Here is a 50,438-nt window from a genome sequence, read left to right as displayed (position 1 = left end):
GCGACACCTTCGAAAAGTCCGTGCTCGTTGTTCAGTTTTCAAGGAACAAGCTTTGTTTCTTTGCTTGTCGTCGTTTTTAGCGGCGACTTTTATATACTATCACACACTCAGAATAAAATGCAACACTTATTTTTTTCCATTTACTCTTTCGTTATTCGGATCTTTCCGTACCGAACAACGTCTTTCTGAGGTGCAGGAGATAATTTAACACATCCCCAAACCAAAAGTCAAGGGATTTGCCGGAGGCAAATCCCTTCCCAGTTAGCTCGAATAACGCAGCTCCAGCAAATCGATATCGCTTCCGGCCGGTACGAGCACTTCTTTCACCAACGATTTCCCTGCCAGCTTCTTGAGCACCAAGTGCAGTTCGCCTTGGATCGAGCTTAGCTCCGGATGCATCTCCAGCTCCGCAGCGCTCCAAGGCTCACTTCTGCTCTTTAATATGCGGATCAATAAGCTGCAGCAATCCTCAAGCTTGGACATGACGGAAAAATCGCAAGCCAAGTGAGCAAGCCGCACCCGTTGTTCCACCGATTCCTGGCTCATGGTCAGCTCTTCGTACAGTTTGAAAATGCCCGGATTCAGCCGTTTGACCTGCTTCCAAACCGTCAACTCGGGCGTATGGCCTTGTTCCACGATCGACAGCCGCGCCCAATGATGAACCGCCGTAACGATGTGGCTTAAGGCGTCAAGCACGTCTCCGCCGTCCAAATAATTTTTACTCAAAATAAAATGGCGCAAAAACAGAGAGAACTCGCTCAGCAGACGCTTCTCCCGCTTCATCGGCGTAAATGTCAGCAATTGACTTTTCCCCTTCGCCAAAAAGCCATTCGTATCCATACAAATCTCACCAGCCATCACCCATTGTTGGACATCCTTATCTCCTCCGGGCGCAAGCTTCGCCTCGAAAGAAGTCCGGTCGTACCATCTTTCTTGTATGTAATGGTTGTCTTTACTATAATAATGAGTACGGCCGTTGCGGGGATCGCCGTCCGTTATGACGAGAACGAGCGCATCAAACCCGTCAATCAATGCCGAGAACTGCATCGGCCGCTCGACGAGCACAAGCCCATGCACATCTTTTCTATGTTTATACCGGCTCTCGATGAACGTTCTCATGTTTCTATTGAGCCCCCATTGTAACGTCGCCTTTTTGCTGTTAGATTTATGTTAATTCTACACGGATCGCACGGTTTCCTGCTGAGCGAGCAACCATTTTTCTTTGGAATAAGGTGGATATTTTATGGTTGGAAAATCAAGCAAAATCAATGAATTTCGGCTGTGGGGCTTGCTGCTTACGTTAGGCGGCATGGGATTGATGATTGCCGGCACCGCGGCGATCGTGTTCAAGTGGCCCGGCTCGGGAATTATATCCGGAATCGGGTTGGTGCTCGGTCTCATAGCGATGATGGGCAGCATGGCGATATATTTTTGGGCGGGAATGATGTCCACAAGCACTGTAACGATCGAATGCCCCGAATGCGGAAAGCCGACCAAGATGATCGGCAAGACGGACCGTTGCATGTTTTGCAAAACGATTCTCACCTTCGATCCGGACAAAGCAACCCGCCAAGCCCAGGGATAACAACCGCGAACGCAAAAAGTACCGCTCCGTCGGAGCGGTACTTTTTATTTATAAGATGATTGCAATGTGCCTTGAATGGTCTGCCAAACGGTCGGCCGCTCGAAGCCTCGGCTCCAAGCCGCAATTCCCGCCAAGTCATATTTGAGCGCCAGCTCGACTCTAGCCTTCACTGACGTTTCGTCTTCAATCCAAATCTTTTTGACCGTATTGTTTTCTTTAAATTCCACATAATGCTGACCTGATTCATGGTCCATCGCCGGCGTTAGCTTCTTCTCCGAAATCAGATTTTGTACGGCTTCCATACCGACGGCTTTCGAGGACACCTTCGTCTTGCCGTCGATCGTCTCTTCCGTCCATATCCGCGTGTAAAACGGGATGCCAAGCACTAGCTTCTGCCGCGGAACGCCGTGTTCTTCAAGGAGCGCCTTCACACCGCGTTCGACCCACGGCAGCGATGCGACGGAGCCGGCCTTCGGACTGCTTGCCCAATGCTCGTCGTAGGCCATCACCATCATGTAATCCACCGCTTCGGCAAGCGCCTTCCGATCCAAAAACCGCGACCAGTTTGCACTCCCTCCGGCGAAGGTGACGTCGATCGATACGGTTGCCCCCGCTTCATGCAGCAAAGGAGTAAGCTCTCGAACGAACTGGGTGAGCAGCGGACCGTCCTCTACATTCACATTTTCAAAATCGATGTTTATCCCGTCGAGCTTGTACAGCTTGGACCAGCTCACCAGCTGACGCGCCATGTTCATGCGCCGGTCGTAAGTCGACAAAGCTTGAGCGGTCAATTCCGGATCGAACCGGTTGGTGAACAATGCCCATACCTGATAGCCGCGATTGTGCGCCCAACTCACATAAGCGGGGTCGGCACCGCGGTTTTCAAGCGCTCCTTCCGCATTCAACAAGTGGAACCATGTCGGTGACACGACGTTCAAGCCTTCCATCGGACCGAACCGGCTCGGATCAGGCGTCTTCGTGTATACCTGCTCCCATGTAAGGACAACCTTTTCCCCCATCGGCCGTTTCGGGACGTATCCGTTCGCCGGTTCCTCCGATGCAGGCGCCGAGACAGTTTCTACACCCGAATATTCCAAATGCTTCTTTTCCGCAAATCCCACATGCCCGTTCGCTAACTGGACATAATACCATCCGTCCGTTTCTCCCCAGACGGCCGCCCGTCCGCCGGAACGCACTTCACTGACGATCGGCGATTTTATGGATGGCTCCAGTCTTACGGGTATCTGGAGCGTCTTCCCGTCTTCTGCGGCGGGAGCGGCAAGCCAAGTGATGACATCGTTCGGCTTGCGCAGCGTAACGATGCCCGTGTCCTCCGCTTCGGCAAATCGAACGCCGTAAAACCGCTCCAACGGTTCGATCGGCACGTATAGCTCCCCGTCTACATCGGCGGCCGGAAACCGGAGCTGAAACGGTTTATCGTTTACCCAAGCGTCCAACTGCTCGGACTGAAGGCGCACCACACGATTTTCCGTTGTAATTATGATGGAATTCGTATCCTTTTCATACATAATATTGGAATCGATAAGCTCCTGAAGCACGGTCAACGGAACAAGCAGGCTTTCGCCGTTCCCCTTCGCTCCCGTCTCCGCAAGCTTGCCCTCGTAAAAAATCGGCTTGTCCGATCCATAAGACGGAGTGATATGTTCTTTATTGGGAGCGAGCATGCTCCACCCGAGAGCTCCAAGAACGGTTGCAAGAACTGTAAAGATAAATACGACAAGAAATACGTTCCGAAGCCTCCGTTTCCGGCGTCTCGGAGCTATGAATTGACTCAACCGTTCCTCCTCCTCTGCTGCATATATGAGTTCAAAAAAAATGTGCCGCACTCCGGGCGACGGAAGACGACACATTCATGTACATTCGCGATTATCGTTCGATAAACGGTTAGTGCGTAACCGATTTGGAGCATTCCTCACAAATGCCGTAAACCTCCATCCGATGCCCATGCACCTTAAAGCCGGTATTCATCGCGGCGGCGTGCTCTACGTCCGTAAGCGGCGTATAGTCGAAATCGGCAATCTTTCCGCAGCGCTCGCAGATGGCATGGTAATGATCGGACAGATCGGCGTCAAAGCGGCTGGAATCGTCGCCGTACGTCAACTCCCGCACCAGCCCGGCCTCTATAAATAACTTTAAATTATTATATACGGTCGCAACACTCATGCTGGGGAAACGGTCCGCCAAAGCCTTATAGATTTCGTCCGCCGTCGGATGGGTCATCGATTCGAGCAGGTAGGACAAAATAGCGTGGCGCTGAGGCGTCATCCGCACACCGGTTGACTTCAATTTATCCAAAGCATGGTCCAACTGCGTCGACATGTTTCGTTCCCCACCTTTCTGACTGAAAAGCCAAAGTCTATAGCCATTGTACGTGCGAAAGAAACAGTTTGTCAACGAGTTAGCAAAATCGTACAGCGTTGACGCAGCCTGATTTATTGCTGGAAAATCGCCTTAAAATCGCTCTGCGTCTGAACCTCAACCTTGTATGTTCCATCTCCGACCTTTCCTTCGACGGAACGGGATTTCACCGTAAACCCGGACAAGAGCGAGTCAGCGCCTTGAACTTCAACCTCACCGATGACCGTCTTGCCGGAGAGCGTATAGTCTCCTTCGGACGGAAATTCAATCGTAATATCTCCCCACGAAGTATCCACATGCCAATCTCCGCCGATGGCCGACGGACTGATCTCAATATCGCCGTTCGTCGTACTTGCGCGCAGACTTCCTTGAACGCCGCGTACCTTGAGGCTTCCGTTCGTCGATTTCGCATCCACGCGTCCCGTCGCGATCGCTTCGATGTCCCCGTTGATCGTCGTCGCCTCGACGTCGCCTTCGGACACCTGAGCGGATATATCTCCGTTCATTGTATTCACATCGGCCGATCCGCTCACCCCTTCGACCGACACATCCCCGTTCATCCCCCGAATTTCCCAGCTTGCGCCGCGGTCCCTCGGCACGGTAATCTCCAGATGGACAACCGGTTCCTTCCGGTTTCCGCGGCCGTATTTGGCACCTTCGACTGTAATGCCGAGCGTCTTGCCGTCGGAAACTTTAAGCATCGTATTTTCGGCGATATCCTCCGCCTCTTCCTTCGAGCCGACTTGCGCTTTAACCAGCATTTCAATTCGGATGTCTTCCACGTCACCGGCACGAAGCGCGATGTCGCCGTTCGAGTTATAGAAAGAGATCTTTTCATGACTCGGTTTCAAAGAAACGTGCTGCGTCTCCTTTTGAACCTTTTGCCAGCCTCCTGCGTCCTCCAAAAACGCTCCTGCGCCGGACACCGCAACGCCGATTTTGTTCGCATCTCCCATCCACTTGTCGAATTGCCAAAGCGACTGCCAATTGACGATCGCCCCGATGGCCGCCGAAAGCACGATCGCGCCGACAACGCCTGCAATATCCAGCTTCGTTTGCACGTTTTCCTGCTGCCTGCGCGTTCCGTAGTATAAATATTCCAACCCGAGCAATATGAGCAGAAGCGGCCACCACTGAAGCAGGACGCCCGTATAGTGCGTCCCCTGCCAGCTGTCAAAAAGAAGCGTGCTGCCGGCGGCGATTAGAATGACCGCTGCGGTCAGCCGGCCAACTTTTATTACCATCATAAGATCACGCCTTCTTTACTTATTTTTTCGGGTTTCCGTAATAAAAAGAAACACGCCGCCGCCGATCAAAATAACCGCCCCGATAAAGGAGCCCGACCCGGTAAGGAGGCGTTCGATCCATACCGGCTTATTCGCCGCCAAAAAGATGAGAGCTCCGACTACGATTAAGCCAATTCCGATCTGGCTGCCGTTGATCGAACGGCGATAGGTGCTTCCTCCCGGAACGTCGTAAGGATAAGGCGAGGAGCCGGGACCGTATGGCATGGAATAATTCCCTCCGAACTGGTTGACCCGGTCCGTCGTCTGCAAAGCGTCAAACAAGCTGTAAAAGAAGATGACCGGCAGCATGATGCTCAGCAAGACGATCAACGGTACGAAATTCGCTTGTCCGAAGAAGACGATACCTGCGATCGTTCCGGCAAATAGAAGCATAAAAAACAAGCCCCGCTGCATGGCGCCCGCATAAAAATGGCCGAGCCCGGGCAGTATGAAGGACAACAAGCCCGCCGCCCATTTGCGCTTTCTGGGAAGGGGAGGAAGCGGCGGATACGGAGTATACGGCGCGCCGAACGGCGGTATTCCTCCGGGCGGCGGCGGTCCGAAGTCAGCTCCCTGCTGCTGATCCGCCGCATTGCGATTCGTCGATTGTTCCTGCTTGGTCCATTGGTCCATAATCGTTCTCCCTTCTTTAATTGAGCCGGATCAATTCCAGTCCGAATTGAACCGCATGCAGTACGTTGATTTGAATGAACATTCCTACTTGGTCCGGATTCATGCTCAATATCCGGGCGGGCATATCGCTTGCGACAAATACAACGGTAGCGGCCGCGGCAATCAGGCCGTTCCTCCACTCCGTCTGGAAATGGGGGACTACTGGCTTGGACACGCCGTCTTCATCCTTTAGGCGATCCATTAGCCGGTCCGCAAATCCTCCTGAGGGCTCGCTAAGCCTCATGCTCTGAAGCAGCGTATCCAGATGGTCCGATGGGCTTCCTTGAGATCGATGCCGGTTTTTCATCCCGATTGTCCTCCTCCGTCCATAATTGCTTCAAACGCTGCCGCCCTCTTGCCAGTCTCGTTTCCACCGTCTTGACCGGCACGGATAATATGGCGGCGATTTCGGCCGTATTGATCCGGTTGAAGTAATACATGGTCAGAATGACCCGATATTTCTCGGGCAATAGAACGAACAGCCTCCCGATCGTTTCCGTCTGCTCCGTGCGAAGAAAGCTTTGCTCCGGTTCGTCTTCGGGACTTGCGGGCGGTTCCGCCCTTTCCCCGTCCCCGCTGTCTTTCGCCCAAAAATACGCAAGCCTCCGCCTCTTTCGCCTTCTTAATTCGTCATGGAGCACGTTGGCCGCAATCCGGTATAGCCAAGTAGAAAATTTGGCGTCCGCCCTGAAAGAGCCGATGCTTCGGTATACCGAAATGAACGTTTCCTGGGCAAGGTCCTCCGCGGTGCCGCGGTCGCCGACGGACCGGTACATCAATGTAAATATGTAAGCTTGATAACGTTCCACAAGCACCCGGAACAAGCCCGAATCCCCGTCTTGCACGATGCTCTCGACGAGCTGTTCGTCTGTTGTCGGCACCGCTTCACCCCCTTTGCGGGTTCGTTCTACATCATTAGACGTAACGACGCCTGCGCACCCTTCATTTTATATAAACATATTTTTGCACAAAGAAAGCCGAAAGGTTCCCCTCTCGGCTGACATACGCACAATTATTGATTCAATCGTTCCACCAGCAGCTTGTTCACGAGACCCGGGTTCGCTTTCCCCTTCGTCTCCCGCATAATTTGTCCGACGAGGAAGCCGATCGCCTTCTCTTTGCCGGCTTTGTAATCTTCCACCGATTGAGGATTGCTTTCCACAATTCGGTTGACGATTTCCTTGATCGCTCCTTCGTCGCTGATTTGCACCAGCCCTTGCTCCTCGACGATCGTCTTCGGATCTTTCCCGGTTTCGATCATCGATTTGAAGACGGTTTTGGCTATCTTCGAAGAAATCGTGCCGCTCTCCAACAGTCCGATCATCTCGCCGAGACCTTTGCCCGTCACTTTCACGTCGGACAGCTCGAGATTGTTCGCGTTCAAATAACCGAGCAGATCGCCCATCATCCAATTGGCGACCGCCTTCGCGTCCTTCGTATAGCTTAAGCTCTCTTCGAAGAAATTCGCCAAATGCAGCGACGACGTAATTACGCCCGCATCATAAGCAGACAAGCCGTACTCGGACGTATACCGCTCCATGCGCGCATCCGGCAGCTCCGGAATCGTCGACTTCACTCGCGCCTTCCATTCATCGTCAATAAAGAGACGAACCAGATCCGGGTCGGGGAAATACCGGTAATCGTGCGCCTCTTCTTTGCTGCGCATCGACAGCGTCTTCCCTTGCGCTTCATCCCAGCGTCGCGTTTCCTGCACGACGCGCTCGCCGCGGTCGAGCACCTCCGCCTGGCGGATCTCCTCGTACTCAAGGCCGCGCTGTACGCCGCGGAACGAGTTCATGTTCTTCAGCTCCGCCTTCGTGCCGAGCTTCGTCTCGCCGGCCGGACGAAGCGAAATATTCGCGTCGCAGCGCAAGGAGCCCTCTTCCATCTTGACGTCGGACACTTCGCAATATTGCATAATCGCCTTCAGCTTCTCGAGGTAAGCGCGCGCTTCCTCCGGGGAACGGATATCCGGCTCCGATACGATTTCGACGAGCGGCGTGCCGACCCGGTTGAAATCGACCAGCGAGCCTGTGCCTGCGGGAAGGTGCGTCAGCTTGCCCGCATCCTCCTCCAGGTGCAGCCGAGTGATGCCGATGCGCTTCTTCTGTCCGTTCACCTCGATGTCGATCCAGCCGTTCTGGCCGATCGGCTGATCGTATTGCGATATTTGATACGCCTTCGGCGAATCGGGGTAAAAATAATTTTTCCGGTCGAATTTGCTGTCTGTGGCGATTTCGCAGTTGAGCGCCATTGCCGCCTTCATCGCGTATTCGACGGCTTGCTTGTTTAATACCGGCAGCACGCCGGGATGCCCGAGGCACACGGGGCAAGTATTCGTATTCGGCGGGGCGCCGAACTCGACGGCGCAGCCGCAAAATATTTTGGAATTCGTCTTCAGCTCGACGTGCACTTCGAGTCCGATGACGGTTTCGTATTTTCGATCCGTAACGGCAGTCATATACGCTTACATCCTCCTTTCCGTCAACCTTATAGCGATGGTTTTCTCTTATGATAGTCGGTAGCTTGCTCGAAAGCATGCGCCGCGCGCAGCAGCGTCGATTCGTCGAACGCCTTCGCGACGAGCTGCAGGCCGATCGGCATGCCGTCCTCGCCGAAGCCCGCCGGGACGGAGATGGCCGGCACGCCCGCCAGGTTCATCGGAATGGACGTAATGTCGTTCAAATACATCGTAAGCGGGTCCTTCAGGTTTTCTCCCGCCTTGAAAGCTGTCGTAGGCGCGGTAGGACCCAAGATGAGATCGAATTTCTCGAACGCGTTGTCGAAATCCCGCTTGATCAGCGTGCGTACCTTCTGGGCCTTCAAATAATAGGCGTCGTAGTAACCGGAGCTTAGCGCATACGTGCCTAGCATAATGCGGCGCTTGACCTCGTCGCCGAACCCTTCGCTGCGCGAATTCACATAGACGTCCAGCAGCGAGTCGGCATTCGCGGAGCGTACGCCGTACCGGACGCCGTCAAACCGCGCCAGGTTGGAGGAGGCTTCCGAGGAAGCGAGCAAATAATAAGTTGCGACCGCGTATTCGTTATGCGGCATCGAAACTTCTTCCCACACGGCGCCCAAGCTCTCGAGCGTCTTCAGTGCGCTCATAATCGCTTCTCTCACGGAAGGCTGGATGCCCTCTCCGATATATTCGCGCGGAACGCCGATGCGCAGCCCCTTAATATCGCCGGTCAGCGCGCTTAAGTAATCCGGAATGTCTACATTCGCGGAAGTGGAATCGTGCGGATCGTGCCCTGCGATCGCTTGAAGCACGTATGCCGCATCCTCCACTCTTCTCGTAATCGGCCCGATGCCTTCCAAGGAGGAAGCATAAGCCACAAGTCCGAAACGGGAAACGAGCCCGTACGTCGGCTTCAGCCCGACGACTCCGCAGAAGGAGGCCGGCTGGCGAATCGATCCGCCCGTATCGGAGCCGAGTGCGAAAAACACTTCGCCGGACGCGACCGCCGCGGCCGATCCGCCGCTGGAGCCGCCGGGAACGCGATCGAGATCCCAAGGATTGTATGCGGGGAAATATCCGGAATGTTCGTTGGAGCTGCCCATGCCGAATTCGTCCATGTTCGTTTTGCCGATCAGCACCGTTTGGGCGGCTTCCAGCTTGTCCGCCGCAGTCGCATTGTAAATCGGCGTGAAATTCGCCAGCAGCTTGCTGGCGCACGTCGTGCGAACGCCTTTCGTGACGATATTATCCTTCAACGCGGCCGGCAGGCCGAACAGCAAGCCTTTCGATTCGCCGTCGCCAAGCGTCTTGTCCAGCTCCGCCGCCTTCCGCATGGCGCCTTCTTCGTCTACGGTCAAAAATGCGCGAACTTTGCCGTCCACCTCTCGGATGCGGCGCAAGCTCTCTCCGGCGAGGTCCGAAACGGTCAGCTCTTTCCGGTGCATCCGGTTATGAAGCTCCTGCAATGTTTCATCGAATAAAGACAACGCCAACATTCCTTTCTTATGTACTTACTCCAGAACGGCCGGCACGCGGAATTGGCCGTCTTCTTCCTCCGGCGCGTTCGCAAGCACGTCCGCAAGCGGCCAAGACGGCCGGGCTTCGTCGGGGCGCATCACATTGCGCAGCGGAAGCACGTGGCTGGTCGGCTCGACGCCTTCCGTATTCAGCTCGTTCAGCTTTTCGGCATATTGTAAAATCGCGTTCAACCGCTCGGTAAACTGCTCCTTCTCTTCCTCGCTCAGCCGTAGGCGGGCGAGCGCCGCAACGTGCTCAACCTCTTTTCGGGTAACGCTCATTCGTCAAACACCTCTCTCGCGCATTTGTTTCAGTCTTAATGTATCATTATAGCTTAATCGTTCGCCGCCGTGCAAAGAAAAACAAGCCCGGCGGCGTTACGGAACGCGCCGGGCTTGCATGCTCACTTTATTGCGTTACCGTCGTCCGCAGAGACGCCGACTTGCCGCCGAACGCAGCCTTGATCGTAGCGCTCCCTTTCTTGACGGCCGATATTTTCCCGCCGCTTACTTTCGCGATCGATATATTCGACGAGGTCCACAGCGCCTTGTCGGTGACATCGGCCGTCGAGCCGTCGCTGTAGTAAGCCGTCAGCTTCGCGGAGACGCTTTGGCCCGACGTCAGCTTCACCGTTTTGTCCGACAATACGACCTTAAGCAGCTTCGGTTCCACCGTAACGGTAATCTGCAACGTATTGCCCTGGTATTCGCCCGTAATGACGGCCGTTCCTTTGGCAACCCCTTTAATGGAAGTGCCGTTCACCGCGGCGACCGCCGGATTGGAGGAAACCCATTCGACGTCCCGGGCGATCGATACTTTCTTCTTGTTCGAATCCAAGCCTTCCGCTTTGATCGTCTTGCTGCTGCCCGGATTCAGAACGACCGCCTTCGGCTCGAGCGTAATATTCGTTATTTTATCCTCGATCGTTACCGAAACGACGAACTCTTTGTTTAAATACGTTCCTTTCAGCGAAACCTTCGCAGGCAGCAAGCCCTTCATCGTGCCGCCCGAAAGAAGCAAATTCGGCGACGATACGGTCCACTCGATGTCGTCGGAAATATCCCGCTCCGCGCCGTCCTCGAAGATGGCTTTCACTTTCGGCCTCGCAATCGTCTGACCCTTTACAAGCGTAACGGTCTTCTCATCCGGAAGAAGAGCCAGCACCTTCTCACGCACCGTCACCTTCAGCGTATCCGCAAACCCGCGCAGCCTCATCGTAACGACGGCCTCGCCCGGCTTCTTCGCCTGCAGCTTCCCGTTCTCAATCGCTACGACTGCCGAATTGCTCGTTTCCCATTCGACGATCTCGTTAAACGTTATTTTTTCGCCGTTCAGATCGAGCCCCGTAACCTCGGGCAGCGACTTTACTTCATCTTTGAACAGCGTCATTTCGTTCTTCGCAATCGTAAGTCCTTCAACCAGAGGCATAACCATTACGGGTACCGACTTGGAAAGCCCCTTGTACTCAACGGTAATCGCAGCTTCCCCGACGCCTCTCGGCTTGACGCTTCCGTCCTCGACCGTCGCCACGAGCGGATCGGATGTCGTCCACTCGGCGTCGGCCGTAACGTCCGTCCGGGACGCAAAGTCGTTGGCGACCTCCGCTTTAAGCTTCACCGGCTCGTCGGTCCGGAACAAATATAACGGTTTGTTCGGCGTCACCGTCAGCGCCCGGTACGGCAAACGGACGATGATTTCGTACTTTGCGCTTCGGCCGTACTGATTTACGGTAATGACGGCCAGCCCTTCGGAAAGCAGCGTAAGCTTCCCTTTCTCCACCTTGACGACCTGCTCGTTGGAGGAGGTCCATGTCACTTCATTCGTGACGTTATTTTCCGTATTGTTCGGCAGCGTCGCCATCGCGCGCAGCTCCGCTCCCGATTCCCCCACCAAAAATTCATTGTCGTCCGGAGAAACGATGGCTATCGAACGATAAGGAGAGCTGATTTCGAACGTAACCGTATCGGTCCGGCCTTTATACTTTACGGTAATCGTCGCTTTCCCTTCGGCAACCAGCTTTACCAAGCCGTCGCTCACCGTCGCCGCGCTCGTGTTGCTGGACGACCAGTACGCTTCGTCCGTCACGTCGAACGTGCTGTTGTCCTGCTCGACCGCATCGGCTTTCAGCTGAATCTCCTTGGCGCTCAAATCGACGGAAAGCGTGCCTGTTTTATCCAGACGGACCGCTTGGAACAAGTAATCGACGGTGACGTCGAGCGTTAGCGTGCGGCCCTCGTATTTGGCTGTTATTTTGGCGGTGCCCTGGCTCTTCGGCTCCAATAAGCCTTTGTCGACCGTTACGACCGAAGGCTTGGACGACGCCCAATAGGCTTGGTTCGTTACGTCTTTTTTCGTCGTTTGGCCTTGGATCGTCGCCAGCACCTTGACCTGTTTGTCTTCATGGTCCACATACAGATGCGCCGGAGAACCGTTATCGAATTCGATACCCGTCACGATCTCCGTCTCCGCGTGAACCGCTTCGGGCTGCAGCGGCAGCAGCAGGCCGGCCAGCAAGGCGGCAATCAAGGTAAAACCGGTCATTCGTTGCTTAATGTACGACAACTTCTCTCTGCTCCTCTCCCGCAAAACAGTACAATTTTTCCATTCCACTATTATGTTATCGGCATCCGGTTCCCGATCGTAAAGACGAACGGCGAAAAAAATGAAATCCGCGTCTCCCTGCTGTGCAGGAACCGCGGATTTCGGCAGCATTTATATCCAGGCGCGCAAATTGATTTGCTTTACGAAATCGGAGGACGACACCGCATCCTTGCCCGATTCCTGCGGCGTCTCTTCTTCGTCCCCGTTCATCAGTTTCTTAAACAACGCTTCGTTGCGGGTGGCGAGCGCGAAATCGATTAACGCCTCCCGTTCGATACGCTCCGCTTCCCTCTGGATGAGCGATTCTTCCAACTCGATATCCTCTTTGGGGACGAATACATGCTTATTCAGCTTCGGGATGCGAACGACGTAATCAAACACATTGTCAGCATTGCGGTCGTATGCGATGATATATCCGTGATCGCCGATCGGTAAATTTTGTTCGAATTTGTCGCCTACGATGATTACTTTCTGTCCAAGCCGCATCATTTGCCGCTCCCCCTCCCTTGAGGTGTTTCCCAACTTTTTATCATTATATGAATTCTAGCTTTGCAAGACAACTGTTTCGGGTAAAATAGAATTATCGTTCAAGCCTATTTGCTTCATTCGTGCCGGATTGCAGAAGGAGAGAGTATGCATTGTTAAACTTTTACCGCAAGTATTACAAAACCGCTTTCGATATCGCCTTGATCGTTCTTACCGTGTGGCTGGTCATGTCCGCTTTCAGCTTCGTGTACCGGATCGCCACCCCGATCATTCTCGCTCTGGTGATCTTCTATTTCATCGAGCCGATGGCGCGGTTCATGCACAAGCGGGGCATGAAAAAAACGATCGCCGCCGCCATCGCCATCCTCATCTTTATGCTCATCATCTTAGCGGTCATTGTCGGGCTCGGCGCCGTAATCGCCACGCAAATCATCGGATTGCAGTCGACGATCACGGACAACGCCGCACTGATTACGGACGAAATAACGAAGGGTATACAATACGTGCAGGAACGGGTCAACGCCCTGCCGCCCGGCAGCATAGAGAAGATGCAGGAGTATATAGGTATCGTAACGTCTAAGGCCGGAACTTTCGCCAGCTCGCTGCTCGGATATTTCGTCGGTCTGATGACGAGCTTGTCGACCTTCATCGCCAACTTCTCGATCGCTATCATTCTCGCTTATTTCTTGAGCATCGAGATTCCGTTCTGGCGAAGCGTCGCCGACGAGAAGACGCCGAAGACGTTCAAGAAGGCTTTCGCCTTCCTGCGCGACAACGTATTGAAAGGCATCGTCACCTACGTGAAGGCGCAGCTGAAGCTGATCAGCTTCACCTTCATCATCATACTCGTGTCGCTGCTCATTCTTCGAGTCGATAACGCGCTGTCGATCGCTATGCTCGCCGCCATATTCGACGTTCTGCCGCTGCTCGGCGTATCCGCCGTATTTTTACCGTGGATCGTGTACTGCTTTATCGTCGGCGATCTGTACCTTGCGATCGGCTTGACCGTCGTGCTCGGCATCGTGCTGCTGTTCCGGCAAATTATGGAGCCGAAAATTACCGGCGATTCGCTGGGCGTCTCCGCCTTTACCGTACTTTCGGCGATGATGATTTCGCTTTCGCTGTTCGGCGTGGCTGGCTTGATTCTCTCCCCCGTCCTGATCATTCTGCTTAAAGCATTGTATGAGCAAGGCTATTTGCAGCGTTGGATCCGCATGCCCGCCGAAGAATACGAGACGGATAAAAACCCCGCCGCTCAAAAGTAGCATACTGCGACTGAGGCCGCGGCCGGAAGGAAGCTTTCTTCCTTCTAGCCCCGGCTTTTTTGTTCGGGAATATGTCCGCCGGCGTTCAGCGCGTTGAAAATAAATACGGTCATATCGCGAATCATGTCTTCAGGCGGCTGTTCGCCTTCCGAAAACAGCGGGCTGAAGTAATACTTTTTTTTATGAAACAGCATCGTTCCAAGCACCGACATAAGCGTCGTATCCAAGGAACGGAAATGAAATATTTCTTGCTTCCGCCCCAGCTCCAGCACTTCCTTCAGCTTCTGCCAAATCGGAAGCACCCTCCTTTGGATATATTCCATGCGCGGCGAACGCATCAATATTTCCTGCTCCATGATGTTGATCAGCTCCGGGTCGCTCATGCGGAACAGACTGACTCGCTTGATCAATTCCGACAAGGCGCGGGCCGGATCGTTCATCAGCGGCTCAAACTGCTCGATCGTTTCGGAACCTGGGAAAAAGTCGTCAAACAGCGCGTAGAACACATTTTCCTTTCCGCCGAAATAGTAAGACACCAGGGCAACGTTCGCTCCCGCCTCCTCGCAAATTTGCCTTACCGTCGTAGCGTTAAAGCCTTGCGTTGAAAACAGCTTTTTCGCTCCCGCCAATATTTTCGCTCTCATATCCGGGCTTGCGGCTTGTCCTTGCATACGATCAACCCCTTATGCATCTTGCGTGCCGTTATATCTTATTTAAGCTTAAATGAAGCGCGGTTTCAAACCTTGTGAAAAAAGCGCCCCGTAAAGGGCGCAGCGGTCAGCTTGCGGGTCGCTCCGTATTCAAAGCAGGATGGAGTGCCGTTGTACCGCGTTTCTCTCTTCGGGCGGCGGCGGCCAAGACGCTCAGCACGAACGCGCCGCCAAGCACCCATAAAAGACCTGCTGCAGGCGCCGCGGCGCCCGGGCCGCCGAAGAGCAAATTCATCACTCCCTCTACGGCATAAGTTGCCGGAAACGCATTGCCTAATCCGTAATAAAAGTCGGACAACAGCTCTCTGGGAACCATCGCCCCCGAAGAGACGAGCTGCGCGGACAGCATAACGATGTTGAACACCATGCCGCCAGGTCCAAGCAGCATTACGAACACCTGAGCCGTAGTCATGAACGTGAACAAAAACAAAGCCTGGAAGAGGAACAGCGCCGCAAAGCCTTGCTCGGCCGCGCCGCCGAGCAGCGTGACGAGCGATGTGCCGACAAGCGCTACGAGGAGGGCCGCTCCGATATTAATCGCTTGTCTGGCGGCAAACCGGCTCCATCTGGAATGGCGCCCGGAAACCGCAAGCGACGCTTGCTCCAGGTTCATCGCCAGCAGCATCGAGCCGACGTAGGAGGCAAGCACCATCATCATCGGCACCATCTGCTTCGACATGCTCGCTACCGGATGCGAATAACGGAATTCGCCCGTTACGCGTTCGGAAAGCCCGGCCGCCATAGCCGCCGCCTGCTGCTCAGGCACTTTTACCGCAGATAAAGCGGCTTGCGCGCCCGTTTGCACCGCCATCCGGTTTACCGCTGCGGTAATGCCGGCAGCCGCACCGCTCATCATATTTTTAACGGTTGCCGGGTTCGACTCATTAATATAATACTCCAGCGTTCCTTTCGTCTCCGCCGCCGACACTTCCGCCGTAAAATCAGCCGGAATATGCACGATCATGTGCACGTCGCGATTTTCCAGCATCTGTTGGGCGGACTCCAAATCGTCCGCACCGACCGTCTCGAACGGCAGCGCTCCCCCGATTCCTTCCGCCGCTTTGGCGCCGAGTCCCGCATCATCGTTAACGATCGCGACTTTCATATTCGCAGCGTTGTCGGTCACGCCGTCATAGCCCGTCATCCATACGATGCTGAAAATCAGTTGGAACATAACGGCGGAGGCGATGCCCACCTTCGCGGCAGGCTGCTTCAGCAAAGCAATCCATGTGTTTCTCATCTCTTTACCCACTCCCATTAAACAAATGTTTTAATTAAACGTTTGTTTAAGAGTATAAACGCCTATATTTCCCCTGTCAAGTAAGTTGTTATTCGTTCAAAAAAAAGGCCGTCACAATGAAGTGAAGGCCCAAAAGCACGGTTACTATATATCCCCCAACCGGTTCACCAAAGCCACCGACAAATAAACGCTGACCATGCCCAACATACTCATCACCGCGTATATAGTATCCGTACTCAGCGTGATATGAAGCAAGCCTGCGAAATTCGGAAATTGCATGAGAAATACCGCGCAAATAACGGTTGGCAGCACCGCCCTCTTCCAGATCCCGAACAGAAACAGCGGAACCAGGCTAATGAGCGCGACAACGGCGGAATGAACGATCATCCTGGCGGTATAGGTCATGATGACCCCCATCGTCAGCTCTCCGCGAATGACGTAAAATAGTTGATCGAATACATAGGTTGCGATGCCGGATAGCACAAAAGATATCAGGGTACACACGAAAACCGCGAGGACGATAAACAACACTTTCGCCGTAACGAGCTTTTTTCGGCTGACAGGATATCCGAAGGAAAGAGACATCGTTTTATTTTTGTACTCTTCGATGAATACATGATTAATAAGGGAGGCCCCGAACAAAATAAATCCCATTTGGACCGCCAACATCAGCGGAATGACGTCGGAATAACTGTGCCCGAAATCGACGAATGCAGATTCGGCAAATACGATTTTAAGTAAAAATACCGGCAAAACCATAAGAATCACCCAATAGACGATCACTTCGCCGAACACTTTGTTTTGCTCTAATTTTCTCCACTCCAGCTCGATCAGCTTATTCAACGTTTCCGCCTCCCTGGATTTGATGATAAAAATAATCCTCCAGCGTACTTTTATGCTTATGGATTTCCTCAATTTCAATATCGTGAGCGATTAACATTTTTGAAATTTCGCCGAGGGACGGGGCCGCATCATAAATCCGGATTCTATTGTCCTTTACGATTTTCATATTGACGATTCGGAGCTCATGTTCAAGCAAATAGGCGGATTTTTGCACATTCGATGTCACAAGCTCAATATAATCGGTCCGCAGCTTTCGAACATCCGCGAGCACCGCTTCACTCGCCAATGTTCCGTGTTGAATGACGCCGATTTTGTCGGCCACCTGCTCAATTTCCCCCAGTATATGGCTGGAGAGGAGAAAGGTAATGCCGTATTCCTTGTTGAGCATCCGTATTAACTCTCTCATGTCTTTAATGCCGATGGGATCCAGTCCGTTGGTCGGTTCGTCCAGCACGATCAGCTCGGGCTTCGTGATGATCGCCCGCACGATCCCCAAGCGCTGCTTCATGCCCAGCGAGAAATCCTTCACCTTCTTATCGTCGACCCCTTGCAAATGGACCATATCCAGCGCTTGGGCAATAGCCTTCCTGTCGTAAAAGCCTATATACTCGCAGTGAAGCCGAAGATTTTCCATTGCCGTTAAATGCTCGAAAAATATCGGATATTCAATGATGCTTCCGACCCGCTTCAATCCTTCCTTTGAGGTTTCGGCAAGCTTCTTGCCAAACAGTAAGATTTCTCCGGAAGTGGGAACGGATAGTCCGGTGAGCATTTTCATAATCGTTGTTTTCCCGGCGCCGTTAGGTCCGAGCAAACCGTAGATCTCTCCTTTTTTTACATGGAGATTTACATTTGAAACAATGGTTTTGCCTCTAACCGCTTTTGTCAGATCGTGGGTTCGAATGACGTCGTTCATTGAAGCGGCCCTCCCGTCTACAAATCGTTTCTTGAATTTCCTCTATCATAAATCAGGGAGTGCATGTTTTTTCTTTCTTATTCCTTACAAGTTTCTTAAGTACATAAAAAGGCGTTCGGAACGAACACCTCTTCGGGAAGTCTAATATGCCGCTTGCTTAAAAGTACAGGTGAACGTCGTTTTTTCAAACGGCCGGCTCGTTAATCGAATCGATCCTTCCATCGCCTCCGTCAACCGTTTCGAAATGCTAAGGCCTAATCCGCTTCCCTGAAATTCCGGGTTTCGGGCATCGTCTAATGTATATAGTCTTTCGAATACTCGGTCTTGGTGCACCTCCGCAATTCCTTTTCCCCGATCCCATACGTCGACGGCAATCGCTTCCCCTTCTTCCCGAACCGTTACACCGAATACGCCCCCGTCGCTTCCGTACCGAATCGAGTTGGATATTAAATTGCTGAATATTCGATGCAGCGCCTGCTCATTGCCCATAATATAAAAGGGCCGCTCCGGAATTTCGAGCTCTACCCGAAGCCCCCGAGATTGCAGCAAATCATAAAATTCGAGTACGCTTTGACGGCAAATCTCATTGATCGATAGTTTGGTCAACGGGATGTTATAGTCTTCCGACTCGATTTTAACAAGGTCAAAAAATTGGTTAAGCAAGGAGACCAAACCGTTTACTTTATCGTTCAAACGCATGATGACCTGCTTTTCCTCTTCTTCGGTCATCGGTTTCCCGTGATACAGCTTCTCGGCATAGCCAAGAATGACGGTCAGGGGAGTTTTCAAATCATGGGACATGTTCGATATCATTTTCTTCAAGCTGTCTTTGGTTTTGGCGTAATCCGCTATTACCTTCTGGTTGTAGTCCAGAAGACGGTTCATTTGGATGAGCAGCCGCCGAACGGCTTGATGTTCGGTTTGGAAGAGCACCTTCTCGGTCGTTTCGTGTTCGATAATGTCGGCTATTTTATCCGTAATTTCATGCAAATTGCGATTCCATCTTCTTCGGGAAAAATATTGCCAGCCGTTCAGAATAAGTAAAAAGGCAATCATCGCGCATAAGATTATGACCATACATTACACACCCAGCTTATAACCGATTCCCCAAACGGTGCGAATATATTGAGGGTTTGACGGATCGTCTTCTATTTTTTCACGAAGTCTGCGGATATGAACATTAATGACGTTCTCATTCCCGTAATAATCGTCTTCCCAAATGAGTCGATAGATTTGCTCCTTGGTGAATACCCGGTTCTGATGAGTTAAAAATAGTTTCAAAATATGGAATTCCTTAGAGGTGAACTGCACGTCCCGGCCTTTGACCTGTGCGGAGAAGGTATGAAAATCAAGGATTAGGTCCTTAAACTGTATCCGATGCGCGATTGGCCGGCTTTCCGTTGGGACATATTGCGTCGCTCTGCGGATGGCCGCCTGCACTCTGGCAGTCAATTCAATCATGGAGAAAGGCTTGCTTACATAATCGTCGGCGCCGAAGCCAAGACCCAGCGCCTTATCGAGGTCGCTGTCCTTTGCCGATATAATCAAGACGGGAACGACGCTTTTTTCCCTGATCTTCTTAAGCAAATCCATGCCGTTACCTTTAGGGAGCATCAAATCGAGCAAAACAAGATCGAACCCCTCCCCGTCAATTCGTGCTGCGGCTTGTTCGCCGTCCATTGCGGTAATTACATCATAATTTTCCTTTTTCAAATGGCTTTCAATTAACCGGCTTATTTCCATGTCGTCTTCCACAAGCAGAATGCGTCTCGGCATACGTTATCCCCCTAGACAAACAGCGAATACAGCAAATATCCCGCGGAACCCCAAATCAACAGCGCCGAAACGCGGTTCATAATAAACAGCCCGCGTCCGGAAGCATCCAGCTTGCCCAGCAATGTGCCCGCAAGCGCCAGCGAGAAAAACCAAACCCAAGAAACCGCCGCGCATGTCAGCGCAAAAACAAGCCGGTCCGTCCCTTCATAGCTTAACGAGCTCGTTCCGATGACTCCGATCGTGTCTAATATCGCGTGCGGATTAAGCAGCGAAACCATCATGGCGAAGGCGACCTGCTTCCTCGGAGGGAACGCTTCGCCGAGCTCGCTCCTTTGCGGCGCGGCGCTGTTCTTCCATATCGTAACGCCCATATACATTAGAAATAATACGCCCGCCGAGATCAGCGCGAGCCTGACCCAATCGAAGGCGAGCACGACGACCGATACCCCGTAAACGGCAGCCATAATGAGCAGCGTGTCGCACAGCGACGCCGTCAGCACGGCCGGAACGGAATGAACATAACGCCTCCCCAGCACTCCCTGATTGAAGACGAAAATATTTTGGACGCCGAGAGGCAATATTAAGCCGAGCGCCAGTAAAATACCGTGAAGGATCATCATGTCACAACCTTTTTTTGCTAGAATCCGGTTTCATTCTATCTATTTATTGTCCATTTGTCGATTTCTTGTTAAACTGATTCAGAAATTTATTGTTTTAATAATAAATTAATCATTGACAAGGAGTGTTTCTACAGATGAAAAAGGGGTTCGCATTTGCACTCTGCACCATGCTGGCGGTCGGCTTGCTGGCAGGCTGCGGCGCCAAAAACCAAGATCAAACGCAAGGCAGCGGCAACGCCGGCGGGAAAACATACGTGATCGCGACCGACGCCGCCTATGCGCCGATGGAGTTCATGGATAAAGATAAGATTTCCGGCTTCGATGCCGATTTTATCGATGCGGTCATGAAAGAAGCCAACCTGAAGTACGAATTGAAAAATGTCGGCTGGGATACGCTGCTTGAAGCGGTAAAATCGGGCAAGGAATATGACGCTGCGGTTTCCAGCGTCACGATTTCCGACGAACGCAAACAAACGTATGACTTCTCCAGAGCGTACTTCGAATCCACGAATATGATTTTGACGAAGGAAGACAGCTCGATCCAAAACGCGCTGGACCTGAAGGATAAGAAGGTTGCCGTCCAAGTATCCACCACTGCGGACATCCTGATGTCCGGAATTATGGGTGCCGACAACGCGAATCTGAAAAAATTCGACAGCAACGCGGTCGCTTTGATGGAGCTCGATTCGGGCGGCGTTGACGCGGTCGTTGCCGACATGGCGGTCGTTGCGGAGTATGTATTGAACAACCCGAATAAGAAATTCAAATCCATTATCGACCCCGACAACTTCGGGTCCGAATTCTACGGCGTGCTGCTGCCGAAGGGAAGCGAGCTGAAGGCGAAGCTTGACCCGGCCATCCAAGCGGTGATTGAGAACGGAACATATGCGGAAATATATAAGAAATGGTTTAACGGTAATGAGCCGGATACGGCAAAACTGTTGGAACAACAATAATTATCGATTGAAGGGGCGTCCCTATGGATTTTCGTTTTGACTTAATTACCGGATATTTGCCGCTGCTGCTGAGAGGAGCTTTAGTCACAATCGGCATTTCCGCCGCGGGCGTCGTCTTCGGGTCCGTGCTCGGACTGGTGCTGGCGTGGGCGAAAATGTCGGCTAATATTATCGCTTCCTATTTAGCCAGCGGGTATATTCACCTCTTCAGAGGAACGCCTCTTCTCGTTCAAATTTTGATCGTGCATTTCGGCCTCGTCCCTCTGGTCATCGGCAAGACGGATGCCATTACCGCCGCTATAGTGGCCTTATCGTTAAATTCCGCCGCCTATACGGCGGAAATTTTCCGGGCCGGCATTCAGTCGATCGACAAAGGGCAAACCGAAGCGGCGCGGTCGCTCGGCATGTCGCATGCTCAAACGATGCGCTTCGTTATTTTGCCTCAGGCGGTCAAGCGGATGATCCCGCCGTTCGGCAACGAGTTTATCGTGCTGGTGAAGGATTCCTCGCTCGTATCGATTATCGCCGCCCAAGAGCTGATGTATTGGACCAGCGCGTTCCGGGGGCAGTACCTTAGAGTGTGGGAGCCTTATTTGACGGCTGCGGTCATTTACTTGATTTTAACCTACTCCCTCAGCAAGCTGCTCCAGTATACGGAGAGGAGGCTGAATAAGGCATGAGCGCAATGATTCGCGTGGAAAACATCAACAAAAGCTTCGGCAAGCACCATGTGCTGAAAAATATTAACCTCGAGGTTCGGCAGAAAGAGGTCGTCGTCATCATCGGGCCGTCCGGCTCCGGCAAATCGACGCTGCTTCGCTGCCTGAACCGGCTGGAGAGCTACGATACCGGCGACATTGCGGTCGAAGGCGCGTCGCTGAACGTAAAGGATTCCGAACTGAACCGGATTCGCACCGAGATCGGCATGGTGTTCCAATCGTTCAATTTGTTCCCGCATTTGCGGGTCATCGACAACATTACGCTCGCCCCGCTGCAGGTTCGTAAGCAATCGAAGGAAACGGCGGTCGCCAAGGCGATGGAGCTGCTGACGAAGGTCGGACTGGCGGAGAAAGCGAACGCATTCCCGGCCTCCCTCTCGGGAGGTCAGGCGCAGCGTGTCGCCATTGCCCGGGCGCTTGCGATGGAGCCCAAAATTATGCTGTTCGACGAGCCGACGTCCGCGCTTGATCCTGAGATGGTCGGCGAGGTGCTGGCCGTCATGAAGCAGCTCGCTTCGGAAGGCATGACGATGGTCGTCGTGACGCACGAGATGGGCTTCGCCCGCGAGGTGGGCGACCGCGTCGTCTTCATGGACCAAGGCGTCATTCTTGAGCAAGGGACGCCGGAGCAGCTGTTCGATACGCCGCAGAACGATCGGACGAAGCTGTTTTTGTCCAAGGTGCTGTAACGGATAGAAAGGCTCCCTCGCGCATTCGTGAGGGAGCCTTTTTTTGTGCGTTTTGTGCAAGAAGTAACGGAACCGTTTGTCCGCTAATCAGCACCCCTCTTTGAATGCCGGCCGTTTTTGCTATAATATGAAATGCCGAACTTCTGAAGAAAGGTGGTTGCGTTCCATGGACTTCGTTCTGGATAAAATCGAGAACAAAATCGAGTTTTTCGAGGCGTACGATCTGAAGTCGCTGGAGAAAAAAATGGAGGAGCAGATCGAAAACAACAAAGCGTTGTTGTTAACGGTCCACTCCGTCCAGCATCAGGTCACGTTCGACCCGCTTCGCAATAAAATGTTATACACCGCGCTGGTTCACTTCAAAGCAAACCGGTAGCGCAAACCGCCCGAGGTTACCGGAACAACCGGAACAAATACATGATCAAAGAGCCGGCGACGCTAATTACAATGCACGTGACGATCGGAAAGTAAAAGCGTACGTTCTCCTTCTCGACCGCAATGTCGCCGGGCAGTTTGCCGAGCCATTGCAAATACTTCCCCCCGAACTGCCAAACGAGTCCCGCTATGATCAATACGACGCCTGCCGCAATCAGAAACTTCGCCGCCGGATTCATACCGCATCCTCACACATAAGGATTATTTTCTTTTTCATACGCGATCGTCGTCTTCGGTCCGTGTCCGGGCAGCACGACCGTCTCCCCCGGCAGGCGAAACAGCTTGTCGTGGATCGAGTCGTACAGCTCGCGGCTGCTGCCGCCCGGCAGGTCGGTTCGCCCGACGCCGAGCTTGAACAGCACGTCTCCGCCGAACGCATACCCGCCCCATACGATCGTCACGCTGCCCGGCGAGTGGCCGGGAGTATGCAGCACGCGGAACGTCTCGCCCAGCAGCTTCAGCTGCATGCCGTCATCGAGCGCGTGCTCCGCCGGCTCCGTCGTTACCGGACCGGTAACGTCCGGCCACCTCGCGGAGCCGTTCAGCTTCGGGTCCGTCAGCCAATCGGCCTCCGCATCGTGCAGGAACACCGGACAGCCCTTCAGCTTGCGCAGCTCGTCTACGCCGGCCATGTGGTCGAAGTGGGCGTGCGTCAGAACGATCGCCTCGATGTCCATTCCCTCGATTCGCTTCAGCAGTCTTTGCGGGTTTTGCCCGGGGTCGATCACGAAGCCGCGGTTTTTGTCGGCGTCGAATACGAGATAAGCGTTCGTGCTTAGCTGGCCCAACGCGAATGTTTCGATTTGCAGTGTCATGCTCCGATGCCTCTCTTAGAACGTCGAAATAAGTTCGCGCAGCTCTTTCACGATCAGCTGCCGGTAGCCGGTACCCTCGCCGTACCGCGCCATAATTTCCTTACGCGTCTCGGCCAGCTTCTCTTGGTAATCCGGCGCTTCCCGGTCCGGATTTTCGGCCTTGAACCGCACCATCGGCTCCTGAATGTAGGTCGGACGCGGACCCCACTGACCGAGGACGAAGCCGCCCGTATCGACGAAAATAACGACCGGAATCGACCTGCCGCCCAAAATGAGGAACTGGTCCATGAGATCCATATGCTGCTCCTGCACGAACATTTCCGTCGGAACGCCGCCGGCTTCCATCGCCTTCAGCACGACCGGCACGTTGCGCACGACGTCCCCGCACCAATCCGCCGCGATAATGAGACAGCGCAGGTCGTCGCGGTTGTTCAAGCTTTCAAAAAACTCCTTGTCGTCCTCGTTCTTCCATTCGAACGCCTGTCCCCATTCAAGAAATTTATCCTGATTTTTCGTCATCCCGTCGATAAAGGCTTGCGGGGAAATCCCCTTGCCCATTTTGTCCGCTAATTGCTTTGCCATACGTTTCCCGCCTCCGTTCGTTTGTGTACGCCCCTATTTTACCAAAAGCTGCCCCCGCAACCAACCCGACCGATCATTCGGCGACCGTGCTGGCGCGAATCAATGCCGCGATCGTTTGAACCGCCTCGGAGTCCAACGTATGCTTCGCCTTGCGCTCCCGTATGTACCGCGCAAGCTCCTTCACGCTTACAACCGCGAAGGCCGAGCCGCTTTGCCGCATCCGCGGGTCCGGTTCCTCCGCAACGAGAACGCCGACTGTGTCGGCATTGATCCCTTCCGAGCGGAGAAGCTCCTTCAGCGCATACTCGCTCCGGTAGAGCGGCGAAGTCGGGTCTTGCCCGTCCTGAACCTCCGATTCGATATGGAACAGCCCGTTCGGACCGACCGCCAAATAGTCGAACCGCTGCTCGCGGCCTCCCGCGCGGACATTCACGCCGTTAAAGACGACATACCGCTCGCCGAGCTTCGCAAGCTCGCGTTCCGCGGATTGCTCTTCGGAGGCTGCGCGGGCTTCCGCTTTGCCCGCTCGTTCCTGACGGCCGCGGTACCATTTCCACGCCGCGTACATAACGAGCAGCGCCACCGCCGCATAAATCGCCGGCTGCACATAAGAGCCTGCAACCTCGTCGATATTTTCCCAGTTTTCGCCGAGCGACTTTCCGAGGGCAATAAACAGGATCGACCACGGAATAACGGCTAGCGTCGTCAGCAGCGTAAAGCGGCCGAGCGGCATGCGGGCGATTCCCGCCGGAATCGAAATCGCGTGCCGGACGACGGGAATGAACCTGGCCGTAAAAATAACCCCTGTGCCGTAACGGTCGAACCATTTTTCCGCTATATCGATGTGGTGCTTATTGATCAGTATGTACTTGCCGTATTTCTCCAAAAACGGGCGCCCGCCGTACCTGCCGATCCAATAGACGAACAGCTGGGCGATCGTTCCTCCGATCGTGCCGAATAGAACTGCGCCTTCAAACGAAATTTGTTGTTTTGAAACAAGGTAACCGCCGTATGAAAGCACGATTTCGCTTGGAATAACTTCCACCATAAGACCGATCATAATGCCCCAATATCCGAGCTGCGCCACCCAATCCAATATCGACATAATCATATCGTGCATTCTTGAACCGCCTTTGCCGTTTGCTTGAAAATTGTTCGTCCCTATCCATTGTAATGTATTCTCCCGCCCAAAGAAACATGTCCCGCGTAAGTGGGGCTCGTCATATTCGAAGGTAACAAGGACATACACTGATACAAAAATGTGACGGAGGGACGTTACCGTGAACCGAAAAGTGTTGTTCGTGCGGAAAGGACAGCTTCTGGTGCTGGCTTTCGGCTTATGCTTCATCGCATTCATTACGATCATGTGGGAGCGCAGCGAAGCGGAGCCGGCGGATGCGATGCCCGTTAGCGAACGCGTCTACCATTTGGTGACGGGCGAATTCAAAACGACGACCAAGGACGGAAAAGAAATCGAAGCGTACCGGTGGGATCCGGGAACGATATTCGTCAAGAAGGGCGAGAACGTCAAGCTGGTGCTGTACGGCGTGAACGGGGAAAGCCATCCTTTCGTCATCGAGGGGCTGAACATTCAAGGGACGGTAACGAAGGGCAAGGAAACGATCGTCAATTTTCACGCTTCCAAGGAGGGCGTTTTCCGCATCATTTGCTTCGCGCACCCGGATGCGGCCAACAACGGCCCGATGATCGGTTATATTGTCGTGGACTGACGCCCGCTTCCTTTCCTGCATAAGATGTGGGGAAGGAGTGAGCTGGCCATGAAACAGCATACCGAAAAGCACAAATCGACCCTCCCTACGCCCAGAGCCATCAGGCGGGCATGCAGCCGCGAATTGTACCGGACGGTCAAGCGGCTGAATATATTCATCCCTGACGACAAGCTGTCGGCTGCGGAGGATTTGTATTACCGCAAGGTGATCGACAACGTATTTTGGATTTACGAGCACCGGGACAACCGCAAGAAGCAGGCCGATTGGTTCGTCGAGGAGGTCGCTCCGGAAATCGCCGCGCTGTGGGAAGTGGACGCCGCCGCGGTGGCGCGGGCGTTTCGCGACGGGTACGGCGGTTGAGGCGATTTGCGCGTACGGCGGGTATTACGGGTTCGGCGGTTGAAGCGGATTGTGCGTACGGCGAGTACTACGGGTTCGGCGGGAATGGCGGCGGCTGCGGGTTAAGCACACTGTGAGTTGCTATTGCGCCCTTTTTACCGCGGTCCGGGAAAATAAGCAAACTACAGATTGCTATTTCGCCAAAATGCCCTTGTTCAACCGCTAAAACAGCCGAATAGCAACTCGTAGTGATGCTAATTTTTTCGGGGACCCCGAAATCAGCCGAATAGCAACACCAGGTTTGCTTCTTTCCCGAAGAAAGCCCGGCGCTCGTCATGGACGATGCCGGGCTTCTCTTCGTTTATGTACGCGGTTGAAACATTTCGAGCTGCTCGCCGCTTGGGCCGTAGAAAAATGCGATTTTGATTCCGCCAAGGATCGTACGAGGCGTTTCGTCGATCAGCCGGACGCCAGCTTGCTTGAGCCGCTCGAGCTCCTGCTCGATGTTGTCCACCGTGAAGGCGACATGGCCCACAATGCCGTTCTCGCTAAAGGAATCGTCCCAGCGCGAAATCAGCTCGATTTCCACGCTCTCCTGACCCGGAAAATGCAAAAATACGAGCTCCACCCCGTTGTCGAGCTTCTCCCGCCGGTCCAAACGCATGCCTACGATTTCCGTATAAAACCGGATCGACTCCTCGATATTTTTGGCCATGATGCCGATGTGCTCCAGCTTTTTCATAGACGCTTGCCCCTGCCCTTCCCAGTAAATTTTACCATTATTGACCTTATGCCTATAACTGCTATACTTCATTATGTTTCTACTTCACGATTGTAGCGGAAGGGGCCGTATTTTGGAATCATTAAGTGTCGATACGCTATTATTTCTTGTCGCTGCAGGCTTTATTGCCGCATTCATCGATTCGATCGTCGGCGGCGGCGGTCTGATCTCGCTCCCCGCTCTCCTGCTGGCCGGACTGCCCGCAGGCGTCGTTCTCGGAACGAACAAGCTGGGGGGCACGATGTCCTCCATGACGAGCACGGCCTCGTTCCTGCGATCCGGCAAAATCGACTTGAAGCTGGCGCTCGCTCTGTTCCCTCTGTCGTTTGCGGGTTCGGCACTCGGATCGTGGGTCGTGACGCTCGTGCCTTCCGATTTTCTAAAGCCGCTTGTCGTCGTGCTGCTCGCGCTGGTGGCCGTGTATACCGTGTTTAAGAAAAACTGGGGCAAGGACGCCGTTTACCGCGGGCTCACCAAGCGATCCAAAGCGCTGATCTGCGTCGCGGCGGCGGGCTTCGGCTTTTACGACGGTTTTTTCGGTCCCGGTACGGGCTCGTTTCTGCTGTTCGCCTTTCTGCTGCTCGGCTTCGACTTCGTGCGCGCGGCCGGCAACGCCCGCATGCTGAACTTCGCCAGCAATATCGCGAGCCTGCTGACCTTCATCGCGTTCGGGCTCGTAAACTTCGCTTACGGGCTTCCGATGGGACTGGCCATGATCGCAGGCGCCTGGGTCGGCTCGCAGTTTGCAATCCGCAAAGGCGCCGCCTTCGTGAAGCCGCTGTTTATTTCCGTAACGTCGCTTCTGATCGGGAAGCAAATTTGGGACTTGATGATGTAGCAGCGAAAAAAATCCCGGAGTTCTCCGCTAAAGTCGGCCGGAGCTCTCGGGATTTTTTATTTGAACAGCATTTATTCGGGGTCCGGCAGCTTATACGTCAGGATGCCGAGCAGCGGCAGTACGCAAGCGCCGATCATAACGGCCTTCAGCCCGAACGCGTCGGCGAAGCCGCCGAGAACGACGGCGCCCAAGGCGCCCATGCCGAACGCGAGTCCGACGATGAGTCCGGAAGCCGTTCCGATATGGTTCGGCAGCAGCTGCTGCGCATAAACGACCGTAACCGAGAAGCCGAGCGCCAATATAAGCCCGAGCGCCATCATGACCGGCACGACCCAAAACTGGCTGACGAACGGCAGCAGCAGCGCGAACGGCGCGGCTCCCGCCATCGATACGAAGATGACATGCCGAGCGCCGAACCGGTCGGCAAGCGGACCGCCGAGGAACGTGCCGACGACGCCTAAGATACCGAACAGAAACAGCGGAATTTGCGCATGCTCGACGGTTTCCCCGTAGGTCGTTGCGTAGAAATACTGGTAATAATTCGCTATTGCCGCGTGGTAGGTCGAGCGGGCAAACACGAGCAGCACAAGCAGCCCCAAGCCGAACCAAACATATCGGGGAATGCCGGCTTTCGGCTTCGGTTGCTGTGCGGCTGCGGCCGTTTTTTCCGTTTCGGTGTAATTCGGCTGCGCTTCCGGCTTCGGCTTTTCGCGCAAATGAAGATTGCTCTTGTACCAGCGGGATACGACGAATGCGATCGCCGCTCCGACTGCGGCTACGAGCGTAAACCAAATCGCCGCCGCTTGGCCGAACGGATAAAAAATATATTTGGTCATGAGCGGACCCGTCGAGCTCCCCCCGTTGCCGCCTACCTGGTAGAGCGATTGCGCCAGCCCTCTCCGGTTGCCCGACGACAAATAAATAACTTTGGAGCCTTCCGGATGGAAGATAGCGGAACCGAGCCCGACGAATACGACAGATACAAGCAGCAGCGCGTAATTCGGGGCGAAGGCGACGCCGACCATGCCGAGCAGGCTCATCGTCATACCGATCGGGAGCTTGTAGGGGGACGGCTTTTTGTCCGAGTAGAAGCCGATCAACGGCTGCAGCACCGATGACGTCATATTCAGAGCGAACAGGATAAATCCGATTTGCGTGTAGGTTAAGGCCAGCGACTCCTTAACGACCGGAGCGATCGCGGGGATGACCGCCTGCATCGTGTCGTTGAGCATATGCATCAAGCTCACCGCGAGGATGATCGGGAAGACGGTTTTGGCCGCCTGCGTCCCGGCTCCGGTCGACGCCGCCGGCCGTGCGGGAGCAGTCCCCGGTGCTGCTGTGTTGGACATGGACAGGACTCTCCTTTATTTATGCGATAGTACCAGTCTAGGAACCGACCTTAGCGGCGTCAAGGATTTTTTTGGGAGACAACCCCTCCACGGCCCGAAATTTCAGTGATTCATCCAATTAGTGAGGTTTCACCGCGTTATTTCAGCCGCTTCGCCCAAGTTGGAAGAAATAGTGAAGCGTGACCGCCTTATTTCGCTATTTTCGCCCGTCATTCCGGCGAATCAGCGCAAATAGTGAGGTTTCACCTCACTATTTCGTATGCTTAGCCCGGATTGGGCGGAATAGTGAGGCGTGACCTCCTTATTTCAGCCGCTGCCTAAAATACCGCCGCCGCGCTGTCGGCTCGAGGCTCGACGCCGCCGATCAGCACGCCGCCTTCGCCGCGCACGATGATTTGCCCGCGGCCGAAGCCGCCCGAGCCGAGCGCCCGGCGGATATTATGGCCGCGGCGCGATAAGGCGAGCGCCACCGACTCCGGCACGCCGTGCTCCAGCTCGACGGTTAGCCCGTCGACCCATTGCCAGCGCGGAGCGTCAAGCGCCGCCTGCGGATTTAAGCCGAAGTCGATCATGTTCATGACGACCTGCATATGCCCTTGCGGCTGCATGAAGCCGCCCATCACGCCGAACGGTCCGACCGCCTCGCCGTCCTTCGTAAGAAAGCCGGGAATGATCGTATGGTACGTTTTTTTGCCGGGCTCGAGTGCGTTCGCATGGGTTTCGTCGAGCGAAAAGTTGTGCCCGCGGTTTTGAAGCGAGATGCCGGTCCCCGGCACAACGAGACCGGAGCCGAAGCCCATGTAATTGCTTTGGATGAACGAAACCATGTTGCCGTCGCCGTCTGCGGCGGCTAAATAAACGGTGCCGCTCGCGTCGGGCCGCCCCGCCTCGGGCTGGCGCGCCGACTCGCCGATTAAGGCGCGCCGCTCGGCGGCATATGGGGCGGACAGAAGCAGCGCGGGATCGATCGGCATTTTGTCGCGCTGCGTGATGTACCGCTTGCCGTCCGCGAACGCGAGCTTCATCGCCTCAATCTGCATATGGTACGACTCTGCGTCCTCACGCGCCTTGCATACGTCGCCGGAAAGCATGTTCAGCGCCATGAGCGCGATCATGCCTTGCCCGTTCGGCGGAATTTCCCAGACGTCGTAGCCTTTGTAGCGAACCCCGAGCGGCTCGACCCATTCGGGCGCATACGCCGCCAAATCTTCGGCGCGCAAAAATCCGCCATGAGCGCGCGAAAACGCGTCGACCCGCTCCGCCAACCCGCCGCGGTAGAACGACTCCGCGCCGCTTTCGGCAATTTCGCGGAGCGTCGCCGCATGAGCCGGCGAACGCCACAGCTCGCCGATGGCCGGCGCCCGCCCGCCGGGGGCGAACAGCTCGAACCACGGCTCGAACTCTGCGCCTGTTAAGACGCTGCGGTACCGCTTCTCCGCCAGCGACCAGTAGTAGCCGACCGTCGGAGACACGGGGAAGCCTTCCTCCGCATAGCGGATCGCAGGCGCCAGCGACTCCGTCAGCGGCAAACGGCCGAACCGGCGCGCCAGCTCCGCCCAAGCGGAGGGAGCGCCCGGCACGGTGACCGGCAGCCAGCCGTGGGTCGGCATCGCATCAAAGCCCGCCGCGCGGACGGCGTCGATCGTAAGCGACTGCGGTGCGGGACCGCTGGCGTTCAAGCCGTGCAGCTTGCCGCCGGTCCATACGAGCGCGAACGCATCGCCGCCAATGCCGTTGGACGTCGGCTCGACAACGGTTAAGCAGGCAGCCGCCGCGACCGCTGCGTCAATTGCGTTACCTCCCCGGCGCAGCGCCTCGAGCCCCGCCTCCGCGGCCAGCGGATGCGAGGTCGATACCATCCCTTTGCGGGCATAAACTGCGTTTCGGCGGGACGGATACGGATAATGCAAAGGATCGAATGAGACCATGGACATCCGCCAACTCCTTCTATTCGCACGTTATGTAACGCCTCTTGAATCGCATGATGCATGGGATTATTATACAGAGAAAAGAAAGGACGGAGAAGACGATGTGCGGAAGATTCACGCTGACGGCCGAGTGGGGACTGGTGAGGGATTGGTTTTACATCGAGTTTATGGAGCAGATGGAAAAAATCGCGCCCCGCTATAACGCGGCGCCCGGTCAACACATTCTCGCGGTGCTGGCTCACGAAGGCAAACGCCGAGCCGGGTTTCTCAAGTGGGGACTGCCTTCACCCGCCGCCGCAAAACGGAGCACGCCGCTCATCAACGCGCGCGCCGAGACGCTAGCCCAGCGGCCGACTTTTCGGACGCTCGTCGCCCGCAAACGGTGCATTATTCCCGCGGACGGCTTCTACGAATGGAAAGTAAGCGACGGCAATAAGAAACAGCCGCTCCGCATAACGCTGCGGGACAGGCCGTTGTTTTCCTTTGCCGCGCTGTATGATACGTACCAATCGGAGGACGGTGCAAGGCACCATTCGTGCGTCATCGTGACGACCGCCTCCAATCGTTTCATGTCGCCGATCCATGAGCGGATGCCCGCCATCCTGCGCCGGGAGGACGAGGAGCTATGGCTCGACCGCAGCGTAACCGACGCGGACCGTCTGCTGCCGCTGCTTTCCCGGCAGCCGAGCGAAGAGATGCAGGCGTACCCCGTGTCAACGTCGATCGGCAACGTACGCTGGGATGAGCCGGAATGTATCGCTCCTGCCGGCGACACCGCCGGATTTACCGGTTAACGTCTTCAACCGTTGCCGAATATTTCACTCACCGCCGACACGATCTGCTCCGCCATCCCCATCACACGGTGCAGCGACGTTGTCTGCAGCACCGCGAACTTATTGCGCGGCCCCGCCGTATTGACGATGCCCGCAATGCCGTAATCGCCGACGCCGGGCAGCTCGCGCCCGAGCGACGCCCCAGGCAGAACCGGACCCGCGGACACTTGATATTTGCCCACCGATTCCGCTCGGCCGAGTCCGGCATCGACCGCTATGACGACGCCGCGGCTATCGTCCGGCACCGCTTGCAGGGCCGATAGGAACGCAGGCAGCGTGTTCGCGTCGCAAGGCTCCTCCAGCGTGCCGATCACCCGGACGAACCCCGCTTTACGGAGGCTGGTGCCGACGAGCGGGCCAAGAGCATCCCCCGACGAACGATCGGTCCCGATGCACAAAAATGTAACCGGCTGAGCTCCGATCCCCATTTTTACATCGTGCAGAAATCTCCTGAGCCCCGCCCCGTCAACCGTCTCAATATAGTTCAAATCCGGATCCCTCCTCTCTGTTTGGTGATGGCAAAGCATTTTTGCGGGATACGTGTTACAATGGTGCAAATAAATTAGGAAAGGCGCGTGTACGATGGATCTCAGCAAACCGTCCCAAGAAAATGCGGCGTTCATGGTGGAGGAAATTACGAAAAGATTGCGGATGGCCACCGGAGCTGCGGTCAAAGCGGTCAATATCAGCCAAGAGCAGTATGAGGATCTCCTCGATATGTACGAATTGGTAACGAGCAAGGACCGATACAGCATCAGCGAAATCGAAGCGATCGTCTCCGAGCTCGGGAAGCTGCGCAATACGTAAGTAACATTACCGAAATCATCATAACATGTGAAAAAGGTTCGAAAAAGGTCGGAGGATTCGAGCAGTGACGGAATTTGTTTTGCCTGCCGCATTTGAGCGTCGAATGCGGGATATGCTGGGGAACGAAGAGGCGGAGGCGCTTTTCGCTACCTATACGGAAGGTAAAGCGCAAGGCTTGCGGGTGAATCCGCTGAAGGTGCCGGACGCCGGACAGTTGGCCGGTATGGTGCCGTTTCGGCTGACGCCCGTACCTTGGTGTGCGACAGGGTTTTATTATGACTCGGCGGATGCTCCGGGGAAACATCCTTACCATGCGGCGGGAGTGTATTACATCCAAGAGCCGAGCGCGATGTACGCCGCCGAGTCGCTAGGCGCGCAGCCGGGGGAGCGCGTCCTCGATTTGTGCGCCGCTCCGGGCGGGAAGACGACGCATATCGGCGGCGCTATGGGCGGACGAGGCTTGCTCGTCGCCAACGAATACGAGCCGAAGCGCGCGAAGGCGCTGTCGGAGAATGTCGAACGGCTCGGGCTGACGAACGCCGTCGTGCTGAACGAGACGCCGGAGCGTCTCGCTTCGGTATTCCCCGGCTTCTTCGACCGGGTGATGGTGGACGCCCCCTGCTCGGGCGAAGGAATGTTCCGCAAAGACCCGGACGCGATCGCGCATTGGAGCGAGGCGCACGTGCTCGCGTGCGCCCGGCTGCAGGCCGGCATCCTGGATGCGGCCTATGCGATGCTGCGGGAAGGCGGCGTGCTCGCCTACTCGACCTGCACGTTCTCTCCGGAGGAGAACGAGCGGTCGATTGCCGCGTTTTTGCAGCGCCATCCGGATGTGACCGTGCTCCCGCTGCCGCTGGAGCACGGGGTTGCCGGCGGCGTGCCCGCGTGGGCTTCGCCGCCGCAGGACAGCGCCGCGCGGGCGGCGCTCTCGGCCACAGCGCGGCTGTGGCCGCACCGCCTTCGCGGCGAAGGGCACTACGTCGCCTTGCTGCGCAAGGGCGCGGAGACGCCGGCTTGGCGCGGGCGGGTTGGCGCGGGCGCTTTTGCCGGCAAGCAGCAGCTCGCTCTGTACCGCGAATTCGAGAAGAAAGCGCTGAACGTCACTTTAGGTGGCGGCGAAGGCGGCGGAACTTTTGCGCTGCTCGGAACGCAGCTGTATTTGCTGCCGGAAGGCACGCCCGATTTGTCCGGATTGCGGGTCGTGCGCTCGGGGCTGCATTTGGGCGAGCTTAAGAAGGACCGGTTCGAGCCGAACCATGCGCTGGCGCTGGCGCTTCCGGCGGAAAGCTTCGCGCACCGGATCGAGGTCGGCGGTGCGGACGACCGCTTGGCGAACGCGTATTTGCGCGGCGAGACGTTCCCCGGCGAGAGCGGCGGCGACCGCGGCTGGCTGGCCGTCACCTATGACGGGTTCCCGCTCGGCTGGGGGAAGGAATCGAAGGGGACGGTCAAAAATTTTTACCCGAAGGGGCTGCGCCGGCTCGGCGTTTAGACGGGTTACGCTATTCACTATGGAAAAAGTATGTTTATGTCTGGTCGTGCTTTTTCCATAATCTCTCCGAAATCAAGCCGGTTCCGGCTATTATGGAAAAAGTGTGTTCATGATCGGCAGTTCGAACAACGCGTTATGAACACACTTTTGCCAAACGGACATTTCTCGGGTGGAAATAGCGTGGAATAATGACGAAACCGCGGCCAAACATAGACACACTTTTGCCATAGTTGCTGTATCTCGGGAATGTGACCTGCTTATATAGCAAAAAAAACTGACCATCGGACCATCTAGCCCGTTGATCAGGGATTTTTTGAGCGCAGCCTCAGATTTAGCACCAAAATGTGGTATTAACGCACACCTTTCGTCCTCAACCGACTCACTTAGCACCAAAAAATAGTGCTAACGCGCCGCCCGACCGTCTGGTTACCGGTCCCTCCAGGGGGCGCCCCACTTACCCCTGCCACAGCCCGCGCTACCCGGCAGCCCGAGCCTTCCTCCTGCGCAGCACTAGCACCAGCACGCCGATCGCCGCAAGCGAAACGAGCGTATCCGCGAAGCTGCCCTCCAGCCCGAACGCTCCGCCGGAAACGAACGCGTTCCACTGCTCCAGCCGTACGATCGAGGAGGTTTCGGTGCCGGACACGGCCATCCCGTACACATCCCCCTGGAAAAAATTCCACGTAATATGCATGCCGATCGGCACCCACAGCCCGCCGCTCCATTCTCTCAACAGCGCCAGCAGCACACCCGCCAGAAACAGGTTCAGCATCGGAAAAGCACTGTCCCACACCGCCGGGTTCATCGAATGCAGCAGCGCAAACAGGACGGACGAAACGACCGTTGCCCATACTGCGCCATAATGGTGCCTGACGAGCCCATACGTATACCCGCGGCTGAAAATTTCCTCGCTGAAGCCTACGGTTATGAACAAGATCAAATCGAGCAGCAGCCCTTGAACGACCGCGGAATCGAAAGCCGTTCCGGTAATCCGCACGCCTCCAAGGCCCAAGATAATGAGAAAACCGACACTGATAAGCAAAATGCCCAACCCAAGCCCCTGCGCCAGCTTCCTAAAGGCACCGAGCTGGCGCAGCCCGAGCGGCCAGCCCGCCTTCTTCTCGAAAGCGGCGTACATGAGCAGCGCCGCGCCGATGGCCGAAGCCGAGCCCAGCGTGTTCACGATCGTGTTAAGCCCTTTATACGACTCCAGTTGTTCTACAAATGCGAGCGGATCCCCCACACCTCCGGACGTCGCCGCAATATAAATACCGGCAATCACCATTAACGGCATGGCAACCATCATCGCAAATGCAAAATTCAAAACGTTTGCAAGCGACAGCTTCCCTACCACTTTCCAAAAGCGCACGAACCCTCACCCCAAATAGCTATATAATGGCAACCCTCCTATTCTATCAAAAACGTTATTTTTTATCTATTCCCAAACCCGCTCAACTCCGCACAAATTCGTTCCGGCACGGTCACTGCATCAACTCATCGGCGTCAACCAGCTGATCCGCACTCACCCGATACGTCTCCACCTCGGACACGGCGACTTCAATTTCGCTGCCCGCCACTTCCGTCACCGTACCTTCGCCCACCTGATCGATTTCCACACGCTGTCCGACGCGTACACGAACAACTCCGTCACGTTCCATAAAAAAATCCCTCCAGCCTTTTTCCTTAGTTTGGCTTGGAGGGATTTCCCTATTCGTTTGCGAAGCCGGCCGAGAACAAAAACCGATCGAACGCCCGCTGCCCGGCCTCGTCGCGCTTAAACACGCCGGCGCACGTGAGCACTTCCATAAATTTGCGGCCCACCTCGTCGCGCAGAAGCGCTTCAGCCTCTTCGGCCCGCATAGAGGTCCCATGCTGCGCCGCAATAGCTTCGATCCATGCCGCATGCTTGTACAACGGGCCCGAATCGTCCGACACGACGTCCTCCAGCTTCCGCGCTCCCGTGAGCACCTCCGCAAGGCCGCTCATTTCCTCCTTTAAGCGTCCCGGAAGCACGGCCAGCCCCATCACCTCGATCAAGCCGATATTTTCCTTCTTGATATGGTGCAGGTAGCGGTGCGGATGATAGATGCCCTCGGGATGCTCCTCGCTCGTCAAGTTGTTTCGCAAAACAAGGTCGAGCTCGTATTCGCCGTCCGCGGTCATTCTCGCGATCGGCGTAATCGTGTTATGCGGCGTCTCCCCCGTGAACGCATGAACGTCCACGGACGGATCGCTGTAAGCGCGCCAACGGGCAAGCAGCATAACGGCCAGCCGCAGCGCTTGCTCCCGATCCCAGGAGGCGATGCGAACAATCGACATCGGCCATTTCACGATTCCCGCGCGGACATCCGGGAAATCGGGATGGGTGAAGCTGCGTTCCACCGGAGCCTTTTCCTCCGGGAATACATGCCTCCCGCCCTGAAAATGGTCATGATTCAAAATCGAACCGCCGACAATGGGCAAATCCGCGTTCGAGCCGATGAAGTAATGCGGAAACCGATCGAGAAAATCGAGAAGTCTTACGAACGTTTGGCCTGAAATTTTCATCGGAACGTGCTTGCCGTGAAACACAATGCTGTGTTCGTTATAGTACACGTACGGCGAGTACTGCAGGAACCAATCCTCGCCGTCCAGCTGCAGCGGGATGACGCGCAGGTTTTGCCGTGCCGGATGGTTCAGGCGCCCTGCGTAGCCGACATTGTCCGCACAGAGCAGACACTTCGGATAGGACGCTGCCGGGGCGTTCCTCAGCAATGCGATTTCCCGCGGGTCCTTTTCCGGCTTGGACAGGTTCACCGTAATTTCGAGCTCGCCATACTCCGTTTCCGTCCGCCAGTACAAATTGTTCCGAATCCGGTCCATCCGGATGTAGCCCGAATCGATCGCCAGACGGTAAAAATCGTCGGTTGCCTGCACGATCCCGGCATTCGCGGCCGTCTGTCCGAAGCGGCGGACCACCTCGGACGCGCGAGGCATGAGGCAGCCCATCAACCGCGTGTCGAACAATTCTCGATGCGTACCCGTGTTTTCCTCCAAAATGCCCGCCTCTAACGCATAATCGAGCAGCCGCTCCAATATTCCGGCCGGCAATTCCGGCGTCTCCAACGAATCCGGAGGCTCCCCTTCATACGGTTCGGGGAGCCGTAATATATCCAGCAGCGCATTGCGGGAGGGGATGATGTCGATCGGTTCGATGAGGTCTTTCTTCAATGCGTATTGAAGCAGCCGTTCGACTTCGTATGCTGCGTTACAATCGCCCACGTTGCCTGCGCCTCCTTTATTGCCCGCCGTAGCCTTGCGGATGGGCTTGATGCCATTTCCACGCGCTCTCGATGATCGCTTCCAGCGACGTCCGTTTCGGCTGCCAGCCGAGCTCCGCCTCCGCCCGCGCGCTTGATGCGACAAGCACCGCCGGATCTCCGGCGCGGCGCGGCTCCACGCGGGCCGCAATGGCGTGCCCCGTCACCTTGCGGGCAGCCTCCACCACCTCGCGTACCGAAAAGCCTCTGCCGTTGCCGAGGTTGAATACGGCGCTTCCGCCGCCGTCACGAAGCCGCTGCACCGCCAGCACATGCGCATCCGCCAAATCCATGACGTGGATATAATCGCGAATGCACGTGCCGTCCGGCGTCGGGTAGTCGTCGCCGTACATGCCGATAAATTCGCGCTGGCCGAGCGCCACCTGCAGAATGAGCGGCACCAGGTGCGATTCGGGGCGATGGTCTTCGCCGATCAGCCCGTTCTCGTGCGCGCCGGCCGCGTTGAAGTAGCGGAGCGAAACAAACTTAATGCCGTGCGCCGTGTCGAACCAGCGCATCATGCGCTCCATCGTCAGCTTCGTTTCGCCGTACGCGTTCGCCGGCTCCGTGCGGTCGGTTTCTTCGATCGGCACCCGCTCCGGATCCCCGTAGGTCGCTGCCGTCGAAGAAAATACGATGCGGCTCACGCCGGCCTCCTGCATCCGCTCCAGCAAGCAAAGCGTACCGTACACGTTGTTGTTGTAGTATTTCGCCGGGTTCGTCATGCTTTCCCCGACCAACGAGCTCGCCGCAAAATGCACGACCGCATCGATCTCGTTCTCCGCAAACACGCGGCGCATGGCCTCCGCATCCCGCAGGTCGCACTCGTACAGCTTGCCGCCGAGCACCGCCTGCTTATGGCCGGTCAGCAAATTGTCGACGACGACGACCTCTTCCCCGCGCGCGAGCAGCTCCGCCACCGTATGCGAGCCGATATAGCCCGCTCCTCCGGTCACCAATACCGCCATGTTCTCCACTCCCTCGTTTTATATAAAATGTCCCGCTGTTACGCAGCCTTTTGACCAACTAAAGCTTCTTCGCCCCGTCGCCGATATCCGCCACATAGAACGATGCGTCGAGCCCCGTACGTTCCTTGTACGCTGCGCCGACTTGCTCCCGGAACTGCGCTGCGCTGTCTTGATGCACCAGCGACACCGTGCAGCCGCCGAAGCCGGCGCCGGTCATGCGCGAGCCGAGCACGCCGGGAATTTTGCGGGCCTCTTCTACGAGCACGTCAAGCTCGAAGCAGCTGACGGCGTACAAGTCGCGCAGGCTTTCGTGGGAGCCGTTCATCAGCTCGCCGAAGGCCGGAAGGTCGTCGGCGCGAAGCCGCTCCACCGCCCGCTTCACGCGATCGATCTCTTCCACGACGTGACGCGCGCGTTTGCGGACCGTTTCGTCCTTGATGGCGGATTGATGCGCTTCGAATTGCTCGAGCGTGAGCTCGCCGAGCAGCTTGAGGCCGGGCACCGCGGCGTTTAAATCGGCCACCGCTTGCTCGCACTGGGCGCGGCGGTCGTTATATTCCGAATCGACAAGGCCGCGGCGCTTATGCGTGTTGGAGATGATCAGCTTATATGCACCGCTGTTGAACGGAACGAGCTCATACTCCAGCGTATCGCACATGAGCAGAATCGCGTGGTTCGCCTTGCCGTTCGCCACCGCGAACTGATCCATAATGCCGCAGTTGACGCCGATGAACCGGTTCTCGACCTTCTGGGCAAGCTTGGCCAGCGCTGCGCGGTCGATATCGGCGTGCCCTTCCATCGACAGCAAGCCGTAGCCTGTCACCACCTCGATCGAAGCGGAGGAGGAGAGGCCCGAGCCGTTCGGAATTTCGCCGTGGTACAGAATGTCGTAGCCTCGGCTGATCGTAAATCCCGCTTCTTGCAGTCCCGCGACCATTCCTTTCGGATAATTCGTCCAACCGTCCTCTTCCTTGTAGGTCAACCCATCCATGGAAAAATGTTTCGCGGAAGACGGAAAATTCGTCGAAGCAAGACCCAGCGTCTTATCCGCCCGCGGCCTGATGAGCATCGTCGTGCCGAACGTTAACGCCGCCGGAAACACGTATCCGCCGTTGTAATCCGTATGCTCGCCGATCAGGTTCACCCTGCCCGGCGTGAAGAACGTCTGAATGCCTTCCGCGCCGCCTCCGAACAGGTTGATGAATTCGTCTTGCAGCTTTGTAAGCTCCGCCATCGTTTAATCCGTCCTTTACAGTGAATGTTATATCCTTTTGTGTTTAGTATAGCTCTTGAAATCGGCAAAAACTATGGAACGATGTTAGCGACATATGGATAAATGTGATTTCGTGATGTAAGATAGGTATAACATGTACGGAAGCGGACGTCAGCGGAAAAGGAGGAGGCTGCGCGGAACGATGGACCATAACCTTGAACCTACATACAGTGTCGTGTCGAACCCGCTGCCCGGATCAGGCCGCTTACAGGTGTTGTTCACGGGCAGCAGTCAAACCCGGCCGGCTCACCGGTCGGGACCGAAGGTCGTCGATTATTACTTGATTCATTACGTGGAGTCGGGGTACGGCGTGTTCGCGTATGAAGGGTCGGAGTATTCGCTCGGGCCGGGGGACAGCTTCGTGATCGAGCCCGGCGTGCTCGCCAGCTATACGGCGGACGAGTCCGTGCCGTGGCGGTACCGATGGATCGCATTCAAGGGGGAGGAGGCGTGCGAGCTGATGGCGGCGGCCGGTTTGACGCGGGAGCTGCCGACGGTGCATGTCGGCGGCGGCAGGCGGGGCAGGGCGGTGCGCTTATGCTTCGAGCGGGTTCGCGCCGCTTTCGCGGCGACGGCAGCGGCGGGCCGCGGGCTGCGGGTTGACGCGTATTTACGGCTGCTGCTTGCGGAGTACGCCGACTCGGTTCGAGCGGCCGGGAGCGGCGACGGCGGCTCGGAGCCGGCGGACGGGGGGCCGGACGCGGGGGCCGACCGGCTCGTACGGGCGGCGATCCACTATTTGTCGGCGCAGTACGCCGAGCCGATTTCCATCGAGCTCATGGCCGAGAGCCTCGGGTATAACCGCGCATACGTATCGCGCTTGTTCAAGCGTCATACCGGCGTCAGCCCGGTGACGTTCCTGCTGCGCCTGCGGCTCGACCGCGCGCGGCGCCTGCTGCGGGAGCGGTCGGAGCTGACCGTCGAGCAGGTGGCGTCGTCGGTCGGCTTCCAGGACGCGCTTTATTTTTCGAAGCAGTTCCGGCGCGCTTACGGGCAATCGCCGACGGAGTACCGCGCAGAGGTAAGCCGGGGGTGAGCTTCGACGTTATACCCGGTGCAAGGAGTGGATCGGCTTCGCCAGCGCTTCTTTCCACATCCGCCGCCACTCCCGATGATCGGTCAGAACGCTGCCGGGATCGGCTTTGCTTCGGACGACAAAAGAAGGATGCGCCTCCCTCCCCGAATGAGCGCCGGTTTTATGGTATCGAAGATCGATGGACCAGCGGACGATGCCGGATACGTTGTCCGTGCTGCGGTGAGGCGTATATTTGTTCATGATGACGACTCCGCCCTTCCGGCATTCCCCTCTCATCGGTTGAGCCGCCTCGAGCAGCTCGGGCACGATCGATGTGCCTCCTTCTTTACGATGCGTCAAATATCCTTTCTTAAATGCGCCCGGGACAATTTCCATGCAGCCGGTTTCCGCCGTTGCGTCCACAAGAGGCACCCAGAACGTAATAATTTCCGAAGCGTCGGAATCGGGGTGGGTCACCGCGACGTCCTGATGCCACGGCACGTTTCCATTGTAGCCCTCATGTCTGATTCCGGATTCGACAGGAAGCTTATGCCTTAAATGCTGGATCGGATTGCAGCTGATTTCACTTCCCAGCAAACATTCGACGACGTCGAGCAAATTGTCGTTGCGCAAAAAGGCAAATATAGCCTCGCCGCCGTACTCCATAATGTCGAACGAATTGCCGATTTCGGGACATTGCCGATGCAGAAGGGCGTATCTGCGCTCGAACGGTTCGTTTTTGTGCAGTTCCCGGAGCTTACCTTCCTTATGGAGCGCTTCCGCTCTCTCATCGATCACTCTCTCGATTTCGTCGATCACCGGCTGCAGATCCTCGTCAGTCAGCACATGCTCCGCAATCAATACGCCGTCCGTTTGATAAGCGATAATTTGATCAAGCGACAGTCTCATGACAATACCTCCCGGATTCCGTTATTGTTCCTAGAATCGTTAAGCGTTTTCAATAACAGCTTACCATGTAACATGCGAAACGAGAACAAGTTCGGCGGCTCGGTCTAACGGTCAANGTTCCTAGAATCGTTAAGCGTTTTCAATAACAGCTTACCATGTAACATGCGAAACGAGAACAAGTTCGGCGGCTCGGTCTAACGGTCAAGGATGCAGTTATTCGGCGTTTTGAACGGAGTTTTCAGTTTTAACGGTCACCAGTGCAGTTATTGCTTCGAAAAAGCGAGGATAGGCGCCAAAAATCGAAGTTTAGCGTCTTTGGTGTCCGTTAGAAAAATTACGGGGGACATATTGGCAATATAGCGTCTGTGGCGTCCTTTAGCACCAGCGGTCAGCGAGGAGCAGTGGAGAAACAGCGGAGAAATAAAAAAAGCGTGCAGCGGCAAAACTGTGCCGCTGCACGTCCCTATCACCTAATCTTCCGCCGCGCCACTCCGTCTTCGATAGCGGCCGCCACGACGGCGTCCTTCACTTTATCCGCCACCGTCTGATTGAACACGCTCGGAATAATGTAATGCTCGTTCAATTCCTCGTCGCTCACGACCGACGCGATCGCTTGCGCCGCCGCAAGCTTCATCCGCTCCGTAACGCGGGAAGCGCGGCAATTGAGCACCCCGCGGAACAAGCCGGGGAAGCAAAGCACATTATTGATTTGATTCGGATAGTCGGACCTTCCGGTAGCCATGACGCGGACGTGGCCCTCTGCTTCTTCCGGCGAAATTTCCGGCACCGGATTCGCCATGGCGAACACGATGCGATCCGGCGCCATCCGTTTGATATCCTCCACCGCAATGACGCCCGGTCCCGACACCCCGATGAAAATATCCGCGCCCGCAATGACATCCGACACCCGTCCCTCTTCCCGGTTCGGATTCGTGTGCTCGGCATACCATTCCCACACTTTGTTTCCGTAGGATTGCCCTCTCACCAATGCCCCTTGCTTGTCCACGCCGATGATATTGGTTACTCCTGCCGCAAGCAGTATTTTCGTGCAAGCGATGCCCGCCGCGCCTACGCCGCAAAGCACCACCTTGCAATCCTGCAGCCTTTTTCCGACCACCTTCACCGCATTGTACAGCCCCGCGAGCAATACGACCGCCGTACCGTGCTGGTCGTCGTGAAACACCGGAATGTCCAGCTCCCGTACGAGACGCTCTTCGATTTCGAAGCAGCGCGGCGAAGAAATATCTTCGAGGTTGATGCCCCCGAAAGCGGGCGCAATCAATTTGATCGTCCGAATGAGCTCTTCCGTATCCTGCGTATCCAAACAAATCGGAAAGGCGTCGACTCCGGCCAGCTGCTTAAACAGCATCGATTTGCCTTCCATGACCGGCATCGCGGCCAAAGGACCGATATTGCCGAGCCCGAGAACGGCCGACCCGTCGGACACGACGGCAATCGTATTTCTTTTGATCGTCAGGGAGTGCGCCCGGTTCGGCTGCTCATGAATCGCCATACATACGCGCGCTACGCCCGGTGTGTATACGCGGGACAAATCGTCTCGCGTTTTGACTGCGATTTTCGGCGTGACTTCGATTTTTCCTCCCAAATGCACTAAAAACGTTTGATCGGAAACCTGTAAAACCTTCACTCCGTTCATCGCGCCGAGCACGAGCTCGATCGCTTTGCTTTGAAGCGAATCCGCCAGGTTTACTGTAATGTCCCGGACCGTAACGGTTTTTCCGGGCCGAATGACGTCCATCGCCACGATGTCGCCGCCGGCGTCGCCGATGGCGGCTGCGATTTGGGCGAACGTTACCGATTCATTGTCGATCTCCAATCTCATTACGATGCTTGTGCTGGCGCTGGCAGGAATAGCCAATGGATCACACATCCTTACTGTGAAATTTTGATTTACCACAACATTTGGGCCGCATAGATGGCCGCCGTTACCGATAAGCAGCTAAGTACGGTACTAAAGAGCACGATTTGCGCGGCAAGCTCCGGGTCCGTCCCATACTCAAGCGCTAGAAGCGCGCTGTTTCGTGATGCGGGGTAAGAGCTCGCGATAAACAAGGACTGCGCGATCATTCCGCTCCACCCAAAAGCTTCGATCAGCGCAAAGGCGATCAACGGCGAGAGTACGAGTCTTCCAAGAACTCCGATAACAAGATTCCATCTCACTCTGCGAATGTTCAAGCCGGCCAGCTGAGCGCCGAGCGTCAGCAGCGCAATGGCTACAAAGGCTTCGGATACGTCCTGTATGGGCTTCATCAAGACCGGCGGGAGCCGAATATCAGCCATCCGCAGCAGCCCTGCAGCCACTATCGCGTAAAGTACGGGAAGCTGCAGCATCGCCCAAAAGTTCGCGCCCGCCTTTCGTTCCCCGCCGGATAATGATTGATAGACACCCAAAGTGTACGTGAGAATGTTTTGAATGACGGAAATAATCGCCTGCAGGGCCGTTCCGAGCGGGTTATGAGCAAACACCGGCTCGCTTACGGTCACCCCGCAATTGCCTTGATTGCTGAGCACGAATCCGTTGCGAACGACGGATGACGGCCCTCGTTCCATTCGAAGCCCTCTAACGTATTTGCACGAATACAGTCATGCTTCTTCATTCACAATGACGTTTCTGCCTCTCTTTTTCAGAAACAGAGGGATGACCATCCATAATAGAGCTATTGTTAAAAAAATAAGAGAGACCGGCTTCTGCACGAATATCGCGAAATTCCCGTTAGAAATCGTAAGCGCTCGTCTCATGTTGTTTTCAATCATCGGTCCCAAAACCAAGCCGAGCACGAGCGGCGCGATCGGAAAATCGTGTTTGGCCAGCAAATACCGACAATCCCGCAGGCCAGCAGCAGCAGCAAATCGAACGTCGTATATTGCACCGCATATACGCCGAAGATCGAAATCGCGATAATGATCGGAATCAAAAATTTCGCAGGCGTTTCAATGATTTTCGCAAAAATTTTGACGAGAGGCATATTCAGAATAAGCAGCATCACGTTGCCGATGAACATGCTCGCAATAAGTCCCCAAGCGATGCTCGGATGGTCCGAGAATAACAGCGGGCCCGGCTGAACGTTGTACATAATCAGCGCCCCCATGAGAATCGCCGTCGTTCCGGAGCCGGGTATGCCCAAGGTGAGCAGCGGAATCATCGCCCCGCCGGAAGCGGCGTTGTTCGCCGATTCGGGAGCGGCCACGCCTTCAATCGCGCCTTTGCCGAAGTTGTCCTTGTTTTTGCTGATTTTTCGTTCCAATACATAAGAGAAGAACGAAGCCAACGTAGCGCCGGCACCCGGCAAAATTCCGATAAAGAAGCCCAGCAGCGAGCCTCTTGCGATAGGTCCCGCACTCTGCTTCAGATCCGTGCGGGTCGGCAAAATACGCCCGACTCTGGCAATTGGGCCGCTCCCGGCGTCCTTTTCAAGAATCGTCTTGCATACTTCCCCGATGGCGAACAACCCGACGGCCACCGTTAAAAATTCCAACCCGGAATACAGTACAGGTATGCCGTACGTAAACCGCGCCACGCCGGACACGTTGTCGATCCCGATCGTAGCTAACAGCAAACCGAGCACCGTCATAATCAAAGCTTTGGTTACCGATTTTCCCGCCAGCCCGCTTACGGCACATAATCCAAGGATCATGAGCGAAAAATATTCGGCCGGGCCGAAGGAAAGAGCTACTTCCGACAATGGCTGCGCAAGCGCGACAAGACCGATCAAAGAAATAATGCCGGCTGCGAAAGAGCCGATGGCCGCAATCGCGAGCGCCGCTCCCGCCCGGCCTTGTCTTGCAAGCTGATACCCGTCCAAGGCGGTGACGACCGACGATGACTCTCCGGGAGTATTCAACAAAATCGATGTGGTCGATCCGCCGTACATCGCCCCGTAATAGACGCCTGCCAGCAATATGATCGCGCTGACCGCGGCGGATTCCGGATCTTGGCCCGCCGTGAACGAAGCCGTAACCGGGATGAGCAGCGCGACCCCGCTCATCGGACCGATGCCCGGCAGGACGCCGACGGCCGTTCCGATCAACACGCCTACGAAAGCGAATAGTAAATTATGCCATTGCAGCGCTTGTGCGAATCCGTGCAGCAAGTGTTGCAGTATATCCAAGTCCCGCCGCCTCCTTTGCTCCTGCTGCTATTGAAACCATACCGGAAGACCCGGCAGGGAGCCTTGCAATACGGTAACGAAAATATAATAGACGCCAAATGAAAAAGCTCCGGCGATGACGATCGATTTTAGAAGTCCGCCCCGCTGCATGACTTGAAAGCTGGTTACAAGGAAAAGAAACGTCGTAACGATATATCCGAGCGTCTCCAGCAGCAGCGCATACAGAATCGCCGCCCCAAAAATAATAAAGAAACGCTTATAATCGAACAATTGTTTCTCTGCTTCCTTGTCGGGATAGCGGAACGTCTCGTAAAACAGCTTTGCGCATAATAGCAATAAAATAATTCCCAAGCCGAGCGGAAAAATGTTCGGCCCTACGTTGCTTCCGTAGGCGCTGCTAGCGATGCCGCGGCTTTCCAGAACGAATGCCGCACCGACGATGAACAACGCTATGCTCGCATATTTGTCGAATGTTTTGTTCACCCGCTGCCCCTCCTTGTAGAAAGTAGGGAGAAGCGTCTCGTCTTCTCCCCGCTTCTATGATTACTTCGCCATGCCTAACGCGGTGAGCAGCTCGATAATGAGCCGATCCTGCTCTTTCAGGAAAGAATCGAATTCGTCCGCGTTCTTGTACTCGCTTTCCCAGCCGTTCGCCTTCAGCTCTGCATTCCAAGCGTCACTCTCGTTAAGCTCCTGCAGCTTTGCCTTCCAGAACGCTTTCGCGTCCTCGGACATATTTTTCGGGCCGAACAAGCCGCGCCAAATCGTAAAGTCCGCGTCGACGCCCTGCTCCTTGAACGTCGGCAAGTCGGCGAAATCGCCGCCCAAACGTTCGCTTGCGCTAATGCCGAGCACCTTAACCTTGCCGGCTTTCAAAAATTCGGCGACACCCGAAACGTCGGTGGCGATCGCGTCCGCCGAGCCGCCCAGCAATGCCGCAACCGCTTCGCCGCCGCCGTCATACGATACGTATTTCACCTTCGTCGGGTCGATCCCGTACTTAAATGCCGGAAGAACGGCGAGCAAATGGTCCATCGAGCCCGGAGCGGAGCCGCCGGCCACCGTAATTTTCGAAGGATCCGCTTTGATCGCGTCCAATAAGCTTTTCAGATCGCTATAAGGCGAATCCGCTTTTACGACGACGGCGCCGAAATCTTTCGTCAATTGCGCAAGAGGCGTCGTATCCCGGAAACCGTAAGGGCTGTTGCCCTCCTTCTTGTCATTGTTGATCAGAATCGGAGGAGAGCTTACAAACAGCTTGTAATCGTTTTTGGCGTCCTGGGTTACATACTCGGCCAAAAACACGGCTCCTCCGCCGCCCGGTTTGTTCTCAACCGTGATTGCCTGCTTCACGAGCTTCGTTTCGCCTAACACCTTCGCGACGGCTCTGGCCGTCTTGTCCCAGCCCCCGCCTGCGCCGGACGGCGCAACGACGGAAATCGCCTTCTCGGGATAAGAGGAAGCCGCATGATTGCCTCCGCCGCCGTTGGACTGCTTGCTTCCCGCCGAACAAGCGGCAAGCGATAAAGCGATAGCGCTTACAAGCATGATTGCCGTTAATTTTTTCATATTGCCCGACCCCCAAACTTTGTTTTTTGAATGCGCTTACTGAAAGCGCTATCTCAATGTAGCAAAAAAAAATGACCGCTCCTAGTTTGCGGTCATAAAACGATTAAACGTCATTTCGGCCATTTTGTTCATAAAATTCACGGCGCCAGTACGTATCTCCGCTCCGGTCTTCCGATGGAACCGTAAGTCAGCCGGGCGACCAGCTTTTTTTGCGAAACGAGGTACTCCAAATACCGCCGGGAGGTCGATCGGCTGAGGCCCGCTTTCGCGCTTAAGCTTTCGGCCGTCATTCCGTCCTTCCCGAAATCCGTAACGAACCCAAGCACGCGCTCCAGCGTCAACGGATCAATTCCCTTCGGAGCGTCCGCATAGACTTCCTTCTGGGCGGATTCCGCTTTTCCGCTGCGCCATAGCATGTCGATCTGCTCGGAGGTTAGCGGCTCTCTTCCCTTCAGCCTTTGCCTGGATTGACGGTATTGCTCCAAGCAGCTTTTGAAACGGTCGTACGTGAGAGGTTTCATAATAAAGTCGAACACGCCGCCGTGGAGCGCACCTCTTACAATATCGGCTTCCGCTGCGGCGGTAATCATGATGACGTCCGCATCGATCTGCTCCCGCCGAATGTATTTGACGAGCTCAAGGCCGCTCATATCGGGCAAATATACATCCAGCAGCACAAGGTGAGGCTTCACGACGGACAGCCATTCCATCGCTTGGCTCCCGGTCGTCGCTACGGCGATTACCTTGAAGCCTTCGAGCGTTCCGGCGAATCGCCTGTGGATCTCGGCGATTCGGGCGTCATCCTCTACGATCAGCACCTCGATGATCTCATCCATTTCCTTTCACATCCTTCGGTATGGCGACAATAAAGAGCGCTCCGCCCCAGCCGCCTCTCTCTACGGTGATGCTTCCGCCCAGCTGCCCGACGAGCTCCCGAACTCTGGCGAGGCCGTACCCCCGCTTCCCGGACCCGTTATCCTTCGTCGTGTATCCGAGCTCGAATATTTGCGGAATCGCGTCTTCCCCGATCCCCGGCCCCGTATCTTCCACTTCCAATATCATATCGTCGCCGATGTCGATAATGAAAATGCGAACCTTTTTGTCGCTTTCTTCATTTTGCAGGACTGCATCAAAGGCGTTCGATACCAAATTGCCGAGTATGGAAACAAACTTTCCGCTGTCGATTCGGGAATCGAATGAAGCGAGGCTGCTCTCCCGGTCTAAAACCAAATCGACCCTTAACTCTTTAGCCCGGTTCATAAACCCGAGCAATATGCCGCCGAGCCACGGCGCCTTAATATGGTTCGTAATAAATTGAATCAAGTCCTGCTTGTCCGCCGACTCCTTATGGATCAATTCCAACGCCTCTTCGTACGCTTCCAGCTGAATGAGGCCGGATATCGTATACAGCATGTTGTTGAACTCGTGGGTTTGCGCACGGAGCGCTTCGGTATACCGCTTCACCTGCGAAAGCTCCTCCGTCAGCTGGTCCATTTCCGACTTCAGCCGGAAGCTGGACACGACCCCGATCACTTTCCCTCCGGAACGGACCGGTATCCGGTTCGCGATAATGACTTTCCCGCCAAGCTCGGTCTCTTGGTCCAGCTGCTTTCGCCCCGTCTTCAGCACTTGAAGCAGCTCTCCGTTCGGAACGACGTCAAGCACCGGCTTTCCGATGACGTCTTTGCCGCGCGGCAAAGCCAGTATATTGCGCGCCGTTTCATTCAGCAGCACGATCGTCCCTTCCTTGTCGATCACCATGATGCCTTCCCGGATCGATTGGATGACCGCATCCCTCACCTCGTATAAAGAAGATATTTCTTCCGGTTCCAGCCCGAACAGCGTCTTTTTGATATTGCGCGCAAGCACGACCGCCCCGATCACCCCGACCAGCAAGCCTGAACATGCGACCCACGCGATTTGCTTGCCGTAGTTGATGGCGATTTGGTGAATGTCCTTTAGTAAAAATCCGACGGAGACGATGCCGATGATTTGGCCCTTCCCGTCTTTGATCGGCACTTTTCCCCGCAACGATAAACCGAGCGAGCCTCTCGCTTTCGATACGTACGATTTCCCGTACCGTAACGCCTGCTCATTGTCTCCTCCGACCATTTCTTTGCCGATTCGGTCCTCAAGCGGGTGCGAATACCGGATGCCTTGCTTATTCCCGACAACGATAAATTCCGCATCGGTAATGCTTCGAATGTCTTCCACAATCGGCTGAATCGTCTCCCAAGGCCGTTCGTCGCCGAACGCCCGAATAATTTGCGGGTCCGTTGCGACTTGTGTCGCGATATGGAGCGCGCGGTTTCCGATTTGCTGCTCGACGGTCCGCGAGACGGACAAATACGTAAGGATCGTAATTTGAACGATAATGGCAAGCACAAGAGCGACGGTAAAAAAAGTGATTCTGCGCTGAAGCGTCCAGCCCATTTTTAACCTGTTTTTCATCGAATCGCTCCCGTGTTCCCCGAAATTTGTTATGTACTTATACTAGCGGATGCCGCGAAAATTTCAATCCTATAAACCGAGACTCCTTCCAACGGCAATTTTTTGCCGCTGCACGCCTCCGACACAAAAAAAAACTACAACTGACCAATTAACGTACAAAACTTAGTTTC

At 55.4% G+C, this 50,438-nt stretch carries 51 protein-coding genes and 3 pseudogenes; 13 read left to right on the top strand and 41 right to left on the bottom strand.

Features of this window, described 5'->3' with window-relative positions:
• Positions 1–261: 261 nt before the first annotated feature.
• Positions 262–1,119: a nucleotidyltransferase-like protein gene (locus tag PT964_RS21810; protein WP_274365471.1), complete on the bottom strand. Its 858-nt coding sequence runs from the start codon at positions 1,117–1,119 to the stop codon at positions 262–264.
• Between the two features lie 124 nt (positions 1,120–1,243).
• On the opposite strand from PT964_RS21810, the gene PT964_RS21805 reads away from it, so the two are divergent.
• Complete coding sequence (locus tag PT964_RS21805; RefSeq protein WP_274365470.1) at positions 1,244–1,585, top strand: DUF2614 family zinc ribbon-containing protein; 342 nt, start codon at positions 1,244–1,246, stop codon at positions 1,583–1,585.
• A gap of 44 nt (positions 1,586–1,629) precedes the next feature.
• Here PT964_RS21805 and PT964_RS21800 read toward each other — a convergent pair whose 3' ends face one another.
• The 11 genes from PT964_RS21800 to PT964_RS21750 form a co-directional block, all read right to left on the bottom strand.
• A complete protein-coding gene (locus PT964_RS21800) occupies positions 1,630–3,381 on the bottom strand; it encodes a glycosyl hydrolase family 18 protein (RefSeq protein ID WP_274365469.1) in 1,752 nt (583 codons plus the stop codon).
• 109 nt (positions 3,382–3,490) lie between these two features.
• Entirely contained in the window at positions 3,491–3,925 is a 435-nt protein-coding gene (gene perR, locus PT964_RS21795; RefSeq protein ID WP_274365468.1) for a peroxide-responsive transcriptional repressor PerR, read from the bottom strand.
• Between the two features lie 113 nt (positions 3,926–4,038).
• A complete protein-coding gene (locus tag PT964_RS21790) occupies positions 4,039–5,211 on the bottom strand; it encodes a DUF4097 family beta strand repeat-containing protein (RefSeq protein ID WP_274365467.1) in 1,173 nt (390 codons plus the stop codon).
• 15 nt (positions 5,212–5,226) lie between these two features.
• Complete coding sequence (locus PT964_RS21785) at positions 5,227–5,883, bottom strand: DUF6677 family protein (RefSeq protein ID WP_274365466.1); 657 nt, start codon at positions 5,881–5,883, stop codon at positions 5,227–5,229.
• Between the two features lie 16 nt (positions 5,884–5,899).
• Positions 5,900–6,097: a hypothetical protein gene (locus PT964_RS21780; protein WP_274365465.1), complete on the bottom strand. Its 198-nt coding sequence runs from the start codon at positions 6,095–6,097 to the stop codon at positions 5,900–5,902.
• A gap of 58 nt (positions 6,098–6,155) precedes the next feature.
• Positions 6,156–6,803 carry an RNA polymerase sigma factor gene (locus tag PT964_RS21775; protein WP_274365464.1) on the bottom strand — a complete coding sequence of 216 codons (648 nt, stop codon included), beginning with the start codon at positions 6,801–6,803 and terminating at the stop codon, positions 6,156–6,158.
• Between the two features lie 131 nt (positions 6,804–6,934).
• Positions 6,935–8,383 carry an Asp-tRNA(Asn)/Glu-tRNA(Gln) amidotransferase subunit GatB gene (gene gatB, locus PT964_RS21770; protein ID WP_274365463.1) on the bottom strand — a complete coding sequence of 483 codons (1,449 nt, stop codon included), beginning with the start codon at positions 8,381–8,383 and terminating at the stop codon, positions 6,935–6,937.
• 29 nt (positions 8,384–8,412) lie between these two features.
• On the bottom strand, positions 8,413–9,873 hold the full coding sequence (gene gatA / locus PT964_RS21765) for an Asp-tRNA(Asn)/Glu-tRNA(Gln) amidotransferase subunit GatA (RefSeq protein ID WP_274365462.1): 1,461 nt from the start codon (positions 9,871–9,873) through the stop codon (positions 8,413–8,415).
• A 24-nt stretch (positions 9,874–9,897) separates the two neighbouring features.
• Entirely contained in the window at positions 9,898–10,185 is a 288-nt protein-coding gene (gene gatC, locus PT964_RS21760; RefSeq protein ID WP_274365461.1) for an Asp-tRNA(Asn)/Glu-tRNA(Gln) amidotransferase subunit GatC, read from the bottom strand.
• 127 nt (positions 10,186–10,312) lie between these two features.
• A complete protein-coding gene (locus PT964_RS21755) occupies positions 10,313–12,466 on the bottom strand; it encodes an Ig-like domain-containing protein (protein WP_274365460.1) in 2,154 nt (717 codons plus the stop codon).
• Between the two features lie 150 nt (positions 12,467–12,616).
• The gene (locus tag PT964_RS21750) at positions 12,617–12,994 is read right to left on the bottom strand and encodes an ATPase (RefSeq protein ID WP_274365459.1); all 378 of its coding nucleotides are present in this window, start codon (positions 12,992–12,994) and stop codon (positions 12,617–12,619) included.
• A gap of 149 nt (positions 12,995–13,143) precedes the next feature.
• Between PT964_RS21750 and ytvI the strand changes: the two genes are divergently transcribed.
• Positions 13,144–14,256: a sporulation integral membrane protein YtvI gene (gene ytvI, locus PT964_RS21745; RefSeq protein WP_274365458.1), complete on the top strand. Its 1,113-nt coding sequence runs from the start codon at positions 13,144–13,146 to the stop codon at positions 14,254–14,256.
• 44 nt (positions 14,257–14,300) lie between these two features.
• Here the strand turns inward: ytvI and PT964_RS21740 are convergent, their stop codons facing one another.
• The 7 genes from PT964_RS21740 to PT964_RS21710 form a co-directional block, all read right to left on the bottom strand.
• On the bottom strand, positions 14,301–14,927 hold the full coding sequence (locus PT964_RS21740; protein WP_274365457.1) for a TetR family transcriptional regulator: 627 nt from the start codon (positions 14,925–14,927) through the stop codon (positions 14,301–14,303).
• Positions 14,928–15,033: 106 nt separating this feature from the next.
• A complete protein-coding gene (locus PT964_RS21735; RefSeq protein ID WP_274365456.1) occupies positions 15,034–16,206 on the bottom strand; it encodes a YhgE/Pip domain-containing protein in 1,173 nt (390 codons plus the stop codon).
• Positions 16,207–16,350: 144 nt separating this feature from the next.
• Positions 16,351–17,049: an ABC transporter permease gene (locus PT964_RS21730; protein ID WP_274365455.1), complete on the bottom strand. Its 699-nt coding sequence runs from the start codon at positions 17,047–17,049 to the stop codon at positions 16,351–16,353.
• Positions 17,042–17,965, bottom strand: a complete 924-nt coding sequence (locus tag PT964_RS21725) for an ABC transporter ATP-binding protein (protein ID WP_274365454.1) — start codon at positions 17,963–17,965, stop codon at positions 17,042–17,044. Before PT964_RS21725 ends, PT964_RS21730 begins: the two co-directional genes overlap by 8 nt.
• Positions 17,966–18,106: 141 nt before the next feature.
• Positions 18,107–19,042 carry a sensor histidine kinase gene (locus tag PT964_RS21720; RefSeq protein ID WP_274365453.1) on the bottom strand — a complete coding sequence of 312 codons (936 nt, stop codon included), beginning with the start codon at positions 19,040–19,042 and terminating at the stop codon, positions 18,107–18,109.
• 3 nt (positions 19,043–19,045) lie between these two features.
• Positions 19,046–19,741, bottom strand: a complete 696-nt coding sequence (locus tag PT964_RS21715; protein ID WP_274365452.1) for a response regulator transcription factor — start codon at positions 19,739–19,741, stop codon at positions 19,046–19,048.
• A gap of 11 nt (positions 19,742–19,752) precedes the next feature.
• Positions 19,753–20,361 (bottom strand): LysE/ArgO family amino acid transporter, encoded by a 609-nt coding sequence (locus PT964_RS21710; protein WP_425262782.1) that lies wholly within the window; start codon positions 20,359–20,361, stop codon positions 19,753–19,755.
• A gap of 134 nt (positions 20,362–20,495) precedes the next feature.
• On the opposite strand from PT964_RS21710, the gene PT964_RS21705 reads away from it, so the two are divergent.
• From PT964_RS21705 to PT964_RS21690, 4 genes are all read left to right on the top strand, one after another.
• Complete coding sequence (locus tag PT964_RS21705) at positions 20,496–21,317, top strand: transporter substrate-binding domain-containing protein (protein WP_274365451.1); 822 nt, start codon at positions 20,496–20,498, stop codon at positions 21,315–21,317.
• Positions 21,318–21,340: 23 nt separating this feature from the next.
• Complete coding sequence (locus PT964_RS21700; RefSeq protein ID WP_274365450.1) at positions 21,341–21,997, top strand: amino acid ABC transporter permease; 657 nt, start codon at positions 21,341–21,343, stop codon at positions 21,995–21,997.
• Between the two features lie 5 nt (positions 21,998–22,002).
• Positions 22,003–22,725: an amino acid ABC transporter ATP-binding protein gene (locus tag PT964_RS21695; protein WP_274365474.1), complete on the top strand. Its 723-nt coding sequence runs from the start codon at positions 22,003–22,005 to the stop codon at positions 22,723–22,725.
• A gap of 166 nt (positions 22,726–22,891) precedes the next feature.
• A complete protein-coding gene (locus PT964_RS21690) occupies positions 22,892–23,101 on the top strand; it encodes a YrzA family protein (protein WP_274365449.1) in 210 nt (69 codons plus the stop codon).
• 16 nt (positions 23,102–23,117) lie between these two features.
• Here PT964_RS21690 and PT964_RS21685 read toward each other — a convergent pair whose 3' ends face one another.
• The 5 genes and pseudogenes from PT964_RS21685 to uptA form a co-directional block, all read right to left on the bottom strand.
• Positions 23,118–23,339: a DUF2905 domain-containing protein gene (locus PT964_RS21685; RefSeq protein ID WP_274365448.1), complete on the bottom strand. Its 222-nt coding sequence runs from the start codon at positions 23,337–23,339 to the stop codon at positions 23,118–23,120.
• Between the two features lie 9 nt (positions 23,340–23,348).
• The gene (locus tag PT964_RS21680; protein WP_274365447.1) at positions 23,349–23,975 is read right to left on the bottom strand and encodes an MBL fold metallo-hydrolase; all 627 of its coding nucleotides are present in this window, start codon (positions 23,973–23,975) and stop codon (positions 23,349–23,351) included.
• Between the two features lie 15 nt (positions 23,976–23,990).
• Positions 23,991–24,557 (bottom strand): thioredoxin family protein, encoded by a 567-nt coding sequence (locus tag PT964_RS21675; protein WP_274365446.1) that lies wholly within the window; start codon positions 24,555–24,557, stop codon positions 23,991–23,993.
• Between the two features lie 73 nt (positions 24,558–24,630).
• Positions 24,631–25,044 (bottom strand): annotated as a pseudogene (locus tag PT964_RS26440) (nuclease-related domain-containing protein); the annotation flags it as partial.
• 30 nt (positions 25,045–25,074) lie between these two features.
• Positions 25,075–25,677: pseudogene (uptA, locus tag PT964_RS21670) on the bottom strand (undecaprenyl phosphate transporter UptA); the annotation flags it as partial.
• Between the two features lie 244 nt (positions 25,678–25,921).
• Here uptA and PT964_RS21665 point away from each other — a divergent pair.
• A complete protein-coding gene (locus PT964_RS21665) occupies positions 25,922–26,287 on the top strand; it encodes a cupredoxin domain-containing protein (RefSeq protein WP_425262783.1) in 366 nt (121 codons plus the stop codon).
• Between the two features lie 48 nt (positions 26,288–26,335).
• Entirely contained in the window at positions 26,336–26,647 is a 312-nt protein-coding gene (locus PT964_RS21660; protein WP_274365445.1) for a dehydrogenase, read from the top strand.
• A 340-nt stretch (positions 26,648–26,987) separates the two neighbouring features.
• Here PT964_RS21660 and PT964_RS21655 read toward each other — a convergent pair whose 3' ends face one another.
• Positions 26,988–27,368, bottom strand: coding sequence for a VOC family protein (locus PT964_RS21655; protein ID WP_274365444.1), 381 nt, complete (start codon positions 27,366–27,368; stop codon positions 26,988–26,990).
• 112 nt (positions 27,369–27,480) lie between these two features.
• Between PT964_RS21655 and PT964_RS21650 the strand changes: the two genes are divergently transcribed.
• Positions 27,481–28,245, top strand: a complete 765-nt coding sequence (locus PT964_RS21650; protein ID WP_274365443.1) for a sulfite exporter TauE/SafE family protein — start codon at positions 27,481–27,483, stop codon at positions 28,243–28,245.
• 71 nt (positions 28,246–28,316) lie between these two features.
• Here PT964_RS21650 and PT964_RS21645 read toward each other — a convergent pair whose 3' ends face one another.
• A complete protein-coding gene (locus tag PT964_RS21645; RefSeq protein WP_274365442.1) occupies positions 28,317–29,594 on the bottom strand; it encodes an MFS transporter in 1,278 nt (425 codons plus the stop codon).
• A 317-nt stretch (positions 29,595–29,911) separates the two neighbouring features.
• Entirely contained in the window at positions 29,912–31,522 is a 1,611-nt protein-coding gene (locus PT964_RS21640; RefSeq protein ID WP_274365472.1) for a gamma-glutamyltransferase family protein, read from the bottom strand.
• A 101-nt stretch (positions 31,523–31,623) separates the two neighbouring features.
• On the opposite strand from PT964_RS21640, the gene PT964_RS21635 reads away from it, so the two are divergent.
• Entirely contained in the window at positions 31,624–32,316 is a 693-nt protein-coding gene (locus PT964_RS21635) for an SOS response-associated peptidase (RefSeq protein ID WP_274365441.1), read from the top strand.
• 5 nt (positions 32,317–32,321) lie between these two features.
• On the opposite strand, the gene yyaC is transcribed toward PT964_RS21635, so the two are convergent.
• Positions 32,322–32,843 carry a spore protease YyaC gene (gene yyaC, locus PT964_RS21630; RefSeq protein WP_274365440.1) on the bottom strand — a complete coding sequence of 174 codons (522 nt, stop codon included), beginning with the start codon at positions 32,841–32,843 and terminating at the stop codon, positions 32,322–32,324.
• A gap of 94 nt (positions 32,844–32,937) precedes the next feature.
• Between yyaC and PT964_RS21625 the strand changes: the two genes are divergently transcribed.
• Both PT964_RS21625 and PT964_RS21620 read left to right on the top strand, forming a co-directional pair.
• Positions 32,938–33,162 (top strand): DUF1128 domain-containing protein, encoded by a 225-nt coding sequence (locus PT964_RS21625; protein ID WP_274365439.1) that lies wholly within the window; start codon positions 32,938–32,940, stop codon positions 33,160–33,162.
• A 64-nt stretch (positions 33,163–33,226) separates the two neighbouring features.
• Positions 33,227–34,654 (top strand): RsmF rRNA methyltransferase first C-terminal domain-containing protein, encoded by a 1,428-nt coding sequence (locus PT964_RS21620; RefSeq protein ID WP_274365438.1) that lies wholly within the window; start codon positions 33,227–33,229, stop codon positions 34,652–34,654.
• A 475-nt stretch (positions 34,655–35,129) separates the two neighbouring features.
• Here PT964_RS21620 and PT964_RS21615 read toward each other — a convergent pair whose 3' ends face one another.
• The 5 genes from PT964_RS21615 to PT964_RS21595 all read right to left on the bottom strand — a co-directional run bounded on the left by PT964_RS21615 (position 35,130) and on the right by PT964_RS21595 (position 40,155).
• On the bottom strand, positions 35,130–36,023 hold the full coding sequence (locus PT964_RS21615) for a CPBP family intramembrane glutamic endopeptidase (protein ID WP_274365437.1): 894 nt from the start codon (positions 36,021–36,023) through the stop codon (positions 35,130–35,132).
• Positions 36,024–36,135: 112 nt separating this feature from the next.
• Positions 36,136–36,312, bottom strand: coding sequence for a hypothetical protein (locus tag PT964_RS21610; RefSeq protein ID WP_274365436.1), 177 nt, complete (start codon positions 36,310–36,312; stop codon positions 36,136–36,138).
• A 49-nt stretch (positions 36,313–36,361) separates the two neighbouring features.
• Positions 36,362–37,915: a UDP-glucose--hexose-1-phosphate uridylyltransferase gene (locus PT964_RS21605; protein WP_274365435.1), complete on the bottom strand. Its 1,554-nt coding sequence runs from the start codon at positions 37,913–37,915 to the stop codon at positions 36,362–36,364.
• A gap of 16 nt (positions 37,916–37,931) precedes the next feature.
• Entirely contained in the window at positions 37,932–38,921 is a 990-nt protein-coding gene (gene galE, locus PT964_RS21600) for a UDP-glucose 4-epimerase GalE (RefSeq protein ID WP_274365434.1), read from the bottom strand.
• 58 nt (positions 38,922–38,979) lie between these two features.
• Entirely contained in the window at positions 38,980–40,155 is a 1,176-nt protein-coding gene (locus PT964_RS21595; protein WP_274365433.1) for a galactokinase, read from the bottom strand.
• 181 nt (positions 40,156–40,336) lie between these two features.
• On the opposite strand from PT964_RS21595, the gene PT964_RS21590 reads away from it, so the two are divergent.
• Complete coding sequence (locus PT964_RS21590; RefSeq protein ID WP_274365432.1) at positions 40,337–41,230, top strand: AraC family transcriptional regulator; 894 nt, start codon at positions 40,337–40,339, stop codon at positions 41,228–41,230.
• 9 nt (positions 41,231–41,239) lie between these two features.
• Here the strand turns inward: PT964_RS21590 and PT964_RS21585 are convergent, their stop codons facing one another.
• From PT964_RS21585 to PT964_RS21550, 8 genes and pseudogenes are all read right to left on the bottom strand, one after another.
• Entirely contained in the window at positions 41,240–42,118 is an 879-nt protein-coding gene (locus PT964_RS21585) for a phytanoyl-CoA dioxygenase family protein (RefSeq protein ID WP_274365431.1), read from the bottom strand.
• 466 nt (positions 42,119–42,584) lie between these two features.
• Entirely contained in the window at positions 42,585–43,997 is a 1,413-nt protein-coding gene (locus PT964_RS21580; RefSeq protein ID WP_274365430.1) for an NAD-dependent malic enzyme, read from the bottom strand.
• Between the two features lie 32 nt (positions 43,998–44,029).
• Complete coding sequence (locus PT964_RS21575) at positions 44,030–44,689, bottom strand: AEC family transporter (protein ID WP_274365429.1); 660 nt, start codon at positions 44,687–44,689, stop codon at positions 44,030–44,032.
• Positions 44,690–44,722: 33 nt separating this feature from the next.
• A pseudogene (locus PT964_RS21570) lies at positions 44,723–46,248 on the bottom strand (tripartite tricarboxylate transporter permease).
• A 27-nt stretch (positions 46,249–46,275) separates the two neighbouring features.
• Positions 46,276–46,731, bottom strand: a complete 456-nt coding sequence (locus PT964_RS21565; RefSeq protein WP_274365428.1) for a tripartite tricarboxylate transporter TctB family protein — start codon at positions 46,729–46,731, stop codon at positions 46,276–46,278.
• Between the two features lie 60 nt (positions 46,732–46,791).
• Positions 46,792–47,817 (bottom strand): Bug family tripartite tricarboxylate transporter substrate binding protein, encoded by a 1,026-nt coding sequence (locus PT964_RS21560; RefSeq protein WP_274365427.1) that lies wholly within the window; start codon positions 47,815–47,817, stop codon positions 46,792–46,794.
• A 137-nt stretch (positions 47,818–47,954) separates the two neighbouring features.
• On the bottom strand, positions 47,955–48,653 hold the full coding sequence (locus PT964_RS21555; protein ID WP_274365426.1) for a response regulator: 699 nt from the start codon (positions 48,651–48,653) through the stop codon (positions 47,955–47,957).
• Positions 48,646–50,268 (bottom strand): ATP-binding protein, encoded by a 1,623-nt coding sequence (locus PT964_RS21550; protein WP_274365425.1) that lies wholly within the window; start codon positions 50,266–50,268, stop codon positions 48,646–48,648. The genes PT964_RS21555 and PT964_RS21550 overlap by 8 nt, the downstream gene beginning before the upstream one ends.
• Positions 50,269–50,438: the final 170 nt, after the last annotated feature.

The organism is Paenibacillus thermotolerans (genome assembly GCF_028745515.1).
Taxonomy (GTDB): Bacteria; Bacillota; Bacilli; order Paenibacillales; family YIM-B00363; genus Paenibacillus_AE; species Paenibacillus_AE thermotolerans.
The sequence above is the reverse complement of the archived record's forward strand: the minus strand, read 5'-3'. Positions and strand labels throughout refer to the sequence as shown.

What these genes read in the sequence shown, in the direction of transcription:
- PT964_RS21810 (WP_274365471.1), bottom strand. Translation starts at nt 1,119, where the DNA reads ATGAGAACGTTCATCGAGAGCCGGTATAAACATAGAAAAGATGTGCAT.
- PT964_RS21805 (WP_274365470.1), top strand. Translation starts at nt 1,244, where the DNA reads ATGGTTGGAAAATCAAGCAAAATCAATGAATTTCGGCTGTGGGGCTTG.
- perR (WP_274365468.1), bottom strand. Translation starts at nt 3,925, where the DNA reads ATGTCGACGCAGTTGGACCATGCTTTGGATAAATTGAAGTCAACCGGT.
- PT964_RS21790 (WP_274365467.1), bottom strand. Translation starts at nt 5,211, where the DNA reads ATGATGGTAATAAAAGTTGGCCGGCTGACCGCAGCGGTCATTCTAATC.
- PT964_RS21785 (WP_274365466.1), bottom strand. Translation starts at nt 5,883, where the DNA reads ATGGACCAATGGACCAAGCAGGAACAATCGACGAATCGCAATGCGGCG.
- gatB (WP_274365463.1), bottom strand. Translation starts at nt 8,383, where the DNA reads ATGACTGCCGTTACGGATCGAAAATACGAAACCGTCATCGGACTCGAA.
- gatC (WP_274365461.1), bottom strand. Translation starts at nt 10,185, where the DNA reads ATGAGCGTTACCCGAAAAGAGGTTGAGCACGTTGCGGCGCTCGCCCGC.
- PT964_RS21750 (WP_274365459.1), bottom strand. Translation starts at nt 12,994, where the DNA reads ATGATGCGGCTTGGACAGAAAGTAATCATCGTAGGCGACAAATTCGAA.
- PT964_RS21740 (WP_274365457.1), bottom strand. Translation starts at nt 14,927, where the DNA reads ATGCAAGGACAAGCCGCAAGCCCGGATATGAGAGCGAAAATATTGGCG.
- PT964_RS21735 (WP_274365456.1), bottom strand. Translation starts at nt 16,206, where the DNA reads ATGAGAAACACATGGATTGCTTTGCTGAAGCAGCCTGCCGCGAAGGTG.
- PT964_RS21725 (WP_274365454.1), bottom strand. Translation starts at nt 17,965, where the DNA reads ATGAACGACGTCATTCGAACCCACGATCTGACAAAAGCGGTTAGAGGC.
- PT964_RS21720 (WP_274365453.1), bottom strand. Translation starts at nt 19,042, where the DNA reads ATGGTCATAATCTTATGCGCGATGATTGCCTTTTTACTTATTCTGAAC.
- PT964_RS21715 (WP_274365452.1), bottom strand. Translation starts at nt 19,741, where the DNA reads ATGCCGAGACGCATTCTGCTTGTGGAAGACGACATGGAAATAAGCCGG.
- PT964_RS21710 (WP_425262782.1), bottom strand. Translation starts at nt 20,361, where the DNA reads ATGATGATCCTTCACGGTATTTTACTGGCGCTCGGCTTAATATTGCCT.
- PT964_RS21705 (WP_274365451.1), top strand. Translation starts at nt 20,496, where the DNA reads ATGAAAAAGGGGTTCGCATTTGCACTCTGCACCATGCTGGCGGTCGGC.
- PT964_RS21700 (WP_274365450.1), top strand. Translation starts at nt 21,341, where the DNA reads ATGGATTTTCGTTTTGACTTAATTACCGGATATTTGCCGCTGCTGCTG.
- PT964_RS21695 (WP_274365474.1), top strand. Translation starts at nt 22,003, where the DNA reads ATGATTCGCGTGGAAAACATCAACAAAAGCTTCGGCAAGCACCATGTG.
- PT964_RS21690 (WP_274365449.1), top strand. Translation starts at nt 22,892, where the DNA reads ATGGACTTCGTTCTGGATAAAATCGAGAACAAAATCGAGTTTTTCGAG.
- PT964_RS21685 (WP_274365448.1), bottom strand. Translation starts at nt 23,339, where the DNA reads ATGAATCCGGCGGCGAAGTTTCTGATTGCGGCAGGCGTCGTATTGATC.
- PT964_RS21680 (WP_274365447.1), bottom strand. Translation starts at nt 23,975, where the DNA reads ATGACACTGCAAATCGAAACATTCGCGTTGGGCCAGCTAAGCACGAAC.
- PT964_RS21675 (WP_274365446.1), bottom strand. Translation starts at nt 24,557, where the DNA reads ATGGCAAAGCAATTAGCGGACAAAATGGGCAAGGGGATTTCCCCGCAA.
- PT964_RS21665 (WP_425262783.1), top strand. Translation starts at nt 25,922, where the DNA reads ATGTGGGAGCGCAGCGAAGCGGAGCCGGCGGATGCGATGCCCGTTAGC.
- PT964_RS21660 (WP_274365445.1), top strand. Translation starts at nt 26,336, where the DNA reads ATGAAACAGCATACCGAAAAGCACAAATCGACCCTCCCTACGCCCAGA.
- PT964_RS21655 (WP_274365444.1), bottom strand. Translation starts at nt 27,368, where the DNA reads ATGAAAAAGCTGGAGCACATCGGCATCATGGCCAAAAATATCGAGGAG.
- PT964_RS21645 (WP_274365442.1), bottom strand. Translation starts at nt 29,594, where the DNA reads ATGTCCAACACAGCAGCACCGGGGACTGCTCCCGCACGGCCGGCGGCG.
- PT964_RS21640 (WP_274365472.1), bottom strand. Translation starts at nt 31,522, where the DNA reads ATGGTCTCATTCGATCCTTTGCATTATCCGTATCCGTCCCGCCGAAAC.
- PT964_RS21635 (WP_274365441.1), top strand. Translation starts at nt 31,624, where the DNA reads ATGTGCGGAAGATTCACGCTGACGGCCGAGTGGGGACTGGTGAGGGAT.
- PT964_RS21625 (WP_274365439.1), top strand. Translation starts at nt 32,938, where the DNA reads ATGGATCTCAGCAAACCGTCCCAAGAAAATGCGGCGTTCATGGTGGAG.
- PT964_RS21610 (WP_274365436.1), bottom strand. Translation starts at nt 36,312, where the DNA reads ATGGAACGTGACGGAGTTGTTCGTGTACGCGTCGGACAGCGTGTGGAA.
- galE (WP_274365434.1), bottom strand. Translation starts at nt 38,921, where the DNA reads ATGGCGGTATTGGTGACCGGAGGAGCGGGCTATATCGGCTCGCATACG.
- PT964_RS21595 (WP_274365433.1), bottom strand. Translation starts at nt 40,155, where the DNA reads ATGGCGGAGCTTACAAAGCTGCAAGACGAATTCATCAACCTGTTCGGA.
- PT964_RS21590 (WP_274365432.1), top strand. Translation starts at nt 40,337, where the DNA reads ATGGACCATAACCTTGAACCTACATACAGTGTCGTGTCGAACCCGCTG.
- PT964_RS21585 (WP_274365431.1), bottom strand. Translation starts at nt 42,118, where the DNA reads ATGAGACTGTCGCTTGATCAAATTATCGCTTATCAAACGGACGGCGTA.
- PT964_RS21575 (WP_274365429.1), bottom strand. Translation starts at nt 44,689, where the DNA reads ATGGAACGAGGGCCGTCATCCGTCGTTCGCAACGGATTCGTGCTCAGC.
- PT964_RS21560 (WP_274365427.1), bottom strand. Translation starts at nt 47,817, where the DNA reads ATGAAAAAATTAACGGCAATCATGCTTGTAAGCGCTATCGCTTTATCG.
- PT964_RS21555 (WP_274365426.1), bottom strand. Translation starts at nt 48,653, where the DNA reads ATGGATGAGATCATCGAGGTGCTGATCGTAGAGGATGACGCCCGAATC.
- PT964_RS21550 (WP_274365425.1), bottom strand. Translation starts at nt 50,268, where the DNA reads ATGAAAAACAGGTTAAAAATGGGCTGGACGCTTCAGCGCAGAATCACT.